Source organism: Colwellia sp. MB02u-14 (genome assembly GCF_014076915.1).
In the GTDB taxonomy this organism is placed as follows: Bacteria; Pseudomonadota; Gammaproteobacteria; order Enterobacterales; family Alteromonadaceae; genus Colwellia_A.
On sequence record NZ_JACGUX010000072.1, the window covers coordinates 115,343 to 173,013 of the forward strand.

37 protein-coding genes (1 of these 37 cut by a window edge) are annotated in these 57,671 nt (G+C 38.0%); 12 read left to right on the plus strand and 25 right to left on the minus strand.

Features of this window, described 5'->3' with window-relative positions:
* The 3 genes in view from H4J52_RS10095 to H4J52_RS10105 are tightly spaced (at most 50 nt apart) and all read right to left on the minus strand, a layout consistent with a single transcriptional unit that may run on beyond the window.
* Positions 1–1,182 carry the start of an efflux RND transporter permease subunit gene (locus H4J52_RS10095; protein WP_182179564.1) on the minus strand. The gene continues 1,908 nt to the left of window position 1, outside the view, so 1,182 of the gene's 3,090 nt are visible here — the first part of the coding sequence; the start codon lies at positions 1,180–1,182; the stop codon falls past the left edge of the window.
* 1 nt (position 1,183) lies between these two features.
* Positions 1,184–4,504, minus strand: a complete 3,321-nt coding sequence (locus H4J52_RS10100) for an efflux RND transporter permease subunit (RefSeq protein ID WP_182179562.1) — start codon at positions 4,502–4,504, stop codon at positions 1,184–1,186.
* Between the two features lie 50 nt (positions 4,505–4,554).
* Positions 4,555–5,688 (minus strand): efflux RND transporter periplasmic adaptor subunit, encoded by a 1,134-nt coding sequence (locus H4J52_RS10105; protein ID WP_182179560.1) that lies wholly within the window; start codon positions 5,686–5,688, stop codon positions 4,555–4,557.
* A 374-nt stretch (positions 5,689–6,062) separates the two neighbouring features.
* Between H4J52_RS10105 and H4J52_RS10110 the strand changes: the two genes are divergently transcribed.
* Entirely contained in the window at positions 6,063–6,962 is a 900-nt protein-coding gene (locus H4J52_RS10110; RefSeq protein WP_182179558.1) for a MipA/OmpV family protein, read from the plus strand.
* Positions 6,963–7,137: 175 nt separating this feature from the next.
* On the opposite strand, the gene H4J52_RS10115 is transcribed toward H4J52_RS10110, so the two are convergent.
* The 4 genes from H4J52_RS10115 to H4J52_RS10130 are packed head-to-tail and all read right to left on the minus strand — an operon-like array spanning position 7,138 to position 9,431.
* Positions 7,138–7,806, minus strand: a complete 669-nt coding sequence (locus H4J52_RS10115) for a GNA1162 family protein (RefSeq protein ID WP_182179556.1) — start codon at positions 7,804–7,806, stop codon at positions 7,138–7,140.
* A complete protein-coding gene (locus H4J52_RS10120) occupies positions 7,806–8,153 on the minus strand; it encodes a DUF4810 domain-containing protein (protein WP_259366710.1) in 348 nt (115 codons plus the stop codon). Before H4J52_RS10120 ends, H4J52_RS10115 begins: the two co-directional genes overlap by 1 nt.
* Positions 8,150–8,476, minus strand: a complete 327-nt coding sequence (locus H4J52_RS10125) for a hypothetical protein (RefSeq protein WP_182179554.1) — start codon at positions 8,474–8,476, stop codon at positions 8,150–8,152. Before H4J52_RS10125 ends, H4J52_RS10120 begins: the two co-directional genes overlap by 4 nt.
* A gap of 10 nt (positions 8,477–8,486) precedes the next feature.
* Positions 8,487–9,431 carry a CsgG/HfaB family protein gene (locus tag H4J52_RS10130; protein ID WP_182179552.1) on the minus strand — a complete coding sequence of 315 codons (945 nt, stop codon included), beginning with the start codon at positions 9,429–9,431 and terminating at the stop codon, positions 8,487–8,489.
* Positions 9,432–9,730: 299 nt separating this feature from the next.
* Between H4J52_RS10130 and H4J52_RS10135 the strand changes: the two genes are divergently transcribed.
* Positions 9,731–10,465 (plus strand): cell envelope integrity protein TolA, encoded by a 735-nt coding sequence (locus H4J52_RS10135; RefSeq protein ID WP_182224600.1) that lies wholly within the window; start codon positions 9,731–9,733, stop codon positions 10,463–10,465.
* Between the two features lie 334 nt (positions 10,466–10,799).
* Complete coding sequence (locus H4J52_RS10140) at positions 10,800–13,607, plus strand: bifunctional aconitate hydratase 2/2-methylisocitrate dehydratase (protein ID WP_182179548.1); 2,808 nt, start codon at positions 10,800–10,802, stop codon at positions 13,605–13,607.
* A 232-nt stretch (positions 13,608–13,839) separates the two neighbouring features.
* Here the strand turns inward: H4J52_RS10140 and H4J52_RS10145 are convergent, their stop codons facing one another.
* Together H4J52_RS10145 and H4J52_RS10150 are read right to left on the minus strand one after the other, a co-directional pair.
* A complete protein-coding gene (locus H4J52_RS10145; RefSeq protein WP_182179546.1) occupies positions 13,840–14,178 on the minus strand; it encodes a hypothetical protein in 339 nt (112 codons plus the stop codon).
* A 255-nt stretch (positions 14,179–14,433) separates the two neighbouring features.
* Positions 14,434–16,572: a winged helix-turn-helix domain-containing protein gene (locus tag H4J52_RS10150; RefSeq protein ID WP_182179544.1), complete on the minus strand. Its 2,139-nt coding sequence runs from the start codon at positions 16,570–16,572 to the stop codon at positions 14,434–14,436.
* Between the two features lie 184 nt (positions 16,573–16,756).
* Between H4J52_RS10150 and H4J52_RS10155 the strand changes: the two genes are divergently transcribed.
* Positions 16,757–17,644 carry a nuclear transport factor 2 family protein gene (locus H4J52_RS10155; RefSeq protein ID WP_182179542.1) on the plus strand — a complete coding sequence of 296 codons (888 nt, stop codon included), beginning with the start codon at positions 16,757–16,759 and terminating at the stop codon, positions 17,642–17,644.
* A 648-nt stretch (positions 17,645–18,292) separates the two neighbouring features.
* Here H4J52_RS10155 and lpdA read toward each other — a convergent pair.
* The 4 genes from lpdA to pdhR all read right to left on the minus strand — a co-directional run bounded on the left by lpdA (position 18,293) and on the right by pdhR (position 25,225).
* Positions 18,293–19,726, minus strand: coding sequence for a dihydrolipoyl dehydrogenase (gene lpdA / locus H4J52_RS10160; RefSeq protein WP_182179540.1), 1,434 nt, complete (start codon positions 19,724–19,726; stop codon positions 18,293–18,295).
* 212 nt (positions 19,727–19,938) lie between these two features.
* Complete coding sequence (gene aceF / locus H4J52_RS10165; RefSeq protein ID WP_182179538.1) at positions 19,939–21,612, minus strand: dihydrolipoyllysine-residue acetyltransferase; 1,674 nt, start codon at positions 21,610–21,612, stop codon at positions 19,939–19,941.
* A gap of 19 nt (positions 21,613–21,631) precedes the next feature.
* Entirely contained in the window at positions 21,632–24,319 is a 2,688-nt protein-coding gene (gene aceE / locus H4J52_RS10170; protein WP_182223293.1) for a pyruvate dehydrogenase (acetyl-transferring), homodimeric type, read from the minus strand.
* A gap of 144 nt (positions 24,320–24,463) precedes the next feature.
* The gene (gene pdhR, locus H4J52_RS10175) at positions 24,464–25,225 is read right to left on the minus strand and encodes a pyruvate dehydrogenase complex transcriptional repressor PdhR (RefSeq protein WP_182179587.1); all 762 of its coding nucleotides are present in this window, start codon (positions 25,223–25,225) and stop codon (positions 24,464–24,466) included.
* Positions 25,226–26,118: 893 nt separating this feature from the next.
* Here pdhR and H4J52_RS10180 point away from each other — a divergent pair.
* Positions 26,119–27,171: an ABC transporter substrate-binding protein gene (locus tag H4J52_RS10180; protein ID WP_259366711.1), complete on the plus strand. Its 1,053-nt coding sequence runs from the start codon at positions 26,119–26,121 to the stop codon at positions 27,169–27,171.
* A 151-nt stretch (positions 27,172–27,322) separates the two neighbouring features.
* Here H4J52_RS10180 and H4J52_RS10185 read toward each other — a convergent pair whose 3' ends face one another.
* Genes H4J52_RS10185 through H4J52_RS10195 form a run of 3 tightly spaced genes read right to left on the minus strand, consistent with a single transcriptional unit; the run spans position 27,323 to position 31,708 of the window.
* The gene (locus H4J52_RS10185; protein ID WP_182224602.1) at positions 27,323–29,749 is read right to left on the minus strand and encodes an ABC transporter permease; all 2,427 of its coding nucleotides are present in this window, start codon (positions 29,747–29,749) and stop codon (positions 27,323–27,325) included.
* On the minus strand, positions 29,742–30,443 hold the full coding sequence (locus H4J52_RS10190) for an ABC transporter ATP-binding protein (protein ID WP_182179275.1): 702 nt from the start codon (positions 30,441–30,443) through the stop codon (positions 29,742–29,744). The genes H4J52_RS10185 and H4J52_RS10190 overlap by 8 nt, the downstream gene beginning before the upstream one ends.
* Entirely contained in the window at positions 30,440–31,708 is a 1,269-nt protein-coding gene (locus tag H4J52_RS10195; protein ID WP_182179273.1) for an efflux RND transporter periplasmic adaptor subunit, read from the minus strand. Before H4J52_RS10195 ends, H4J52_RS10190 begins: the two co-directional genes overlap by 4 nt.
* A 315-nt stretch (positions 31,709–32,023) precedes the next feature.
* Between H4J52_RS10195 and H4J52_RS10200 the strand changes: the two genes are divergently transcribed.
* Positions 32,024–33,394 (plus strand): sigma-54 dependent transcriptional regulator, encoded by a 1,371-nt coding sequence (locus H4J52_RS10200; protein ID WP_182179271.1) that lies wholly within the window; start codon positions 32,024–32,026, stop codon positions 33,392–33,394.
* Entirely contained in the window at positions 33,384–34,703 is a 1,320-nt protein-coding gene (locus H4J52_RS10205; RefSeq protein ID WP_182179269.1) for a PAS domain-containing sensor histidine kinase, read from the plus strand. Before H4J52_RS10200 ends, H4J52_RS10205 begins: the two co-directional genes overlap by 11 nt.
* A 157-nt stretch (positions 34,704–34,860) precedes the next feature.
* On the opposite strand, the gene H4J52_RS10210 is transcribed toward H4J52_RS10205, so the two are convergent.
* Positions 34,861–37,755, minus strand: a complete 2,895-nt coding sequence (locus H4J52_RS10210; protein WP_182179267.1) for a pitrilysin family protein — start codon at positions 37,753–37,755, stop codon at positions 34,861–34,863.
* Positions 37,756–37,943: 188 nt separating this feature from the next.
* Positions 37,944–39,590, minus strand: coding sequence for a hypothetical protein (locus H4J52_RS10215; protein WP_182179265.1), 1,647 nt, complete (start codon positions 39,588–39,590; stop codon positions 37,944–37,946).
* Positions 39,591–39,766: 176 nt separating this feature from the next.
* Between H4J52_RS10215 and H4J52_RS10220 the strand changes: the two genes are divergently transcribed.
* Both H4J52_RS10220 and putA read left to right on the plus strand, forming a co-directional pair.
* Entirely contained in the window at positions 39,767–41,554 is a 1,788-nt protein-coding gene (locus H4J52_RS10220) for a PhoX family phosphatase (protein WP_182179263.1), read from the plus strand.
* A gap of 690 nt (positions 41,555–42,244) precedes the next feature.
* On the plus strand, positions 42,245–46,069 hold the full coding sequence (putA, locus tag H4J52_RS10225) for a bifunctional proline dehydrogenase/L-glutamate gamma-semialdehyde dehydrogenase PutA (protein ID WP_182179261.1): 3,825 nt from the start codon (positions 42,245–42,247) through the stop codon (positions 46,067–46,069).
* A 91-nt stretch (positions 46,070–46,160) separates the two neighbouring features.
* Here the strand turns inward: putA and H4J52_RS10230 are convergent, their stop codons facing one another.
* The 6 genes from H4J52_RS10230 to proB form a co-directional block, all read right to left on the minus strand.
* Positions 46,161–46,412: a TIGR03643 family protein gene (locus tag H4J52_RS10230; protein WP_182179259.1), complete on the minus strand. Its 252-nt coding sequence runs from the start codon at positions 46,410–46,412 to the stop codon at positions 46,161–46,163.
* A 125-nt stretch (positions 46,413–46,537) separates the two neighbouring features.
* Positions 46,538–48,088: a cryptochrome/photolyase family protein gene (locus tag H4J52_RS10235; protein WP_182179257.1), complete on the minus strand. Its 1,551-nt coding sequence runs from the start codon at positions 48,086–48,088 to the stop codon at positions 46,538–46,540.
* Positions 48,089–48,153: 65 nt separating this feature from the next.
* Positions 48,154–48,294: a DUF2256 domain-containing protein gene (locus H4J52_RS10240; RefSeq protein ID WP_182179255.1), complete on the minus strand. Its 141-nt coding sequence runs from the start codon at positions 48,292–48,294 to the stop codon at positions 48,154–48,156.
* Positions 48,295–48,314: 20 nt separating this feature from the next.
* Entirely contained in the window at positions 48,315–49,871 is a 1,557-nt protein-coding gene (locus tag H4J52_RS10245) for a cryptochrome/deoxyribodipyrimidine photo-lyase family protein (protein WP_182224604.1), read from the minus strand.
* Complete coding sequence (locus H4J52_RS10250) at positions 49,864–51,213, minus strand: DASH family cryptochrome (RefSeq protein ID WP_182179251.1); 1,350 nt, start codon at positions 51,211–51,213, stop codon at positions 49,864–49,866. The genes H4J52_RS10245 and H4J52_RS10250 overlap by 8 nt, the downstream gene beginning before the upstream one ends.
* 252 nt (positions 51,214–51,465) lie before the next feature.
* Entirely contained in the window at positions 51,466–52,644 is a 1,179-nt protein-coding gene (gene proB, locus H4J52_RS10255; protein ID WP_182172711.1) for a glutamate 5-kinase, read from the minus strand.
* 380 nt (positions 52,645–53,024) lie between these two features.
* Between proB and H4J52_RS10260 the strand changes: the two genes are divergently transcribed.
* The 3 genes from H4J52_RS10260 (at position 53,025) to H4J52_RS10270 (ending at position 55,887) form a co-directional block, all read left to right on the plus strand.
* Positions 53,025–53,804: a pyrroline-5-carboxylate reductase gene (locus tag H4J52_RS10260; protein ID WP_182179249.1), complete on the plus strand. Its 780-nt coding sequence runs from the start codon at positions 53,025–53,027 to the stop codon at positions 53,802–53,804.
* A 196-nt stretch (positions 53,805–54,000) separates the two neighbouring features.
* Positions 54,001–55,272 carry a glutamate-5-semialdehyde dehydrogenase gene (locus tag H4J52_RS10265; RefSeq protein ID WP_182179247.1) on the plus strand — a complete coding sequence of 424 codons (1,272 nt, stop codon included), beginning with the start codon at positions 54,001–54,003 and terminating at the stop codon, positions 55,270–55,272.
* 432 nt (positions 55,273–55,704) lie between these two features.
* Entirely contained in the window at positions 55,705–55,887 is a 183-nt protein-coding gene (locus tag H4J52_RS10270; RefSeq protein WP_310649636.1) for an amidohydrolase family protein, read from the plus strand.
* Between the two features lie 380 nt (positions 55,888–56,267).
* Here H4J52_RS10270 and H4J52_RS10275 read toward each other — a convergent pair whose 3' ends face one another.
* Positions 56,268–57,614 carry an AarF/ABC1/UbiB kinase family protein gene (locus H4J52_RS10275; RefSeq protein WP_182224606.1) on the minus strand — a complete coding sequence of 449 codons (1,347 nt, stop codon included), beginning with the start codon at positions 57,612–57,614 and terminating at the stop codon, positions 56,268–56,270.
* Between the last annotated feature and the right edge of the window lie 57 nt (positions 57,615–57,671).

The following is a 57,671-nucleotide window of genomic DNA, read 5'->3' on the forward strand; positions in this document are numbered from 1 at the left end:
ATACATGCCTGCTAAAGCAAAACTTAACGAAATAGGTACGGAAGCAACAACAACAAAGGTAATATGGCTATTACGTAAAAATATAAATAAAACAATAAAAGACAAGACAATACCTAACGCGCCCGCCTTTAATAAATCACCTAATGACTCTTGAATTTCTTCACCACTATTATCTTTGATACCAATGGTAATCGCTTTAAAGTCATCATCTTGGCGAAGTTCTTCAATTAAAGCGACAATACCATTAGTGACATCAACAACATTTGAATCAGACTCTTTAAACACTTCTAAACCAACTGATTTTTTTCTATCTGTTCTTATTTCACTATTTTTTGGCGGAGAGACTAAGCTCACCGTAGCCACTTCACTTAACCTGACACCAGCTTTTACTGGAAAGTTTTTGATGTCAGCTAAACTGTGATATTCACCATCTGGTGACACTCTGAACTTTCGACCACCATTAAGAATTGAACCTGATTTAACTAAAAAATTACTATCGCGTAAGTCTTGCAATAACTTGGCTTGATCAACGCGGTTCATTGCCAGTTTAATGCTGTCGAGGTGGATTTCTATATGGGGCTGCACAACGCCACGCATTTCAACCTTACCGACCCCTTGAAGACGCTCAAGTGGATTTTTCAGTTTCTTATCAATGAAGTCATAAGCGCTAGAAAGATTTTTATCTCCTGATAATACTAAGCTTATTACTGGTAAGTCTTCGGTGGAAAACTTTTGCACCATAACTCTCTGAACATCATCAGGTAAAAGATGGCGCACCATATCAACTTTTTCACGTACCTCTAATATTTTACTATCGAGGTCAGTGCCAAGATCCATCATGACCCGAATTGAAACACTGTCCGCTCGACTGGTAGAACGTATTTCTGTGATCCCCCCCAAGGTAGAAACGGCTTCTTCTATAGGCCGGGTAATTAAACGTTCCACTTCTTCAGGTGTTGCGCCGTTATACGGAACATTAATGAAGGCCATAGGAATATTCAGTGAAGGCCAGCTTTCTTGTGGCAATAATTTACTCGCAATAAGCCCAGTAACAAAAAGCGACAACATCAACATTGCCGTAGTAACGGGTCGCCTTATTGCTAAAGCAGTTAACCAAACAGTTGCGGGTAGGTCGAAAATACTTTGCTTACCTGTTTTCTTTTTAGACGTTAAATTTGTCATCTTACGCCTCGGCTATATTATTAGACGATGTACTATTAGCTTGCTGGCTTTCAAAGCCATCTTTATCAAGATCATCGCTTTCGACAATATAGGTTTTTCGGTCAAACAAGCTATACAAAACAGGAATTAAAAGTAACGTTAGCATTGTTGCAACCAGTAAACCGCTCATTACCGTAATGGCAAGAGGCGCTCTTAATTCAGAACCTTCTCCGCTGCTAAATGCCAATGGTGCTAAACCTAAAATAGTGGTTAACGATGTCATAATAATTGGGCGAAAACGTGAACGACTCGCGTCCATAATCGCGGCGATCTTATCCACACCTTTATGGCGTAGTTGATTAATTCGGTCCACTAAGACAATCGCATTATTCACCACAATACCCGTTAGCATGATAATACCAATGAGTACGATAACGCTGATATTAGTCCCAGTAACATATAAGCCTAGTACCGAACCTAGCACGGCTAATGGAATAGAGAATAAAATAATAAACGGATTTAATAACGATTCGAACTGTGAAGCCATCACTAAATAGACTAAAAACACCGCTAACGCTAACGCCATCATTAATGAAGAAAAAGAGCTTTCCATTTCTTCATTTTGCCCTGCCACTCTTGATTTAATATTAAAGGGTAAATAGAGCTCTTTAACCAATTCTTCTACTTTAGCTGCTGCTTCAGACAAATCACCATAAGCGAGTGAAGCTGAAATAATAGCAACACGGCTTTGATCAATTCGGTTAATCTCATTCGGACCAATACTTTCTGTAATATCGGCTACCGCAGCCAATGGTAAAGATTTTGCTTGCTGCGAATTAACCGTTAATTGACGAATAGCTTGTGCTGAATTTCTTGAGTTTTCATCAGCGCGCACTAGAATATCGACCTGTCTGTCTTGTAAGTTATATTTACTCGCGACGGAGCCTGCAATTTTAGTCACTAACTGATCGGCTATATCCGACGCTTTTAGCTCTAAACTTGCTAAGCGTTCGTTGTCAAAGCTAATTTTTAATTCAGGTTGACCTGCACGCAAACTATTGTTTAAGTCAATAAACTGGTTATCCATCGACATATTTTGTATAAGCTGGTCGCTGTATTTTTTAAGAGCAACAAGGTCATAACCTGACAAAATTATTTGCAGTGGACGCTCCGTCGTAAACATTTCTGTTTGTGCTATTTCAGCATTTACATCTGCCATTTGGGCAACTTTAGCGCGGACCACAGCTTTGACTGATTCAAGATCGTCACTGCTGTAAAGTGCCACTAAAAGTTGTCCCCAGTTTTCGCCACCTTTACTGGCTGAACTCATCATTAAGCTTCCACTCCCCGCTAATGAGTAGCTGTGTTTTACCCGTTCATCTTTAGCAATAGTGGCCGCAAGGTCTTTTAACCGCATATCGGTGATATTAATGGGCGTGCCTTGTGGCAGAGTTAACTCAATGGTAAATTCTGACTTTGCCACTTCAGGCACTAATTCAACAGCAATTTTGGGTAATAAGCTCATTACTGCAATCGCAAAGAACAAACTAAGACCGACTAAAACCGCTCTGTTTTTTAAAGCCAATTTCAATAAACGACTGTAAGCGGAGGCGAGTTTTTCAAAATAAAAACTAAAAACGCTATGCGCGGGTTTAAAAATAAAACTAAGCACTTTAGTGATTAAATTAGTAATAAGTAACAATACCTTGGTGAAAAACAAAGGTAAGTAATTAAAAATCAATAGGAAGGGAAATCCCAAAATATGAAGCATAACTTTAACGGTTTTCTTTCTTTTAGTCAGTGGCGTTTTAGCTATTTCTTTGACTAATGAGTTATCGTTATTCTCATTTTCTGGTGTCTGTTTATGTTGACTAAATTGGCGTGATGCCAGCATTGGAATTAACGTTAAGGCAACAACCAAAGAAGCAAGCAAAGCAAAAGTAACGGTCATCGCTTGGTCACTGAATAACTGCCCGGCAAAACCGGTTACAAAAGCTAAAGGAAAAAACACCGCTAACGTGGTTAATGTCGAGGCAATAACGGCACCCGACACCTCATCGGTACCCTTAATTGCCGCATCAATAATACTCGCGCCTTTTTCGCGGTATCGAGCAATGTTTTCAAGCACAACAATCGCATTATCAACCAATAAGCCAACCGCTAAGGCAATACCTCCTAATGACATAATATTAAGACTAATATCATTAGCAAACATTAAATTAAAGGTAGCAATAATTGAAATAGGGATCGCTAACGAGATAATAATCGTGTTGAAAAAATTACCCAAGAATAAATATAAAATCAGCATGGCAAGTAATCCACCAATAAGCGCCGCACTTTTAACTTCGTCTACCGCATTGACAATAAATTCAGATTGGTCATAAATAACGGTAAAAGTGAGTTCTTCAGGTAAGGTCTCTTCAAGCTTGGCTAATTTGGCATTCACCGCTTTTGCCACGGTGACCGTATTAGCATCGCCCTCTTTATAGATTGCCAGTTCAATCGCTTCATTGTTATTGATACGGGTAATATCGGTACGTTCTTTTTCACCATCAATCACTTGAGCAATATCTTTAAGGTAAATGGTTTTGCCATCAGCTTGTTTAACAATCATATTGCCGAGTTGTTCTAGTGAAACAAATTGATTAACGGTACGTACTAAATACTCTTGCTGACCGTCGTAAACACGACCCGCCGACATGTTAATATTTTCACTTTGAATACGTGAAACAATACTTTGTGCCGTTATACCTCGGCGTGCTGCTTTTTCTTGATCAAAAACAACTTGTATTTCTTGCTGTAAACCGCCGCCTAGTTGAACAGCGGCAACGCCTGAAATAGTTTCAAGCTGCCGTTTTATTTCTTGTTCTGCAAAGGTACGTATCTTTTTTAATGCGCGAGGATGGGTATTTTCAGTTGACAGTCCTAAACGGATAATAGGGTCAAGAGCGGGATTAAAACGCAGAATAATGGGTTTATTAACATCTTTAGGCAGGGCAATAATATCAAGTTTTTCACGGACATTTTGCGTGGCAAAATTCATTGCTACGCCCCATTCAAACTCAATAACCACATCAGACTGTCCAGCTTTTGAGATGGAATGTACTTTACGTATGCCTTTAACAACACCGACAGATTCTTCTATAGGTTTGCTGATCAGTTGCTCTATTTCAGCAGGAGCGGCACCAGCATTATCCGTTCTTACGGTTAACGTCGGATAAGATAGGTCGGGCAACAATGAAACAGAAAGGCGTGAAAAACCCACCAGTCCAAATAACATTACAGCGAGTGTAAACATCGCTACCGTGACCGGGCGTTTAACCACCGTACTAACAATACTCATAAATAATAATTCCTTTAAATTTAACGATTAGGTAAAAACAAGTTCAAATCTTATTTGTCTTGCGCTGCTTGATTATCAGCATTTACCTTAACGGTCTTATTATCAGTACTTAGTTCAGCGTTCTGCTCCATCGTCTCTGCTTGACCTATTATTTTTACAGCACTATCAACTTTCAATCCTTGTTGACCAACAATAACGATAGGCTCGTCAGTGTTTAATGGCGTTAGTATTTCAACAAAACCATCTTGTTCAAAACCAGTAGCAACCATGATTTTCTTAGCTTTATTGTCTTGAATCACGAATAAACTCGTTTCTGTGTCAGTAACCAGTAAGGCTCTTTGTGGCACTATTTGCGCATTGTCATGCACATCAAGTGTTAATGACACTTTTGCAAACATACCCGGCTTTAAAACGTGATCATCATTGTTAACTTTTAAGGTTACTTTAAAAGTACCTGACTCCGTATCAATAATAGGAGAAATCAGACCAACGGTTGCAGGCACTGCTTTTGCATTCGCGGGAAAGTTTAAATAAGCCTGCTGTCCCACATGAACATTATTCATTTCTGATTCAGGTAAATAAACAACACCTTGTAAGGTATCGAGTGCCACAATAGTAAACATTTCACTGCCAGCATTAGCGGTCATGTTTCCTTCTTTCACCATTCTTGATGCGATAACACCGGTTATTGGCGCTCTAACTTTCGAGTCACGTACTTGTATTGCCGCAACTTTTTGTTGGTTTTTTCTCGTTTTCACTAAAAACTCGAGTTTTTCTAAGTCTTTAGCTGATATTAACTGTTTGCCGTCGATGGGTTTACTACGATTAAATTCAGCAGAAGCTGAATCAACATCGATAGAGGTACGTTCAAGCTCTAACAAATAATTTTCTGAATCAATTTCAGCTAACACTTGTCCTTTAGTAACGGACATTCCCTCTTCAACTAATATTTTATTAATCATTCCTGTGACTTTATTGGTCACTTTACTTTCAGCTTTTGCTTCAAGTACCGCTGTAGTTCGATAAGTATTAGTAATGGTTCTATTCTCAACGAATGTTGTTTCGACTGGCACCTTATAAACTTTTTTTTCTTTCTCTTCGACGCTTTCTTCATTACAAGCGCTTAAAGCCGTCACAAAAAATAATGACAATAATAATGAAGTAGTTAGTGTATTAAGGCGCATATCTGTCCGTTGATTTTATAATTATAATTAAGGTTATTTTATCCGGATAGACAAGTAAGATACAAATAGCTTTTGAAGGTTATTAAACATTCAATTGTAACGAGTTATGATTATTAGTGATTAGAGAAAGTATCTTGGCAATATATATTGAATATTTAGCACCGTAAGTAAGGTTTATGACTCTCTGTTACTCTAACCTAGAAGACACTGATACGTTAAACAGATGAAAAGAATAAGTAACACAAGGCGAACACAGCGATTAAAAAATAAAAATGTATATCGACCTTTCAAGTAAATAAAGTCATGTTAATATCCACCAGTTAATGCATTATGATGAAAGAATAAAATTCTTCCATCTTTACCAAGGTTGTTGAATGTACTTGATTAAATCTTTGTCTTTAGCCATTTTTACCTCAATATTTTTTGTGTCAGTGGTTGCTGCTAACGACAAAGGCGAGTCGCCTGTTCGGGGCTTAACAGGTTTTGAAAATATAAATGAAAGCCAGCCACTATGGGAATTTGGTGTGGGTGGTGGCGCTATCGACGTTGCTAATTATCCGGCATCTAGCGAGCGAAATTTCATTGCATTAGCAGCACCCTATGTTATTTATAGAGGTGATGTCTTTCGTGTTGGCGGAGAAAATGGCATGCGAGCGGTTGTCGTTGAAACAACCGACTTTGAACTCGACTTATCTTTTGGTGGTGCATTTTCTGCTGACAGTGAAGACAATACTTCACGGGCTGGCATGCCTGAATTAGATTTTCTTTTTGAAATCGGGCCACAATTAATTTACAGAGTTAAAGACTTTACCTTCGAGCAAAGTGGTGATGCAAGGTTAAAAGTTCGCTTGCAAGCCAGGGCGGTATTTTCTACTGATTTTAATCGTATAGACGACCGTGGTTTTGTTATCGAACCGACACTTTCATATCAACAACGCGGGGTTATTTTTAAAGAGACAGGATTAAAAGTAGGACTCAGTTTTACTTTCGCTACCGAAGCGTTACAAGATTATTTTTATCAGGTAGATCCAGAATTCGCCAATAATAATCGCAGACCGTATGACGCTAAAGGTGGCTATTTAGGCGCCGAATTTTCACTCGGTCTTTCATTTCCTATTCGCAAGAATATCCGAGGTTTTTTAGCAGGCTCAGCACAACTTCACCAAGGTGCAGCGAACCAAGAAAGTCCTCTTTATGAAAAAGATGTCACTTATAGTTTTGGTTTGGGCTTTGTTTGGCGCTTGTACGAAAGCGACGCAAAAGCAAGCTGGTAGGAAATTGAACGCAAAGATTATATCAAATTTTTATAGGCACTTTAGACGCTAGACTATTAGAGCTTTATTCGGCTCTTAAATATAAAAAAGCACCAATTAATTTAATTGATGCTTTTTTATTATTCAAAGATAAATAACTCTATCTTGCGACTTTACTTCTTCGCCTTTTATCTATTTACTTTGCAACACCTGCTTTAGTTGCAATCACGCCTGGGTCTTTAGCATCAACATTATGTCGTTTGTGGTATTTTCCAACTGGCATACTATTGACTATGCGTTGATTAACGACATGGGCAATTGGCACATAATCAACTAGAGCAGTAGTGAGTGCTGTAGCAATCATATCTGCAATTATATTACCCGAGTTTCCTGAAGTATTATGAACAACAACATCATCATATTGCCATAATTTTTCACTTGAACTTGTTGATTTCAATTCAAATTTAGCACCAACAGTGACATTACCACCGGTGACATAATAATTAGTGTCCCAACTATTTAAAGTAACAAATAAAACGGCATCTGCATCGAACATTTCTTTGAATTTGATCAAAGGTATCCGACTAACTTGTTCACCGTCTGTAATACCCTCTCGATGTAAAAACTGCTCTATAAATGGAATAGAAAAAACATAATAGCCTGATTCAGCAAGAGGCATTGCAATTGTTGTAGAGTACAGGGCTGCGGCATCAGCAGCCGTTGTTAGATTAATAGCAGGTACTACAAGTATTGAAGCTGGTTTTTCACCATACATCTTAGGAAAAGCTTCACCTTTGGTAACTTGAACAGTTTGACAACCCGACAACACAAGTAAAAACAATATTGCAGCAATATTTTTATACATTAGTTAACCTCCATTTCTTTTAATGCTAAAGCAACATACTTTTCCGACTCTGGAAATAGTAACTTTTCTTGGTTAAAGTATTTGGATGCTCCATCATTATCACCTTCTTTAACAAGTAACATAGCAAGTTCAAAGTTAATGCCAGGGGGGATCATTTTCTTTTTACTTTTAGCTAGGTTGATAATACTAATCAATTCAGCTTTATGTTCTAATTTTGACTCATTAGTTGGCTCTTTTGTATAGGAATACAAGGTATCTGAATAATCACCCCAATGGTAAATCGTTGTGTTAGCACAACCCGTGATAAAAAGAATTAAAACGCTTATCAATAGATGTTTACTATTCATGGAACGACTACCTCAAAGGTATTGGAATTTGATACATAAATAACACGATTAACAATTACAGTACCTGCACGACTGATTGTTATAGTATGTTTACCTGTTGATATAGGAAAACGAGTAACTTCCTTTCCATTTAATGTGAATGTTTCAATTGATATTTTGGAAATATCAATTGGAGTCCCTTTATCTAGTATTAATTGAGTATTTAAGAAATTCCCTTCAAGTTGAAGAAATGCTGAATCATTCACTTGATTCGTTGACTCAAAATGACTGCTACAACCTACAATTAACATTGAAAAAACAAATGTAAATATTATTTTTGACACGACGATATCCTTATAATTCTCTAATCACATAGTCTGTAAGCTTACTCTCATCAATACTTCCAGAAACTATCTCTGTAATACTAAGTGAATTAAGACCTTTACCAATGAAATTTAATACTTTAATTTTCGCCACTTTTTTACCTGGAAGCTCAATGAAGTGTCCCGTTTGAGGGTTCTTTACCTTTTTACCTTTTTGTAAAACCTGAAACATATCACTAAGCTTTATTCCTTGTTCTTCACCGCCAGACATAAATAATTGATTATCCACATTACTAAGGAAATATGCCTGCCAAGGTGAGTCTAATAAATTTTCCATTACATTAGATACTAACTTAGATATAGCCGCCGAAAGTGCTTTATCATCTAGAGAAGTATTGTATCCAGCGCGTTCTCCTACGCCTAAGACATGGTTTGCTTCAGACAAAGCTTCACCCGTAGCCTCTTCAGAATAAAGAACTTGGGAAGTTTTTGTATTCACTAATCGAATATTGACTGTGACATTAGCTTTTTGAATTTTATTTCGAGAAAAGACACCAACTTCACTGGTAGTTGAACGTCCGTATTCAGATACTGAACCGATGATCATATAATCTGCGGCGACAGTATTTGATTCATCACCATTGAGATTATTCTCATTATCTAAGGCAGCTAAATCAGAGCGTTCAAGCATTAAAAACTTGCCACTTTCAGTTAAACGAGCGGATAGAATATCCGATGCTTGTTTTCCTATTCTATTGTTATTTTTATCAACAAAAAAACTATTTCCACGTTTTGTTTCATCACTAAAACGACTTATTGCAACAACTCGTTTAAGCGACTTTTCAGGAGCTTGAGCAATGACTTTACTTATTTGTGAAGGTGGATTTAGAGGTTTATTTATTGTACTTCTCGTTGAAGAGGTACATGCAGATATTGCAACACAAGAAAATGCTAAAATTATATTTCTATAATTCAATGGTATAGTCCTTTATATGAATTTAATTTTAGTAATAATGCCCTGAAATCATTAGAAATTCAATATATAAATATTAGTTTACATTATTATTGTTAACACAAAAAAAATCACTAATTTACAAAGTGCCACTTTACTTTACAAATAAGTAACAATTGACAGAGTTGCTTATTTATCCCTAATACACTATCTATAGTATCGTTTCAAAGGTCTTAAACACTTAGCCATAAAAAACCATCAAGAAGATGAACTTACCTTTTTATCTATGGTCTATTTAGCTGAGTCACAAGTCGTCAACTTGAATGTTTAATAATAAGTTTTTTATTAAAATCAATACCGTAAACATATATATAATAAGGGTATTTACAAGGAGTTTTACAATACAAGGTTATAAATTTGCCATTTTTCTCTCTATTATTTTCCATATCCTTGTTGTTTTACTGTTAAGTCATACGAAAGACAAACCGATCGATAATTTTACCAAAATACCAAAAAAAGTACCTATTAATAGTTTTATCTATTATGAACCGATTGAAAATAAGCAAGAAAAAGTAATTCCCGTTGATAGTGAACAGAAAAAATTAGCACAAAAAAAGACAGAAATTAAACCATCAAGTCCTTTAAAAAAAGCGATAACTGCTCCGCTAAAAAAACAACAGCCTGATGAGGTAAAACACCGCACAACTTCCCAAAACTTATCTCGCCTTAAAGATAAAATTAATCAGCAAATCATCGACCAAGCCATGCAAAACTTCGTTAAATCTAATACAGGCACGTTAATGCATGGTACACCGAGTTATGTTCCGCACTCTTTTGTGGAGGATACACAAAAGAAGATAATTGGCTCAACAGCTAGTCAGGTAGGGAATGGCTTTAGTATCACAAAAGATGATAAGGGTACCTGTACGTTAACTGAAGATTTATCGGTTATCGGCCTTCAAGGTAAAACAACATCGCGGTTTAACTGTGGTTTATCAAAAGATGAGAAGAATTTTAAAAGTCATATGAAAAATGTCCTTAAAAAGTTAGGCCATTAATAACAGATTAACCAACCGTAGCAGCTAAAAAACATCGATAAATGACCATGCCCAATCTATGCTCAGGCTATAATATGAGCAATTATGAGTATATCGTAAAGTAAACCTTTCGACTAAAGGGTGAAATTCACCTCACTTTTACAATATTATCAACACACAATAATACCAACATAACCACTACAACTAGACTTTCCATTAGTTATCACTGTGGTGAATAATACTTATTTAATCAAATGATTCGTAGTAGCTCAAAAATCAGGTAAACTATAAGCAAAATTTTTACTTGCTAATGATGACAATGTTATTAGCACATTAGAACTAGAGAGAGTTTTAAATGAGTCTATATTTAGCGTACATTAAAGAAATTGAAAATCGTAAGAATGAGCTAGGATTAGCGCCTCTACCCATTGATTCTGCCGATCTATTATCAGAAATCATTGCTCAAATTAAAGATTCTGGAAGTGAGCATCGCGAAGATTCCCTTAACTTTTTCATTTATAACACTTTACCGGGCACAACGAGTGCTGCAGGTGTAAAAGCTGTATTTTTAAAAGAAATTATTCTAGCTCAGTCAGTTGTCGCAGAAATCACCCCGACGTTTGCTTTTGAATTGTTATCTCATATGAAAGGGGGCCCTTCAATTGAGGTACTTCTTGATTTAGCATTATCTGATGACGCAGCAGTAGCAAAACCAGCGGCAGAAGTTTTAAAAACTCAAGTGTTTTTATATGACGCGGATACAGTCCGTCTTGAAGCTGCATTTAAAGCAGGCAACGCACTTGCGAAAGATATTTTAGAAAGCTACGCCCAAGCTGAATTCTTCACTAAGTTACCTGAAGTTGAAGCAAAAGTTGAAGTAGTCACTTATATTGCTGGTGAAGGTGATATCTCAACTGATTTATTATCTCCGGGTCATCAAGCTCATTCTCGTGCTGACCGTGAATTACATGGCCAATGCATGAGCACACCAGAAGCTCAAGCAGAAATACTCGCATTACAAGTTAAGCATCCTAATGCGAAAGTGATGTTAATTGCTGAAAAAGGCACTATGGGTGTTGGTTCATCTCGTATGTCGGGTGTTAACAACGTTGCACTGTTGGCAGGCAAAAAAGCAAGCCCATACGTACCGTTTATTAACATTGCACCGGTAGTTGCGGGTACTAATGGTATTTCTCCAATCTTTTTAACAACCGTTGATGTAACTGGCGGTATTGGCCTTGACCTTAAAAACTGGGTGAAGAAAGTAGATGCAAGTGGCAAAGCCGTTGTTGATGCAAATGGTGATACAGTTTTAGAGGAAGCTTATTCTGTAGCGACGGGTACCGTATTAACTATTGATACCAAAGCGAAGAAATTGTACAACGGTGACAAAGAGCTTGCGGATATATCTTCAGCCTTCACACCACAGAAAGTAGAATTCATGAAAGCAGGTGGTTCTTACGCGGTAACATTTGGTAAAAAATTACAAACGTTCGCTGCTAAAACACTTGGCGTAGCAACACCACCGGTATATGCCACTTCAAAAGAAATTTCTCATGAAGGTCAAGGTTTAACCGCTGTTGAAAAAATCTTTAATAACAACGCTGTTGGTGTAACATCGAACACACCATTACATGCTGGCTCAGATGTTCGCGTTAAAGTGAATATTGTTGGCTCCCAAGACACCACAGGCCCAATGACGTGTCAAGAACTTGAAGCCATGGCAGCATCGACTATTTCTCCATTAGTAGACGGTGCATACCAATCAGGTTGTCACACAGCGTCAGTTTGGGATAGCAAAGCTAAAGCTAACATTCCTAAATTAATGGCATTCATGAATAAGTTCGGTCTTATTACTGCACGTGACCCGAAAGGCGTTTACCATGCAATGACTGATGTTATTCATAAAGTATTAAATGATATTACCGTAGACGATCGTGCAATCATCATTGGTGGTGACTCGCATACTCGTATGTCTAAAGGTGTCGCCTTTGGTGCTGATTCGGGTACCGTAGCAATCGCACTTGCCACCGGTGAATCGGCTATGCCAATCCCTGAGTCTGTAAAAGTTACTTTTAAAGGCAAGATGCAAGGCCACATGGATTTCCGTGATGTAGTTCACTCTACTCAAGCACAAATGCTTAAGCAATTTGATGGCGAGAATGTCTTCCAAGGTCGTATCATTGAAGTGCATATCGGTACATTATTAGCTGACCAAGCATTTACCTTTACTGATTGGTCTGCAGAAATGAAGGCAAAAGCCTCAATCTGTATTTCTGAAGATGAAACATTAATTGAATCACTTGAGCTTGCTAAGAGCCGTATCCAGATAATGATCAACAAGGGTATGGAAAACGAGGCGAAAACACTTAACGGTTTACTCGCCTTAGCTGACCAACGCATCGAAGGCATTAAATCTGGTGAAACTCCGGCATTAGCACCAGATGATAACGCTACTTACTACGCAGAAGTGGTGATTGATTTAGATATTATCGACCAGCCAATGATTGCTGATCCAGATGTGAACAACGACGATGCTTCTAAACGTTACACCCATGATGTTATTCGCCCTGTGTCATACTACGCTGATAAATCAGTTGATTTAGGTTTTGTTGGTTCTTGTATGGTTCACAAAGGTGATATGCAAATCATCGCTCAAATGTTCCGTAATATGGAAGCACAAGGTAACAAGATAGAATTTAAAGTACCATTAGTTGTTGCGCCACCAACATACAACATTGTTGATGAACTTAAAGCTGAAGGTGACTGGGATATTTTACAAAAATATTCTGGTTTCGAATTTGACGATGCTGTACCTAAAAATGCTGCACGTACTAAGTACGAAAATATCATGTACCTTGAGCGCCCAGGCTGCAATTTATGTATGGGTAACCAAGAAAAAGCTGAACCCGGTGATACGGTTATTGCAACATCAACGCGTTTGTTCCAAGGTCGCGTCGTAGCAGATACTGCAGAAAAGAAAGGTGAATCACTTCTTGGCTCTACACCGTTAGTTGTACTTTCAACGATGCTTGGTCGTTTCCCTTCAATCGAAGAGTACAAGTTAGCCGTAGAGGGTATCGATTTAACTCGATTTGCTCCTCCTACGCATGAGATGACGACTAAGTACACTGCACCAGCAGTACCTATTACAGTAATGTAATTACTTATATAGAGTCCTTAATGAGGGACTCTATTTTAAATAGACTTAGAAGTACCAGGGTTATTTATTTTGGTTGAGTGAGGTAAACTTACTACCAACTAAAATAAGTAATCCTTTTTTATTTTAATCTTCTCATTATTAAAAATAGCCTAGCAATGCAAGGATTATACTCACTTAACTGGGTCGTAATTAAAGGAGTATTTGGGAGGAGTTTACATTGACCAAAATGCCTCTACTGACTAGCGCATTCAATATTAGCGGATAACGAAGGCATAATTAAATTTGGAAACGATTTTCTGTCGTCAAACTTTTCAATACCTTTTAACACTTCAATAGTAAAACCATAAGTACCGCAAATCTCATAAGATTGTCTTATCATAAAAGTAGCAAGTTTATCAAAATGGGTGTCCGACTTTGGGTTAACCTCTAAGTGATATTTATTTTCAGCCAGTTTTGTTTGCTTAAACTGAATATTGTGATCAAAATCCCATTGTGAAGCACCATTCTTAGTGGCTATATTGCTACAAGCAGATAGAGTAAAACAGGTAATAGCTAAAGTAAATAAACGCATAATAAGTCCTTTTCAAATAATAATTTATATTATAAAAACCAGCATAAATATTAGTTCAACGTTTAATAATTAAAGAATAATGACATATATACTATATCTGATAAATTATCCGATGTTGTGATTTTTAATATTAATTCCCTAACATAACCCACTTTCTACATATTACATTATTGATTTTAATGAAAATAAACAGCAATTATTTTAAATTATTGTTAAGTGGTGAATTAATTATTTCATTTTTTATAAATCAATATATTACTGGCTTAATACTATTTTCATAATGTCACCTTGTGGTATGGGACTAGTGGTAAACAACGCTTTCATGCCATCCGTATTAAAATCTGTTATACGAGACCAATTAGGCAAGGTCATTAATAAGGTACTTCCACTATTTTTAGTGTTACCTATCTCATTATTAGTTAGAGGGTATTTATGTATTTTCCTAATGGGACCATCGCTTTGTGCTGTCATAATAGACTGCTTAACAACTTTGAGTTGACCGGGTTTTAAGTTGATTAAGTTTTCTATTGAATTATTAAACGGTGTTATTTCTTTAGTAATTAAATTCAATTTAATTACGCCACCAAATTCGTAATCAACTAATGTTAATGATTCACTATCCAAACTTTGTTGGGCAAAAAGCCCCGCTTTTTTTTGTATTAATTTTGGTTGTAACGTTTCTCGATCATATTCGTAAATATTTACTTGCCCTTTATGTTCACTAATGTACAAGCTTTCATCATTTTTGCTCCAAGCTAAAGGATATTTCATACTCGGAATGCTGGTTTTGCTGATTATCTCACCACTGGTGACAGAGATTATCGCCAATGTTAATTCCTCTTTTTGATAGATTACTGCCAAATAATCCTCCGCTTGCGACAAAATAGGCCTATGGATAAATGAGGCTTCGATTTTACTGACTTGTTTAGCGTGTTCCTTATTTACATCATATGCCCAAAGCTCATGGTAACCCGTACGATTAGAAACAAAATATATAGTGCTATTGTCTTTTGAAAAAATACTGAAGTATTCATTAGCATTGCTATTGAGTTTTGATAACTGATCAATTGTTTGTGTGTTGATATTGGCTATTTTTTGATTTAAAGGTGCAGAATAAGTGGCGTAATATATCTGATCATCTTTCATAAGTGCTCGGACAATATTTTGCCCTCCGGTACTTGGTAATATACTGGTAATTGAGCCATCATTTAAGTCTACACGCCAAATCCCTTTTGTAGTATATAGCTCACCTGAGATCAGTAAATATTTGTCTTCAATTAGTGACATGTGGGCAACTGATGTAAATCTTTTAGTGATAGTTTTATAACGATTCTTCTTTAAGTTCAACGCAACTATTTGTGTTACTTTATCACTATAATCAAAAAAGTAGATCGTTTTACCGTCTAAAGCATATAGTGGATTGTCAATTTCCGTGGGTAAATTTAGCTGAGAATCATGCAGATAGGTTACCTTACCATTAATCAGATTTAGTGACTTTAGTTCATTTAATCTATTATGCCGGTAATGATCATTTTCAAGAAAAGTCAGCTCATTTGGTGTAACTGAATTCATTGCTATACTATCGATATAGTATGTTGACTCATAAATAATTTCAGATTTCTGTTGTAATTTATGACGAATTATTTGATATTTTTCTGCTTTTTTACGTATATATATAAGCGTGTTTTCATCTAACCATAACGGTGAGTATTCTACCCAATGATCATTAGTGAATTGCTTCAATTGATTTGTTTTTAATGTTTTTAAGTAGAGGTCGACACGTTCTTCGGTAGAATGAACATATACCATTTTGTTGTGATCTTTGTAGAAAGAAAAGTCGCCTTCGACACCGGTATTGTGTGTTATTGGTAAAATACTTTCAATAATGAGCTTTTGTTGATTATTTTTTAATAATACATACTCAGTAAACCAAGTGATTGTCAGTGCCACAATTCCCAGCAAGCAACTGGCAAGTAACCACTTTTTATTTAAATTAAGTACATTATTTTTTTGAGAGTTTGGTGTTATTACTTCGGGTACAAGACTAGCGTTTTTTTTGGCTTCAATAATTTTCACTTCAGCGATAAATCTATAGCCTTTTTTAGGAATAGTTTCAATATATTGAGGATTTTTAGCATCGTCACCTAATGCATTACGTAATGAATAAATAAGTTGTGAGATACCTTCCTCACCAACTACTACGTTCGGCCAAATGGCTGTAAATATTTGTTTTCTGGTTACTACCTCCTCCTTACTACTTGTTAACAAAACTAACAAAGACATTACTTTTGCTTCTATACGTTTTTCTCTACCATTTTTTATCAATAAATTGGCTTGTGGATTAACAACATAATTTGAGAATGTAAATCCTTTATGCTCAAAACTAATTAACAAAGCCTTATCCTTTTGTTTTTAATGTAAATAATAAAATAATTATTTCTTTATAATTTTTATATTCCACTATTTCGTAATTTATCACAATATTCGAACGTTTTAAATCTAGTTCCAATTTATTCTATTTTTAAAATAAAACCATAATAAAAATCGTTGTTAAATAATTGATAATAAGGGAAAAGAAATGAGAAAATTGAGCTTTTGGGTTACTTTAATTACTGTATTAAGCCTTTCTGCATGTGGAGGGGATACTGGAGCAGACGGAGCGACTGGACAAGCAGGGGCAACAGGAGAAATAGGACAAAGAGGAGAAACTGGACAAGCAGGTGCAACGGGTGCTGCTGGAACAACAGCATGTGACAATGTTGGCTGTGAATTTGTTAATAAACTTATTGTAAAACAAATTTATAATGATGTTATCAATGGTAATAATATAGGATCAGTGGACTTTATATTCCATGAAGTGGTTCGTCAGGAGAGTATCGATTTTTATTCTACATTAATAACATCTAATCCTGAACACGTTGCTACTGTTAAGCATATCGTCGCTGATGGCGATTACGTAGCTGTGCATTGGCACTATTCCAATATGCCCGAAGACGAATTTACTGGAAATGCTAAAATTGACTTATATAAGTTAACAGAAGGTCAAATCACTGAGCATAAGGATTTCTCCATGACATATACAGCAAATACTAAAAGTGGAAATTCAGTGTTTAGTGATTTATATGACTATGAAACAACGTTCTCAAATAATGATACCGCCATTGAAGAAGCAAACAAGACTATGGTTGCTGATTTTTATGTCAATGCTTTTAATACTCAAAATGTAACGTTAATCGATGAGCTGGTTGATGAGAATTACTTACAACACAATCCATTTGTTCCTGATGGTCGTAGTGGATTGAGAGGTTATGTATCTAGTGGTTCAGCACCATCAAATATAGCCATTTTTGTTACCCTAGCTGAAGATGATTTGGTCTGGACATTTAGATCTGACGCACAAGTAGTTGATTTATGGAGAGTTGACAACAACATTAATAAAATTGTTGAGCACTGGGATGTATTTTAATAGCTAGCTTCCTATATGATGTATAAGTAACAGAATTTACAAACGATATCTATCTGTAAAGTATATCAAACAAGTATCAATTTTAGATATTAATGCACACTGTTACTATTCGTTCTGTGAGTTCAATAACTAAGCTGTATTACTGAGTTATTAAAGGTATATATCCAGTAACTCAGTACTTTAACATTCACACCTGGTATCTTTGGCAGATGAAAGGGCTTAAGAAATAATCTTCAAGCCCTTTGTTTATAACCATAACTGAGAGTTATCGAACTGCCTAAATTTATCGTTTCTAATGCATGTGTTTTCTTTAATATTGATGATTTTTTCGTGTTTTATCCTGAGATGCTAACAATAGTGTAAATATGATGATTAACTTTTTTAGCAATCACTATTGTCGCTAGACTTTTTGCTGCAATGCTACTTCATCTTTTATAATCAATCACGCTGGCGGACTAGAAGTAACATATAAACATGATGGTTTTAATTACTTAATTTAAGTATCTATTTTTCCTGAGTAAAAAAACCCCGTTAAAGCATATTTATACCCATTAATTGATATATATTTTCTGAGCAAAAAAAACCAGCAATCGTGTGCTGGCTTTGAATATTTACTATTTCATCAAAAAAACGACTTGAGTTTTTAAATTACTTCTTTTTCTTTACTGCTTTTGCATTAGGCAAATCAGTAATTGAACCTTCAAAAATCTCAGCCGCTAAGCCAATGGATTCGTTCAAGGTTGGGTGAGCATGAATCGTTAAACCAATATCTTCAGCATCTGCGCCCATTTCAACGGCTAAACAAATTTCACCCAGCATTTCGCCAGCATTGATACCAACAATAGCACCACCAAGAATACGACCGGTTTCTTTTTCAAAGATTAACTTAGTTTTACCTTCAGTACGGCCAGAGGCGATAGCACGACCAGAAGCCGCCCAAGGGAAGTTAGCCACTTCAATGTTTAAACCTTGCTCTTTAGCTTCAGTCTCTGTTACGCCAGTCCAAGCCATTTCAGGATCAGTGTAAGCAACAGAAGGGATACAACGTGGTTCAAAGGTATGTTTCTTACCTGAGATAACTTCTGCTGCACAATGCGCTTCATGAACCGCTTTATGTGCAAGCATAGGTTGACCAACAACATCACCAATCGCAAAAATATGTGGAACGTTAGTACGTAGTTCATTCGTTACATTGATAAAACCACGTTCATCAACGTTAACACCTGCTTTGTCAGCAGCAACTAAATGACCATTTGGCTTACGGCCAACAGCCACTAAAATTTTGTCGTAACGTACAGGTTCTGCTGGTGCTTTTTTACCTTCAAAAGTCACATACAAACCGTCAACTTTAGCTTCAACTGCAACCACTTTAGTAGATAACATAATGTTGAAGTTTTTCTTGTTGAAATTAGTATAAATTTTAACAATGTCTTTATCTGCAGCTGGTACTAATTGATCAGCAAATTCAACCACTGAAACATTAGCGCCTAAAGCTCTGTATACCGTACCCATTTCTAGACCGATGATACCACCACCCAATACTAACATTTCATCAGGAATATCATGAAGTTCTAAGGCGCCTGTTGAATCAATAACGCGTGGATCATCATTTGGAATAAAAGGTAAATCGATAACAGAAGAACCTGCAGCGATAATAGCATTATCAAAAGTAACCGTCGTTTTCTCGCCGTCATTGCCTTCAACTTCAATCGTTTTATCTGAAGTAAACTTGCCGTAACCATAAACTGTAGTCACTTTACGCGCTTTAGACATTCCACCTAAGCCGCCAGTAAGTTGAGAAACTACACTATCTTTCCAGTCACGAATTTTATCTAAATTAATTTCTGGCTTACCAAAGGTAACTCCGTGAGAAGCCATAGCAGCTGCATCATCAATAACTTTAGCAACATGAAGTAATGCTTTTGATGGTATACAACCGACGTTCAAACAAACGCCACCTAATGTTTTGCGGCTTTCAACTAATACTACGTCTAAACCTAAATCTGCTGCACGAAATGCTGCAGAATAACCACCGGGGCCTGAACCTAGTACTACTACTTGAGTTTTAATATCGTTACTCATGTTTACCTCAATTAACTTGTTGTTTTGTCATTTATCGCTTTGCCAATATGGAAAGCCACAAATATAATATTATTTATACTTTACTGGGCGGAATTTTACTTAAACTCCTACCAAAGTACCATCTTTAATCGCGCCTTCTTTGACCAAAGTAGTTAAAATGAGGTGCTTTAGGGCATCCTCATTTTTTACATCATGGTCAATTACCCTATAAATTATAAGATCAATTGGCGAATGTCAGACATTACACTTGCTAAGTGTACCGTAAAGCGCGCTGCTAATGCACCGTCGATAACACGATGGTCGTAAGACATTGACAATGGCAACATAAGTTTAGGCTCAAAGTCTTTACCATTCCACTTAGGTTTCATTTCAGATTTAGAAACACCTAAAATAGCGACCTCTGGTGCATTAACAATTGGTGTAAATGCTGTACCACCAATACCACCAAGGCTAGAAATCGTAAAACAACCACCTTGCATATCAGTTGCTTTCAACTTTCCATCACGTGCTTTCATGCTAATTTCTAAAAGCTCACGAGATAACTGGTGAATCCCTTTTTGATCAACATCACGCACAACGGGAACAACCAAACCGTTTGGCGTATCAACAGCAACACCAATGTGAATGTATTTTTTCAAAATCAAGCTTTCACCGTCTTCACTCAAGCTTGAGTTAAACGTTGGGAATTCACGTAAAGCATCTGCCGCCGCTTTTAAAATAAAAACTAAAGGTGTAATTTTAAAACCAAGCTTTTTCTTTTCACAAATTACGTTTTGTTCTTTACGGAACGCTTCAACATTAGTGATATCAGCTTCATCAAATTGAGTAACATGTGGAATAGTGACCCAGTTGCGATGTAAAAAGGGACCTGATATTTTCTGAATACGGGTAAGTGCTTTTGTTTCAATTTCACCAAACTTAGAGAAATCGATTGCCTTAGCACTAACAACTTGTAAACCACCTTCGCCAGCAGCAACTGAGCTACCCGCATTAGCTTTTGGACGAGAAAGTTCATATTTCACGTAAGACTGTACGTCTTCTTTTAAAATACGGCCTTTCCTGCCCATTCCTTTAACTAACGTTAAATCAACACCAAATTCACGCGCAATACGACGAATTGATGGCGAAGTATAAATACTTCCCGAAGAAACCATTTTACCCGCTTGCGGGTGATGTGGCACTGGTGCAGCTTTTACTGCCGCTACCGCTGGCGCAGGTTTAGCTTTTGGCGCTTCAACCTCTTTTTCAGGTGCTGGCGCTGGTGCTTCAATAGGCGATCCGCTTGATGTTTCAAGCTTAATGACAATAGAGCCCTGCTTTACTTTTCCGCCCACACTCACAAATACTTCTTTAACCGTACCCGCATGTGATGATGGAACATCCATAGTCGCTTTATCTGTCTCTAAGGTGATCAAGCCATCTTCAATTTCAATCACATCACCGACATTAACTAAGACGTCAATCACTTCTACTTCACCGTCTTCACCGATATCTGGCACAGTAATTTCAATGATTTCGCTTTCTGTAGAAACAGAGTCAACAGGCGGTTCAGTCGCTTTTCCTGGTGCTGGAGTTTCTTTCGCTTCTTCGGCAACTGGAGTTGCTTCTTGAGCTTCTTCCACAACTGGCGCTTCTTCAGAAGTTGCTGATGATGATGTCATTTCAGCAATAACGTCACCTTCTTTGATTTTGTCACCAACGTTGACCAATAATGCCGATAACTTACCTGAAAATGGTGCAGGAATGTCCATTGAGGCTTTATCGGTTTCAACGGTAATAATCCCTTCATCTGCTTCTACGTCGTCACCAACAGCAAAACAAATTTCAATAATTTCAACTTCATCGCCACCAACATCAGGGACTAGAATTTTTTGACTATCTGACATAATAACTCTCCGTTCCTGTTTATGCGTAAAGTGGGTTAAGTTTTTCAGTGTCGATATCAAAACGTTTAATCGCTTCGCTAACCACTGAACGTTCAACATCACCACGATTAGCTAATTCAAATAACGCCGCAACAACGACATAAGCTGCATTTACTTCAAAGTGCGTACGTAAATTTGCACGACTATCACTACGACCAAAGCCATCAGTACCTAAACAACGGTATTCGGTGTCTATGTAGGCACGTACTTGTTCTGAGTAGTTTTTAATATAGTCAGTTGCGGCAACAGCCGGACCATTTTCTTTAGTAATAACGTTAGAAATGTACGCTTGTTTTTGTTTACTCTCTGGGTGAAGCATATTCCAACGCGCGACATCTTGTCCGTCTCGGGCTAATTCATTGAATGAAGTTACCGAGTAAACATCACTTGAAACGCCGTAGTCAGCACTTAAGATTTGCGCCGCTTCACGTACTTTTTCCAAAATTGTGCCTGAGCCCATCAACTGAACATTCACTTTAGCTTTTTTCGCCACTTTCTTTGCAGGAACAGTTTCAAGCTTGTAAATACCTTTAATAATTTGCTCTTCTACATCTTTACTGTCAGGCATTGCCGGATGTTTGTAGTTTTCATTCATTAACGTCATGTAAAAGAAAATATTTTCATTTTCTTCGTACATGCGACGTAAACCTTCACGCACAATAACCGATATTTCATAACCGTATGTTGGATCGTAAGTAACACAGTTCGGAATTAAACCCGCTTGCACATGTGAATGGCCATCTTGATGTTGTAAACCTTCTCCGTTCAAGGTTGTACGACCGGCAGTAGCACCTAATAAGAACCCTTTAGCTTGGCTATCGCCAGCAGCCCAAGCTAAATCGCCTACGCGCTGGAAACCGAACATTGAATAGTAAATGTAAAATGGGATAGTCGTCGCATTACAAGTTGAGTAAGACGTACCTGCAGCTACCCAAGACGCCATAGCACCTAATTCATTAATACCTTCTTGTAGAACCTGACCTTTTTTATCTTCGCGATAATAAGCAACTTGGTCAGCATCTTGTGGAACGTATTTTTGTCCTTCATTAGCATAAATGCCAACTTGGCGGAATAAACCTTCCATACCAAAAGTACGTGCTTCATCAGGGATAATAGGCACAATACGTTTCCCTATTTTTTTATCTTTTAATAACGCATTTAATACACGAACAAAAGTCATTGTTGAAGAGACTTCGCGATCACCTGAGCCTTTCAATATTGCGTCAAAGACTTTAAGAGGTGGAATTTCTAACGTTTCATCTGCTTGCACACGACGAGCAGGTAAAGACCCACCTAACGCTTCACGACGCGCTTTCATGTACTTAAACTCTTCGCTTTCTTCAGGGAATCGATAGAAAGGTAAATCAGCAATTTCATCATCACTAATGGGCATATTGAAACGATCACGGTAAAGCTTAATAGATTCAACATCCATTTTCTTCACGTTATGAGCAACATTTAATGCTTCGCCTGAAGCACCTAAACCAAAACCTTTCACTGTTTTCGCTAGAATGACGGTTGGACGACCTTTAGTTTCTATCGCTTTTTTATAAGCCGCATAAACTTTAACCGGGTCGTGCCCACCTCGGTTTAAACGATAAATATCTTCATCAGACATATTGGCAACCAATGCCGCTGTTTCAGGGTACTTATTGAAGAAGTTTTCCCGCGTATATTTACCCCCCTTGGCTTTACAGTTTTGGTATTCACCATCAACGGTTTCTTCCATAAGTTGTAAAAGTTTACCTGAAGTATCACGAGCAATAAGGGCATCCCAGTATGAACCCCAAATAACTTTAACAACTTCCCAGCCAGCGCCACGAAAGGTCCCTTCAAGTTCTTGAATAATTTTGCCATTACCACGAACTGGGCCATCTAAGCGTTGCAAGTTACAGTTAACAACAAAGGTTAAGTTATCTAAATCTTCACGCGAAGCTAAACCAATAGCCCCTAATGATTCAGGCTCATCTGTTTCACCATCGCCTAAGTAACAATAGACACGTTGTCCTGAACAGTCTTTAATACCACGATCGGTTAAATATTTAAGGAAACGTGCAGTATAAATGGCTTGTAATGGACCTAAGCCCATTGAAACAGTAGGAAATTGCCAAAAGTCTTTCATCAAATGAGGATGAGGATAAGAAGATAACCCTTTACCATCACATTCTTGACGGAAGTTATTCATTTGAGATTCAGTTAAACGACCTTCCATAAACGCACGGGCATAAATACCTGGAGAGATATGTCCTTGTGCGAAAATAAAATCGCCACCATCTTTTTCAGAAGCAGCTCTGAAGAAGTGATTAAAACCCACATCATAAAGCATCGCAGAAGAGGCGAAACTGCCAATGTGTCCGCCAAGATCTAAATCTTTTCTAGATGCACGTAAAACTAATACTAAAGCGTTCCAACGGATAGCAGCACGAATACGCGCTTCAATGGTTTGATCGCCGGGCATATTTGGCTCTTGTCCCGGAGGAATAGTGTTTACATAAGCCGTTTTTGCTTCGAAAGGTAAATGTGTACCACTGCGACGAGCGCGGTCAATAAGTTTTTCTAAAATGAAATGTGCGCGATCCGGACCTTCATTTTCCAGAATAGAATCCATAGATTCCAACCACTCTTGGGTTTCCAATGAATCTAAATCAATCTTCGGGAGCTCAGACATAATTACTTAGTCTCCAATAGTTAGTGTAAAGTTAAATTTCTGTGTTTAAAGATAGTCAACTTTTGCATATTTACATGCTTTGATTACCGTTAAACGATTATTGTCTAAATTTTATTTTGCAACATGATTTCAACGTAATAGCCGTTAATATTCACTACGTTGCATTCTGCGCATTGATCTTTCCATGCGGCTATTCTCTTGTGACATTTTTAGCAGTACCTCTTCTATAAAAGCGAGGTGACGATGACTTGCCCCCCAAGCTTTTTGTGGTTGCCCGCTAATAATGGCGTCTAACAAACGTTTTCTAAATTCAGCCATTTGCGCAAATATATCAGGGCGCTTGGCTAAAACTGTTAAATTTTGTTCTATGTTGTCAATCAACAAACTCGACATACTGCGTGCTAAATGCAACGTTACTGCATTGTGTGACGCTGCACAGATAGCGAGATAAAAATCAAAAACCGCTTCCGCTTCTAAACGTACATCGTTTTCTAGTTGAGCATTTCCAATACCATCATGTTTTTTTTGTATCGCTGCAAAATCACTCTCAGTACCACGCATCGCTGCATAATATGAAGACATACCCTCAATACCATGACGAAACTCTAATAGATCAAATTGTGACTCTTTACTTTGCGACATAAGTTCAAATAACGGATCAGATAATCCTGACAAAATCTGGTCGCTGACAAATGTTCCACCACCTTGGCGACGATTCACTAAACCTTTCGCTTCTAGCTTTTGAATCGCTTCACGCAATGACGGTCGAGAAACATCAAATTGCTTCGCTAATTCTCGCTCAGGTGGTAATTTTTCACCTGCTTGCAAACTACCTTCAAGGATCAAAGCCTCTAATTGTCGTAATATTACATCTGACAACTTTGCTTGTTTAACTGGTTTTTGAATACCTGACAATGTCATAACTAGCAGCTCAGCCTATAGTTTTATTGGCTCAAAGAAGGTTAATTTAAAAAAAGTACGTAAACTCATTCTAAAAATCATTCAAAAACCAATAGGTAAATTGGTCTTACCAATCATAAAAGTGATGTAAAAATAGCAAAAAAAACAGATTTTGTAAAGAGAAGATAGTTCAGCTGAGCCGAGATTCCAAGTACTATTTTAGAGCTCAAGCTTCAAACATTCGTTTGAATTAAGAGTAATATAGTTTATCAATCATTGAAATTGGCATCTTGTTTACAATGAGAATATTATTGATGTCCATCTTTGATGGGGAGTTATCTTGTACCACCAAACTGCTGATAGTTATGCTGTAAGGGTTTATTTTCAACGGCTTTGACCTTTAAACGCGGCTCAACACAGTCAATATTATTTTATTGAATATTAAATGTATACTGATATTTTACTTCGACTTCAAAGAATGAGCAGAGAATAATAGAGAATGAATAGATAAAAACATACTATATATCAATAACCTAATACACATTACAATCCGTAACCTTAGTTAAATAGCAACTAATAGTTACTCACTAGCACGCCTAACTCTGGCCACCAACGTTGTTGCTCAATGGCGTGCTCACGAAGTAGATTAAGTGCATCTTGTATTAACCAGTGACCATTTTTCATTATGGCATCTGGATTTTTAAGAATACTAAGGTCTTTTGTCGGCTCGTTCTTTGTTAGGATCAAATTTGCCTTAAAACCAACTATAAGATAATTTGACCGCTTTAATAAGAGAATAACAGTAAGTTTTTTCTTGCACTCGTCAATATCCACTTTTAATCACTATGAAATAATGATAACTATCAACTATACTCAAAGGCAACATCCGAAAACCTTATATGATGGAGCTAACTAATATTATTCTGCTTTTTGACAAAAAAAATCAAAGTACCTCTACTGCAAAAGCTAAAGTATTTAACTATGCGTTAGCTTCTTGTTTGAGTGCTATCAAAAGTATCGCTTTACTCCTTATCTTGCTGATTTATTGCAGCATTAACTCTATTGCACAAGCTAAAGTAAAAGCACAAGACGAAAAGTTAGTTGTTAGTTATTACGCTAATGGTCAAGAATTTTCCATTTTTGGTAAAAAAACATCGCAAGGCTATCGCTTTAATGGGCACGCTAAAAAAATCATTCATTTAGCGACTTTAAATTGGCCTCCTTACATTGGTGAGACACTTTGTAATAAGGGTTGGGTATTTCAATTTACTGTCGCACTACTCGCCAGTAAAGGCTACCAGGTCAATATTAATTTTTATCCATGGGCAAGAGCAGTAAAACTAGTAGAGCAAGGAAGAATTGATGTACTTTTTCCTGAATACTTTATTGAAGAAACCGCGCCTTCTGATCATTACCCCCAAAAAACTCGCCGAGAATTACTCAGCTTATCTAATAAATTTCCCGGTGGCGGTTTAGCGTTATTACAGCGTAAAGGCAGTGATTTTAATTTAGATAAAGGCTTGTCGGTACTTAAAGGTAGAATAATCGGTGTTGTGCGTGGCTATCAAAATACCCCTGAGTTTGATGGTATGATGGATGCCAAAGTATTTTCGGTGGTTGAAGCTGTTGATGAATGGCAACTTATTGAGTTATTAACCTCAAAGCGTGTCGAGTTTATTGTTGGCGATCCTAAAGTGTTTACCTTTACGATTAATAATTCTCCATTAACGCCAAAGCAGAAGCAGCGATTACTCAACAAAATTGAATCAGTGAAACCCAGCCTAGATTATAAGCCTTTATATTTTGCTGTGAGTAAAAAGTCACCACAAGCAAAGCAGGTAATGAAAGATATTAATATTGCTATTGCACAGTTTAAAAAAAGTGGGGAAACAGAACGGTTAATCCAGCTTGACGGGCAATGCCCTGATGTCACGCTCCCCCTTTCTCTTTAATAATACTCTCCCGGCTCTTTAGCCATTTAATAAAAAGAGATAAGCTACTGATTAAATAGCTTTATAGAAAGCCACCAAAGCATAAACTAACCATTAATGGTTAAAATATTGTTGAACCATCTTCAGATTACGGTCGTTTACGTAAATAAAATTACTCATATCGCAAACTCGATGAGGGTTTCACACTGGCGGTTCTTAATGCTATCGCAGCCACAGTAAACCAAGTAACTAGACCTACAACTATCGCTGCTGCAATGTAAATAATAAAACTCTGATTTATCCGCTCATTAAAATTATTCAACCAGTTATTTATAAAGTAATAAGACACTGGAAAAGCAATCAATAAACTCAAACCAATCAGCACAATAGATTCTCCGGTTAATAATGTCATTAAAGAAAGTCTCGATGCTCCTAAGACTTTACGAATAGCAATTTCTTGACCGCGCTGTTGGGCACTAAATGATGCTAAACCAAACATACCAACACAGGTTAGAAACACAGCCAAGGCAGAAAATATTGCCACCATATCGACCAACTGATTATCAGTTTGATAAAGCTGTTGATAATTATGCTCCACTAACTCAATTTCTACCGCATTTAACTTTAAACGTTGCTCAACGAGATTAATAATATCTTTTTGAATTTTATACGAATGCTGGTCGTTCACTTCAATAACGACTGAACCGGTGCTCGGGATAGTTAAACCACAAACAAATAATACCGGATAAGCGATATTTCGAGCTGAGCCAATCTTGACATCTTTGACAACACCCACGATTTTTCCTTGAAGATTTTGATGTCCACCTGCACCAAAGTGCCAGATTTGACCAATAGCTTGTTCAGCAGTTTTATACCCTGCCGCCATTAACACTGATTCTGGAATAATAATGGCAACGGTTTTTTGTTGTTCATTAAACCAGTCTGATTGATATTGAGCTGAGAAGTCACGACCCGCAATCAGTTGTAGACCTAAAGCCTGTACGACATTAAAACCCACTCCACCCAAGCCCATACCTTGGCTAAAGTCATTTACACCTGGTATTGATGATACAAATGCACCGGCATTGGTCGACTTTGTTAAATCAAAATCAATAGGTGTCGAAGAAATAACACCGTCAATAGTAGATAACGCTTGATAAAATGACTGATTTCTTTTTGGAAAAAGCAAATCAGCAGGCACATCAAGAACTCGAAGACGTTGGTTTTTCTCATAATTCACTTCTAGATTTTGTAAGTGATGTAATTGAAAATATAGACTAGCCGCGGCAATGATCAAACTCACCGATAACGCAGCTTGTAAAATCATTAATGACTTTCTCACTAATATAGCGGTTTTTCCTCGTCCAAAATCACCACTGAGCACTCGATGAAGACTAAAAGAAGAAATAAATACCGCGGGATATAAGCCTGAAGCGATCCCAATAGCCACCGTAGTAACAATAATTTCAAACAGATATTGTGACCAATTTCCAATCACAAGTTCGCGGCCGACCAACTGGTTGAAAGCGGGCAATAACAATTCAACTAGCCCACAAGCGAATAAAGCTGAAATAAGTGCAATAGCAACAGACTCAGTTAAAAACTGCACAATAAGTTGCAACTTACTGGCGCCAAGGACTTTACGAACCCCGACTTCTTTTGCCCTAACACCAGCCTGAGCAATACTCATGTTAATATAGTTAAAGCTTGAGATCAGTAATAATAAAAGGCTCAACGCGATACTGATCAACACCGTTTTTTCTGACCCCCCTATTTTCATATCAACCGTAAAGTTAGGAGCAAGATGAATATCTAGCAGCGGTTGTAAATCAAAGCGAAGTTCATTACTTTCATCTTGCCAAATGCGATTGAATATTTCAGTGGTCTGCGTGGCTATATTGTCAACATCAGCATCCGGTGACAACTTCAAGTATGTGTATGATATTTTACCTCTAATATGCATAAAGGCTTTTGCTGAAACAATTGAACTCATTGCATAATGACTATTATCACTAAAATCTGCAAATACCGCGCTCACTTCCATAGTCTGGTTGTTTTCAAGCAACAAAAATGTTTTACCGACGGCATTTTCACTACCAAATAAACGCAGCGCTTCAGAAGACGATAAGGCAATCTTATTGGGCTGACTTAAAACCGTTGCCAAATCGCCTTGCAATACATCGATAGCAATGAAATCTGTTAAGTTTTCCGGGGCAGCAATAATTTTTTCTAACTTGAAATTGTCAGCACCTATGCTCACTTTTCCTGTCCATAAAAATTTACCGTTAATCAAGTTTAAAACGTCTTCAACACCAGACACTTTGGTTAAAAATTGATAGCCATGAGGTGATGTCATCGGATATTCATTGCCACTGAGTTTTTGATGCATAACCACACGATAAGTCCGACTAGCGTCAGGTTGAAAATTGTCGTAAGAATTTTCATTTAGGGTAAAAAGCGTGATCATCAATGCCGCAGCTAAGCCAATAGATAAACCAATAACCGTTAAAACAAGGTTCATCTTATGACGTACTAACGATCGAAAGGCACTAACAATATAATTGCTAAAAAGAGAACTACTGAATAAATGTTTAAGCATATTGGACCTCACGCGCGGTATCACTGGCTTGATCAACGATAATTTGACCATCAAAAAGGCGGATTACTCGACTGGCATATTTAGCATCATGCTCAGAGTGAGTAACCATAATAACGGTAGTGCCATCAGCGTTTAACTCTCTCAGCATCGCCATAACTTCCTCGCCATTTTTTGAGTCAAGATTACCGGTCGGTTCATCGGCTAGAATTATTTTTGGCTTGATAACTAAGGCTCTAGCAACCGCAACTCTTTGCTGTTGTCCGCCAGAGAGCTGTTGGGGCAAATGATCTGCACGATGTTCAATAGCCACTTTTTTCAAAATGTCGCTAACACGTTTTTTACGCTCAGCTTTAGATATTTTCAAATATTGCAAGGGTAATTCGACGTTTTCAAAAACGGTTAAACTGTCAATTAAATTAAAACTTTGGAAAACAAAACCAATTGATGAACTTCTTAACTTAGAGAGTTTACGTTCACCATATTTAGCAATATTTTGCTCAGCAAAGTAATAATCACCACTGTTTGGCGAGTCCAACATACCTAACATTGAGAGCAAAGTTGATTTCCCACAACCAGAAGGACCCATAATAGCTAAAAAGTCCCCTTGTTCTACGGTTAAATTAATTTTATTAAGAGCTGTTGTTTCAATGTCTTGTGTACGAAAAACTTGTGATGCGTTAATCAATTTTATCATGATTTCTGTCCTGTAATTTTAATAGTATCGGCTTGATTAAAAGCGTTATAATTTGACGTGATCACTCTTTCACCAGCAACTAACCCTTCAAGAATTTGAAAATAATGTAGATTTTTTTTACCTAATTTAATTAAACGCCGCTGTGCTGTGCTGCCATCGTCACTTAGCACAAAGGCCCAGTTGCCACCGGTACTGTTAACAAAAGCACCACGTTTAACTAATAAAGAGTTTTTTATGTCCTTGCTCAGCATTAGATCAAGCTCAAGGCCTTGGCCGCGCTTAATATGCTCGATATTAGCGGGTAAGTTAAACTCAATTCTAAATTGTGCTTGTTTCACACGGCTATCTATTTTTGTCACTTTTATATTATGGCTTTCACCATTTATGAATAACTGCGCATTCATCGCTAAGGTAATTTGGTTCAAGTAATATTCATCAACATTTACCCTCAGTTTAAATTGCTTTGGAATATCAATTTGTCCCAATCGAGCCCCTCGGCTTTTAGACTCGCCCAACTCAACATTCAATTCACTTAAATATCCTGACACCGGAGCTTTTATCAGTAAGTTATCTAAGTTTCTACGAGCAAAGATCAGATTTTTTTGAAGCATTTTTGCACTTTCTTCAAGCTGTTCAACTTGCACTTGACGTATTTCTTCTTCTTGTTGCTGTCGTTGACTCGTTAACCTTTGGCGTTGTTGGTAGTAAAGTAAATCTAACTCAAGACTTTCAAGTTTATCTTTAGCCAAAACGCCCTGCTCGACCAAGGGTTCGAACTGTTTAATTTTACGGTTAAGATGTGATATTTTCAGCTCAATTTCAAGTAAGTCTCGACGTAAATTAAGTCGATTAGTTGTCATGGCCATTTGGGTATTACGTAAAAAATTTAACTGCTCGGTAACTTGTGCTTCTCGGCTCATTACATCTAACTGCAGTGAAACATTCGACAAACGCACTAAGGCCTGGCCTTTAACAACATACTGTCCTTGCTCAACCAATTTTTCTTCAATGCGGCCACCCGCTATAGCATCAAGGTAAATGGTTGATTGGGGACTAATACTGCCTCTTAACCTGAGTTTGTCGGCGAAATCACCCGAAAAGACTTTTGCTGAAGTTAGTGTATTTACCGAGACATGCTGAACCTTACCATCGACACTTTTTGCGTTTATTATCCAAGTGAAAACTACAAGTATCGAAGCAATAAGCAACATCACGCTAATTTTGGCAAACTTGTTATATTTGAGCTGTTGAATCTGTTGGTCCATGTTGCCATCCTATTATCATAAATATTTCACGGTGAATGTTTATACCTAAACTATTTGAAGATGCTGGTTTGGGTATATATCATTCACGAAAGTAACACTATGACTACAAGTCTCGTGCCACAATTAATAAATATAAATATCAACTACTTACTAAATAAATCATATAAGATCGTTAATAAGCGTCCACGAGTAGAACAACTAGCTGTCCATTTATGGACAGTTTTACTTTTCATTATTAGGGGAGTCAGGTAGGGTAATTGCAGCCTAACCACGTTAGTTTTTTAAACAAACGCCTATTTAACGGAATGAAACCTCATGAAACAGTCTGGACGTGTTTTAGTTGTAGATGATAATCTCGACATTTTAACCTCCGCTCGCTTATTACTTAAAAAGCACTATAGCCTAGTAAAAACAGCTGATGATCCGCACCAAATTGAGGAACTCCTTGGCCAATTTGATTTTGATGTCATTGTCCTCGATATGAATTTTACCCAAGATGCGTTGAGTGGTCAGGAAGGCTTTCACTGGTTAAAAACCATATTATTGATCAATCCAAGTATTGTGGTGATCATGATGACCGCCTATGGTGATATCAAGCTTGCTGTTGATGCTATTAAAGCAGGCGCTTCCGATTTTATTACTAAACCTTGGCAAAATGATCAGCTACTTGCCGCTATGGCTTCGGCATTTCAACATTCACAAACAAAGAAAAAAGTTGATCAGCTAACCAGACAAACACAAGGGTTAAGTCAGGTAATGAACGGCGAAAGCCAGCCTTTTATCGGCCAAAGCGCAATAATGCAACAAGTCTTTAGTACCATCGACAAAGCCGCTAAAACTGATGCAAATATTCTCATCACTGGTGAGAGTGGTACCGGTAAAGAATTAGTCGCTAGAGCTGTTCATCAGGCGAGTTTGCGAGCCAATAAAACCTTTATTAATGTTGATATGGGCGCAATTACCGAGACATTATTTGAAAGTGAGCTTTTTGGTCATAAAAAAGGCGCGTTCACTGATGCAAAGTCTGATCGCATTGGTCGCTTTGAACTCGCCCGAGGCGGCAGTATATTTCTTGATGAACTCGCTAATTTACCGTTAAATCAACAAGCAAAATTATTAACCACGCTACAAAACAGAGAAATAACCCCGGTTGGTGGCGTTAAATCCATTGCTATTGATATTAGGTTAATCAGTGCCACCAACGATAATCTTTTAGAGGCTGTCGATAACGGCCGCTTTAGACAAGACTTACTTTACCGAGTCAATACCATTGAGATACGTTTGCCGCCATTGCGCGAACGTAAAGAAGACATTCCCTTGTTAATTAGTTATTACCTCAAGCATTTTTGCCATAAATACAACCGAGCGTTAGTGATTAACGCCTCCGACATTCAAAGACTGAGTCGTTATTCTTGGCCAGGTAATGTCAGGGAATTATGTCATGCCATTGAACGGGCGGTCATTTTAACGGATGGTAAAAGTCTTGATATCAGCTCTATTATTAACACCAAGCAAACTCCAAAAATAGCTAATGATAAGCCAGAAATATTCAATTTAGAGCAAGTAGAACAACTCACCATTGCCAATGCTTTAAGTCATTTTAAAGGCAATGTTAGCCAGGCGGCGAAAGCGTTAGGGCTAACGCGTGGTGCGCTATATCGTAGGTTAGACAAGTATGAGCTTTAATAACGAACGATTAAAACAAGTTAGCTGGTTGGTCATATTTTCGCTATTGCTGCTCAGTAGTCAATTTATGTATCAACAATATGGACTGTCTGCTGTGGTGGTCATTTTACTGATAACCACTTTATTTGCCGCGATAAAAGTATTGGTTTTTCATCAACAGAGCAAAAATCAAATAATAAAAGTGATTAACGCGCTGGCAAATAATGATCCGAGCTTAGGGTTAACGCAATCAGACCCCTTATCCGAAAAACTCACTCAACTGCGGGATCAAATACAACATAGCCGCCTTGAAGCTGAAGTTCAGGCGCAATATTTACAAGCTCTGTTAATTCATCTCGACATCTCTATTTTAGTGGTTGATGACAATGACAATATCTTGCATAAGAATCCCGCCAGTGAACGATTACTTGGCCACTTAACTAAGAGTATTCGCCCATTGGCCAAGTTGGGAGAGTTAATTAGCCAAACGCATACCAGTGCGCGAGTTACACTTTCGTGGCAACATGGTGAGCACTCAGACACTCTTTCTGTTCATATTAGTTGCTGTGAAATTCAAGGAAAATCATTAAAAGTTGTCAGTATTCAATCTATCTATCAGGCGTTAATTGCCAAAGAACAACAAGCTTATAAACAGTTAACCAGAGTGTTAACACATGAAGTCGCCAATTCAATTACGCCACTCGCGTCATTAGCCCAAACCGCTGTTGATTTATTGCCTGATGAACTTGTATTCATCGACAGCGAAGACAAAGAAGACCTCACCGAAGCATTGACCACGCTGGCCAACAGAACTTCGCACCTGAGTGCTTTTATCAAAAGTTTTCATAAAATGGCTTCTTTACCAAAACCAATCTTAGCTGAGCTTAATTTAGCCGAATTAGTGGCAAGCGTATTAAGTTTATTTAAGGGAGAAATGCAAAAACAAAATATCAAGCTGAACTTGTCAATTCAGTCAAGTGCTTTGCTAATGGCAGATAGCGCTCAACTAGAGCAAGCACTCATAAATATTATCAAGAATGCTATTGATGCACTATCAAAGTCTGCGCACAAAGAGATTTCTTTAACGCTTTATCAAACCGATAATAGTACCCGCCAAGAATTATTATTAGATATAGAAGACTCCGGTCCGGGTATTGTAGACCACGTCAAGGAGCAAATTTTTGTGCCGTTTTTTACCACAAAAAATAAAGGGTCAGGCATAGGCTTGAGTTTATCTCGGCAAATAATGGTTCAGCATGGCGGCGATTTAAATTATATTGATAAGCAAAATTGTGGCGCCTGTTTTAGGTTGGCATTCGGACGGTTCTAAGCAGAAATTCCTTCCATAAAAACATTGATAATGCCGATAAGGTTAGGAATATTTAAAGTTGAATGTTGAATGTTGAAATAAGGGGTTATTAAAAATTATTAATTGGGCAAATAATGCGTTATCTGCCCATCTAAATCTTACTATGTCTAACTCGCTATTAATGCATTTGTTCACCATCAGTATTTAACACGATGGGTTCGCCATAACCAAAGTCTTTCATACGAGCTAATTGAGTTTTCGCATCGCCAACGACTAAATAAATCATTGACTGCTCGTCAAAGTATTGATCAATATTTTTATGGATGTTGTCTAATTTCAAGCCCGTCACATAATTTTGCTGCTGGTCAATATAGTTAGCAGCTAAATCAAATTGACTCATAGTAGTTAACATACCCAGTAACTGATCGAGTGTTTCAAACTTACGTGAATTACCTTTAATAATCATATTCTGTGTTACCGCGAGATCTTCTTCTGTAAAACTATTTTTATATTCACTAATCAGCGATTTAAATATTTCCAGAGATTCTAAAGTCACATTAGTTCGCACTTGCGATGACGCTATAAAAGGTGACTGATAACTCGCCCCTCGAATAGAAGAATATGCTCCGTACGTGTAGCCTTTCTGAATACGTAACGTCTGCGCCAATCGACCACTCATACCACCACCTAAACGATTATTAGCCACTTGAATAGGATAGAAGTCTGCATTTTGACCAGAGACAACGGGCTTACCAACCATAATGACTGATTGTTTAGCATCAGCAACATCGATAAAGTAAAACTGGGGTTTGTCACGCTCTGTAATCGTCGGTTGCTTAGGCAATTTAACCTTATCCCCTTGCCAGTTATTCAGTGAGGTTAACGCTTTATTGACTTGGCTTTCGTTAACCGCACCAACGACATGAAAGCTCGCCATTTTTGGTGAGATGTTATGTTGGTAATATTGTTTTGTATCGTTAAGCGTTATATTCCCAACCGTATGCTCAGTACCTCCTATAGGGTTTCCAGCGACATGTTTTTCTGAGTAAAGCAGTTTATTAAAGACATTATTTGCAATAGTGTTCGCATTACCTTTAGCTTGTTTAATACGTGTTAAACGTGTGCTTTTCAAACGAGAAAACTCGCTTTCTTGCCACCTTGGTGTTAGCAACATTTCACTAAGCAAATCGACTGTCGCATCAAAATTCTTAGCTAATGAGCGACCTGAAATAGTAACAAATTCCCTATTACTCGATATACGTAAATTAGCCCCTAATAAACCAATCGCTTCTTCTAACTCTTGCGGTGTTTTAGTGAGTGTTCCTTCGTTCATTAATTGTGCCATTAACCCTGCGGTACCTCGCTTATTATCGAGGTCTAATTGCTGTCCTCCTTGAATCGTTAGGCTGAAGTTAACAATGGGTAGTTCATTTTGTTCGATACCATAGACTTTTAGTCCGTTACTTTGAACGTTTTGCCACACATCTGGCACATTTAGTGTAGGTAATGCGGTTAATGCCGGCTCACTTCTGTCATGAACTGTTGGGGTTACTTCAAACGTTATCGCATCATTTTCAGCGAACTTTTCTTCTTTTCCTTGTTCGATTTTTTCTTCAACCACATCAGCTTTTTTAGAGCCAGACACAATAAGATCAATTTGGTCTTTCGGTACAAAACTGGTGATAATACTGTTTTTATTTTTAATGTACGTTTGAAAAACACGTTTAACATCAGCGATACTTACCGCGGTAATGTTAGCAATATCTGCTTTTATAAATTCAGGTGAACCGGCATATTCATTATATTGACCCAGTTTTTGCGCTTTATCTAAGATGCTTTCAATTTCATAATAAAACGATGTTTCTTGCTCTGCTTTAATCTTAATGAGTTGCTGTAATGTAAAGCCATTTTTTTCAAAAGCGGTCAAGGATTCTTCTATCGCTTGGTAAATAACATCTAACTGAGTACCAACATTACCACGTACCAAAAGGGTAAAAGTACCGGCAATTTCTTCTGAACTATTCCATGCGTAAACACCCGGTGCCAGTTTTTTATCTTCAACAATCGTTTTATATAGCGGTGCTTGTTTACCTGACGATAATATTTCAGCAAGTGCGTCTAACGCGTAAGAGTCTTTATGGTATTGCTCGACGGTTGGAAATGTTACACGTATCTCAGGAAGTTTTGCAAAATTGTCTAAATGATAAAGTTTTTTAGTTTCTTTTAATGTCACCGGTTGTGGAGACATTGCAGCCATTGCTTTACCGGCTTTAATTTCACCAAACCAACGTTTTACTTTCTCTTTCGTTTCTTCAAGTTCAAAATCACCAGCAATAACCATGGTTGCATTTGAAGGCACATAAAATGTTGAATAAAACTCACGAACATCGTCTAAGGTTGCCGCTTGTAAATCGGCTAAATCACCAATAACTGTCCAGTTATAAGGATGTCCTTCTGGGTATAATGCTTTTTTGATGACATGACCGGTATGCCCGTATGGTCGATTATCTACACGTTGACGTTTCTCATTTTTAACGACCTGTTTTTCACGCTCTAACGTACCTTGGTCAACCGTATTGATCATAAAACCTAAACGGTCAGAGTCAATCCACAACAATTTGTCAAACGCGTCTTTTGGCACCACTTCATAGTAAATAGTACCATCGCTCCATGTGCCACCATTTCGACTTCCTCCAAGCTCAGGAATGAGCTTACGATTTGAACCTTTTGGTACATTCTCCGAGTCATTGAACGACATGTGTTCAAAAAAGTGAGCAAAACCAGTTCTTCCTGGCTTTTCACGGTTAGAGCCAACATGCACAATCGTTGATATTGCGACAATAGGATCTGACTTATCTTGATGTAAAATGACTTTCAAGCCATTTTTTAGGGTAAAAGACTCATAGGCTAGGTTTAAATCACTCCCAGTAGATTTTTCAATGCTAGCCGTATTACTGGTATTATTTTTTGCTGAATCAGCCAAACCACAGGCACTCAATACAAGAGTAGCGGTAAGGGTGATAGCGACTGTTTTGTTGCTTTTAATAAAATCAGTTATTTTTCTTATTTTCATTACGCTTTCCTTGGTCTATGACCTTTCGACGAGATAAAGAGAATTATTCATAATAATCATCTTATTAATCTATCTGAAACTAACGTAAAGAGGTACGATTTTTATATAAAAAACGCATTTCACTATTATTGACGGGTCAATAATAGTGAAACTTCAAGTGATACTCGATAAAAGTGGGCTTAGTAGCGTTAATCGACCGCTTTATCAGACCAATCTAAGCGGATGTCCCACCCTTCGACTCGATGTGCTGGTCTTAAAGGGGCAACTGATTCATCTATCGTTTTATGAACATTAATCGCAGGCGTAATATTGACATCGCGTCCGTAAATAAAACTCTGTGTTCTCACAATTTGGGTATACGCTTTATTCATGGCATAAGCACGCAGTTTTGAAGGGGTAATTAACGTATAAACATCAGCTTGCATGACTTTTTCTTTATCAACCGAACCATCTTTTTTATACCACTTGCTTTGCATCTCCATGTTTTCACGGAACTCATTACCACCACCATTGATTTGTAAGTATTGTAAAATCTCACCTTCTTTTTGCCCTATTGATGGCACATCTTTCATGCCTTTCAAATCAATATAACCCCAGCCTGCCCTACCCGTTACTTTACGTGGAAAAGCAAACGTTTGATCAATCGTTGTACCAATAGCAGAATGACACCCCATGCAATAGAAAGTTTCTTCGTAAGACTGAGGCCTTAATTCACCTTTATAATCTTCAATGTAACCTTGAATCAGCCAGCCAAACTTATTATTAAAACCACGGTCTTTAACGCGAATATAACTGGGTAATTGTTCATCAAGTTTCTCTTTACGCTCTCGGCGATAGGCACTGTCTATTTCGGTGTCAGTTAATACCTGTGTTTTGGTCATATAGCGCAATTCTTTCATCCGCTGAGGAATATAAGTTTCGCCTTTTTCGTCTATACCAATATAACGCACCGAATGCATAATTTCGGTATTAACGGGATATTGCTGACGGGGCACTTTAATATGTTGTGCGTCACCAACAAAATACTCTTGAGCCAATAGTAATTCGACCGGTGCGGTAAACTGCCCATCTTTATTTAAATCTTTATTGATATTTGTTTCATCGGCTGGAAAAATATCTATTTCGGCTAATGATTTAATGCTCATTTCAACCAAAGACAGATTGATTAAATAGACATTTTCATTATATTTACCATTGAGTTCCCTAAACTCCTCTGACAAACGAATTAATACGTCATCAGTTGCGCCATTGGTTGGCCAGAACGTCCCTGGAAATGGTTTATAATTAAAGGCAACCCAACCAGTGCCATCTTTTGCTATGCCTTTATCGTTGAAGGCTTCACTTGCTAGATGATAATCCTTTAAGTCTGGGATAAAGCCTTGCCAGCCAGTTTCTTTCAATTTTTTAGGCAACTTACTGTAATTATCTTCATCTATGTATTGTGCTATTTGTTCATCTGATATTTTTTTTATCCAAGGTTCACGGTTAACAAATAGGTTTTTCCAGCTGTTAATTTCACCTTCATCTGAAAAGTTATAAAGCCCTTGGTTAACGCCGTCATTACGTAAATTTGTGCGATAAGGGGTATCTTCAGTCGTGCGGTAAGTTTGATGGCAGGTATAACAAGGATTATTACTTCCTGCTGTTTTGGTATAGCACTGCGAAGGGATAGGCGCTTCTTCATTCAAGCTACCATTCGCTGTAGGTGTAATAATTTGATTTAACGCTACAGATGGCAATAAACCTGCATCCATATCATCGCTTTTTGAAAAACCTGAAAAACCAATAAAGATAAACAGTACAAGTAAACACAACAATAGAACGTAATTTTTCATAAGCCTTTATAACCCATTCATTTATATATTGGGTAAATCATACAAGGCCTTTATTACAGTTATTTGAAGCACGCCTTCATATTTTCTTAACAATAAAGTAAAAAAGAAGTCATTTAACTGTCACACCCCAATATTACTTTAATAGCGTTTTTACACATAACTCTAGGAAAATAAAAATGCTGAATCTAAGAAAAAGAAAAATAGCCACGTTAATAGCAGTGATTCTCGGTTCGTCAATGTTAACGGCATGTGGTGGTGATGACGGTTCAAATGGTTTAAACGGCGCGAATGGTGCAAGTGGACTAGATGGTACAAACGGTACAAATGGCGTCAATGGTAGTGATGGTGCCAATGGTACTGCTGGTACTAACGGTACGAATGGACAAAATATCACCGCTGCAGCTAAGCTAACCCGTTTAGCGACAGTGCCGGTTGGTGCAGAAATTACTGGTATGTTTTTAACCGATAACGATGAGCTTTTTTTTAATGTTCAGCATCCTTCCGATTTGTTAGGTAACGAAACACCAGCAAAAGTAGGCGTAGTGACTGGTTTTGACTGGAGTACGCTTGATCCAATGACTGAGAGTTTATCAGTCCCTTTAACAGACGATGAAAAAATGGCAGTGCGTGTTGTTGCCGGTAGTTACCAAGTTTTGGGGCAAGCAGGTGATACTTTCAATAACCAACTCCCTCATGGTTTAGGGGCTATTACAACTTCTGATAAAACAACTGAAATTAAGCAATCTCAAGATCCTGATTTCAATGCTTTTGTGCCAACTTCTGCTAGTGGCGATACGGGTTTTTTATTCACCGCATGGGAAGACCGTCCGGGTGCAATGAGCCGAATAGAACTCTCTAAAGAAGACAGTGGAACTTGGACAATAGGTGATGCGATTAACGTTGATTTTTCAGCGGTATTAGGCACAATCATTAATTGTTTTGGTACGCTATCACCATGGAATACCCCTTTGACATCAGAAGAAAACTACGAAGCTGAAAATACTGAGCAATGGAATAACACCGCTTACTTAGATGGTTACCCTAGCTACCCTGATGTTAAAAATTTACAAACCTATTTGGCAAGCTCGACATTACCTAACCCATACGATTACGGTTATATTGTTGAAATAACTAACCCAACCTCTACTAGCCCGACACCGGTGAAACATTTTACTTTAGGTCGTGTTGCTCATGAGAACTCTGTGGTAATGCCCGATTGGAAAACAGTTTACACCACTGATGACGGTTCAAATAAAGCCTTTTATAAATTTGTTGCCACTAACGCAGGCGATTTAAGCGCCGGCACTTTATATGCGGCTAAATTAACGCAAGATGCGACAAAGTCACCTGCAAAGGCTGGTTTTGATATTCAATGGATAGAATTAGGCAGCAGCAACAATACCGAAATAAAAACCTGGATAAATTCATACAATGGTATTACGGAAGCTGATTACATTGAAGGTGAAACCAGCTATATACCTCAAACCGAAATCGATGATTGGGCAACTAACGGAACCGGCGATGACCGCTACGCATTTTTAGAAACATTACGTGCAGCTAAAGCCAAAGGCGCAACAACTGAATTTCGTAAAATGGAAGGTGTCGTCATTAATTACGATGGCGTTGCTAGTGGTGCCGTACCTTTCATGTATGTTGCGATGTCTGAAGTAGGTAAAGGTATGGTTGATGAAATTGGTGATATTCAGCTTGATTCATCGGCCTATTGTGGCGCGGTATATCGTTTTGGCGTACAAACAGACTTCAACGTTAATCGCATGGAACCGGTAGTTGTTGGTGGAGCTTATAATTCAGACGGCGACGCTAATGGCAACAAGTGTGATGTTAATGGTATATCAAACCCTGATAATTTAGCCGTGATGGACGATGGTCGTGTTTTAATTGGTGAAGACACCAGTAAGCATGTTAATAACGCTCTTTGGATTTATAATCCAAAAGGTGAATAACCTTTAAAAATTCAGCGTTAATATTGATAAAGCCCAGCATGTCTGGGCTTTTCCTTAAACATTAATACGAAGTCAATCAATCGCGTCTTTTAACCGGTTAGTTTTAATTTAATAACCTGAATTCCGAGTTGTTCTGATACGTTATTTAATCGCTCACTAGAGATTGATCTTGTTTCAGTAAGAATAGTGTATCTCGAGCTATCGACATTAAATTTGAATTAATTTCTTCTACGACCTCGTTCTTGCTCAACTGTTCTAGCTACTTCTATTGCCGCATGAAACCAAGTAGGTAGGTTTGATCAGCAATACTACGAATGTTGTTAAGCATACCGTCTATATTATTACCTTCTATATTATTACTTTCTTTGCTCAATTCCTGAAGGGTTACCCCAGAACAATCAATATCAATAACCCACTTTTTACAGAGGTTTAGCACAATATTAATGAAGTTTAGCCCCTAGTTGAATTGTTTTTACTCAGCTTTATATTTTATACCTTATATTTTATATTTTATTTAACCATGAAATACATTCTATGGTGGTATTGTACTTTAGTGACATTTATAATTGAGTGAATCAGAATTGAACACATAAATTCTATTTGTTTTTATTTAGAATGCTCGAATACATTCTATTGTAACTATCGCTACATAACACCAAGCTGGTATGTAGTCATTTTGAGGAAGAGTATATGCTTTTTAATGGTTCGTTTAGCACAGACTGCCCAATTCGTCAGAAAATTCGTGAATTTTATCGTATTGATGAAAATATAGCAGTAGATCATATTCTACCTGTGGCAGAAGTTAATGTTAGTGCTAGAAGTAGAGCTTGGGAAAGAGCTCGTAAAATGGTTTTACAAATTCGTAAAGACCAATCAGGAAATGGCGCGATAGATGCCTTATTAAAGGAATACTCACTCTCAAGTGAAGAAGGTGTGGTATTGATGTGTTTGGCTGAAGCTTTGCTTCGTGTGCCAGATAAACACACTCAAGATGCCTTGATACGTGACAAAATTTCTCAAGGACAGTGGAGTAGCCATTTAGGCAGCAGTGATTCATTGTTCGTTAATGCCTCATCATGGGGGTTATTAATCACCGGTACAATGGTGAATTATGCCGATAAACGTAAAAAAGATCGTTTTGGTTTATTGAAAAAAGTGATTGGTCGTTTAGGCGAGCCTGTTATTCGTAAGTCAATGAACTACGCCATGAAAATTATGGGCAAGCAGTTTGTGATGGGTGAAACTATCCAAGCGGCGACTGAACGAGCGGCGACTAAAGAACAGCAAGGTTATGTCTATTCATACGACATGCTCGGTGAAGGCGCCCGTACAATGGGGGATGCTGACCGTTACTTTAAAGCCTATCAGGTAGCAATAGATGCCATTGGCGGCGTTGCCCGCGCTTCGGGTAAAAGTGACCCTCGCAGAGTTCCTGGTATTTCAGTCAAACTTTCAGCGATACATCCGCGTTATGAATTTACCCATAAAGCACGGGTGATGGCTGAAATTGTGCCAAAACTTAAGGCACTTTGTTTACAAGCAAAAAGCTACAATATCGGTTTAACGGTTGATGCAGAAGAATCTGAACGTTTAGATATATCACTTGATATTATTGAAGCTGTTTTTAGTGATAATGATTTAGGCGACTGGACAGGCTTTGGTATGGCATTACAAGCTTATCAAAAACGCGCCCTTTTTGTGGTGGATTGGTTACGAGACTTAACGCTACGTGCCAACCGAAAAATGATGGTCCGCTTAGTGAAAGGCGCTTATTGGGATACTGAAATTAAAAATGCTCAAAAAGATGGTCTTCAGCATTTTCCTGTATTTACGCGTAAATCTTCTACTGATGTTTCTTACCATGCCTGTGCAAACAAATTATTAGAATATAGAGATACTATTTACCCACAGTTTGCTACGCATAATGCTTATACTGCCGCTACGATTGTTGAGTTAGCTGGTGACGATAAAGAAGGTTTTGAATTTCAGTGCTTACATGGCATGGGAGATTCTTTATATGACCAAATTGTTTCAAGTGAAAATATTCAATGTCGTATTTACGCTCCCGTTGGTCATCATGAAGAGCTATTAGCTTATTTAGTCCGTCGTTTGCTAGAAAATGGTGCTAACTCTTCTTTTGTTAATGCCATTGTCGATGAGTCTCAACCGGTGGAGTCTTTACTGGGTGACCCGGTTGAAAAAACACAGCGTTTAAAAGATAAATATAACAACCAGATAATTAAACCTATTGCCTTATACCATGATGCAAAAGGTCTGGGTCGTGATAACTCTAAAGGACTAGACTTAACTGACATTACTGCTATAACGCCATTAAAATCGTCATTAGATAACTGGTTTACTGATCACTTAATTAATATCGAAGATGTGCCAGCAAGTGCTATTGCGGTTAAAAACCCTGCTAATCATAGTGAAATAATCGGTTTTCACCAACATCATACTAAAGATGAAATGTTGGCGATGATCGATACCGCGCAAGCAACATTCGCTTCATGGTCAAAAACCCCCGTTGCAGAGCGAGCAGCGCTATTATGCCGTGTTGCCGATATTCTTGAACGCCATATGGACGAACTCATTGCGTTATGTATTAAAGAAGCCGGTAAAATAGCTCAAGACGGTATTGATGAAGTAAGAGAAGCGGTTGATTTTTGTCGCTATTATGCTAACCAAGCGATTGAACTCGAAGAGGATGAACGCTTAGAAGCTCGTGGTGTAGTGCTCTGTATCAGCCCATGGAATTTCCCATTAGCGATATTTTTAGGGCAAGTTGCTGCGGCAATCGCTACTGGTAATACCGTATTAGCAAAACCTGCTGAACAAACCAGTTTAATTGCCTTGCGCACCATTGAATTGATGGAGTCGGTTGGACTACCAGAAGGTGTTGTTCAAGCGGTTATTGCTCGCGGAAGCGAAGTAGGCAGTGTTATTGTGCCTGACGCTCGTATTCAAACCGTTATGTTTACGGGGTCAACTGAAACCGGCACAATAATTTCACAAACATTGGCTGATAGAGGGGGCGATCAAGTCCCTTTTATCGCTGAAACCGGTGGACAAAATTGTATGATAGTTGACTCAACTGCCTTGCCTGAGCAAGTTGTTGACGATGTAATTTCTTCAGGATTTCAATCGGCAGGTCAGCGCTGTTCTGCGCTTCGTGTATTATTTTTACAAGAAGACATCGCTGATAATGTCATAACTATGCTTAAGGGTGCCTTAGCCGAACTACATGTGGGTAATCCAGAATACTTAAGCACTGATATCGGCCCAGTAATTGATGAAAAAGCCCTCAGCGCGCTCGATGCGCACAGTGACTATATGCAAACCCATGGTCAATTGTTATATCAGTGTAAAATATCAGCTGAAGTAGCCGGTCACGAGCATTTCTTTTTTGCGCCTCGTCTTTATGAAATTAAAGATATTAACGTCCTTAAAAAAGAAGTCTTTGGCCCTTGTGTGCACGTTGTACGTTTTAAAGGCAATGAAATAGAAGCGGTTATAGATAAAATTAATGGTACAGGTTTTGGTTTAACTATGGGTATTCATACGCGTATTGAACACCGTGCCTTAGATTTAGCTAAGCTGTCACGCGCAGGTAATGTTTATATCAACCGTAATATGATTGGCGCCATTGTAGGTGTACAACCTTTTGGTGGTCGTGGTCTTTCAGGCACGGGACCAAAAGCAGGTGGACCCAATTACTTAACACGTTTAGTTATTGAAAAAGCTACGCCAGATGCCGAACAATTTAACTTGCTACCTTCGCAGGTCGAAGCTTTAGATGGTGATGAAGAATCAGATAAAGCCTCAACTTTGTTTATGGACAAGGCAAATGCAGCAGAAAAAGGCTGGCGCTTAACTGAGTTAAATACCCGTCTTTCTTGTGTTCGTCAGCTATTAGCCAAAATTGCGCATATTGATATTGTTGATGATTTAGCCGACGATCTAAATCTCACCTTAAAAGGCGCTCGTTCGCAGTTGATTGATATTGAAAAGCGTTTGAAAAAGCCTACATTCTTACCAGGACCAACCGGTGAGTCTAATGTGTTGTATTTGGAAAACCGCGGTAATATTATCTGTTTTGCCGATGCGACGGTGAGCTTTCACTTCTGGGTACTGTCTATTGTAACGGCGCTGGCTACCGGTAATACCGTTGTTAGTGTTGTTTCTGATTTGTATTATGATGAAGCAATCGCCTTTAGAGACAAGTTCCTCTCAACGGGTGCCGATGAAGGTGTTTTTCAAGTTGCACGTTTACGCCACTTATCAACGATGTTAGCGCACCCTGCCTTGTCCGGTGTTGTGGTCGACAGTCATTGTGACCGTAAGCACTTTATCAGTGAGAAATTAGCTGAACGTCAAGGGGCAATATTGCCAGTGATCAGTTCAGAGTATTTCGATAATTTAATTCAGCGTCTATTAACCGAGAAAACGATTAGCATTGATACCACGGCATCAGGTGGTAATACATCGCTGATGACCTTAGTTGAAGACGATTAACAACTGATTAGATAAAAAGCACGGGTCAGTACTAACTAAAAAGGGCATCATAAGATGCCCTTTTTATTGATATTTTTTTGTATAGCGCTGATCAACGTTGTTTGTATTGTGTTGGGCAGTATCCTCTCGATACGTCAGCACTCCTTAATTTGACATGCTTGGTTGAGCGACCACTCACTCTTGTGCGCCACAACCTAAAGCTTTTTGGTTTTAAGTGACTACGCATAAACTTAATAACATCAGGTTCTTGCAAACTAAACTGATGGTCTATTGCTTCAAATGGCGTTCTATCTTCCCAAGCCATTTCTATAATTCTTGACTCTTCATCCATAGAGAATTGCATAAAAAAGATCCTAAATCTAATAAATATAACTTTTATACGCGCCAGTAATAGATAAAGACCATTAAAGCCTAAATTTTATCAATCTACTGAACGTCACCTTATCTAGACAGCGCTAGCAATTGAGCCTATAGCTTATCTAGATTATTTAATAACTGAGTTGCATGCTCTCTAATTTCAACTTTTTTGGCAGGATCCATTTTATCCCAGTTACGCACAGGAAAACTCATTCGATGATTGTTGGCAAACTTATCATAATTTTGATCAATAAAATTCCAATACAAACTATTTAATGGACAAGCATTAGCGCCCACTTTTTCTTTAACGTTGTAATGGCAACCTTTGCAATAGTCACTCATTTTATTGACATAATTACCACTAGCCGCATAAGGCTTTGTCGCTATCCAACCACCGTCAGCAAAAAGTGCCATGCTGCGGGTATTGGGTAACTCCACCCATTCAATCGCGTCGATGTAAATGCCTAAATACCAATCATCGACTTGTCGAGGCTCTATACCGGCCAATAAAGCAAAGTTTCCAGTGATCATTAACCGTTGAATATGGTGCGCATAGGCGTATTCAAGTGATTGAGATATTGCGCTTCTTAAACACTGCATTTTAGTGTTTGCGTTCCAAAAAAAAGCGGGTAGATCACGTTTAGCGTCTAAAAAGTTTTGCTCGGCATAATTTGGCATATTAGCCCAATACATACCTCTGACATATTCTCGCCAGCCTAATATTTGTCTAATAAAGCCTTCAATTTGAGGAAGTGTTATTTTACCTGCTGACGATTGATAAGCAGCAAGTGCCGTTTGAATAACTTCCATTGGGTTAAGCATTTTACAGTTCAATGAAAAGCTGAGCCGCGAGTGATATAAACTCCAAGCATAAGGTGAGGCTACCGTCATGGCATCTTGAAAATTGCCAAAATTCTCTAACTGGTGTTCACAAAAGAACGTTAATAATTCTAGCGATTGTTGACGATTAATAGGATAAGCAACATGCTCAGATTCACGCCCTATCGTGTCAATCTTATGATGTTTTATCCGTTGTAAATAATCACTTGCTGGGTTGTCAAAGACCAGTGGTTTAGGAATAAATTTAAGATCGGTTTTTTTAAAGGATTGACGATTATTCGCATCAAAATTCCAGGCATCACCTTCAGGCTTAGCGCCATTCATTAAAATAGCAAAACGCTTGCGCATAAAACGATAAAAATTTTCCATTCTTACGTGGCTAGCTGCTTTGAAATGATCAGCGAGTTCATCAAAGGGTAATAAAAAGTGTTCACTGTCAACTTCATAGACAGGTACCGATAATTGAGCTGACATCTCGCTTAATTGCGCGCGCAATCGATATTCATCAGGACGCTGAAAAGTAAATAATTCACTGGCATAGCTTGAAACTAAGGTTTTTATTAGTTCAGGGAGGTCTTGATATTTTTCAGTATCATCTAAGGTTAAGTAACAGACGCGATGCCCTTTACCCTCGAGGGTTTCAGCAAAACTTTTCATAGCAGCAAAAAATGCGGTAATTTTTTGACTATGATGTTTGGTATAAGTTGCTTCTTGATGAAGCTCAGCGATAACATAAACAACATCATCATCGATATGTTCAAACCAGCTGTGCATTGGATTAAGCTGATCGCCTAATATAAGCTTAAGATGTTTCGCCTTCATTAATTTACCTTACGTTTAGTTGAATTAGGGAATTAGGGAATTAAATTTTCAATATTTATTTTAGCTTATAATGGTATTTTATTGCGTCGACATCGCTCTGAGCAATACAGCACATTACCCCAACAAGCTTGCCATTTTTTACGCCAAGTAAAATCTTTTTTACAAGTCAGGCAACTTTTCTTAGGTAACATTAATTTTTTATGCATAATTGGCTATTTATAATTGATTATTCACTTTCTTCAATTTTTAATTGTTGAGGCTTTTTAGCTTTCGCTAATTTTTTATTGCTTCTAACATGTTTAGCTAAAATACGTTGACCTTCTTTTTTAGTGGTAAAACGATTACGAAATCCCCACAGTAGGTCCCGTGCAATCTTTCCTGTTTCATTGATATCAACCATAGGCGATGGATAATCTTCACCTAATTGACATTGATAAAGCTGCTGTTCCATTGGCGAAAGTGCCCAAGGGGTATGAATAACTTCATTGGGCAATTCAATTAATTCTGGCAACCATTTTCTAAGAAATTCACCATCGCAATCTTTCTCTAACGATTGTTTAACCGGATTATAAACCCTAATAATATTCGTACCAGTAACACCTGATTGCATTTGAAATTGTGGGTAATGTATACCTGGTTCGAAATCAAGAAATAATTGTGCTAAATGCGTAACACCTAAACGCCAATCAACCAGCAAATGATGACACAAAAAACTTACCAGCATTGCTCGCATCCGAAAATTTATATAACCCGTTTGTTCTAAACAGCGCATACAAGCATCGACTAATGGATAGCCTGTTTGCGCCATTTTCCATTTATTTAATCGTTCATCAACACTCAGTCCACAATGGATATCAGGATACATTAAGTCATCATAGGCTTTATTGACGGGTCGCCATTGCATTTGGTGTTCACTTTCAAATTTTTGAATAAAATGACAATGCCAATGTAACCGAGAAGCCAACGCATCTATTGGACGTTTCCAACCCCGCTCTGATCTTGTTATCAAAATAGTTTGATAGAACTCTCTTAAACTTATATTGCCCCATGCTAAATAAGGAGACAATCGAGAACAACTTTTACGACTTGCTTGTGGCTTAGATATATCAAAGTGATAGCCTTTACCACGACCCTTTAAGAAGGATTGCAGTGTTCTTTGTGCCCAGACTTCCCCACCTCTAAGCATAAATTCGTCAGGTATTGACCACGCTATAGGTAAAATAGACGCTGGCAATTTATCTATATATTCAACATTAACGAAGGCTGCACAAGATAGTTCAGGCTCAATTAATGATGCCTTCATAACATTGCGCCAGTGCTTATCCCAGTCAATTCTATTCTTCTTGCCTCGAGTTACCGCACCAAACTCACTTTCATGCCAGACTACATCTTGTACTTGGCACCATTTTTCAACAGATTTATCACGTTGATACGTTGACAGTAAACCGACTTCTTCATGACTAAATAATTTGTCTATTTTAAAAGTGTTATTAATTTCATTAAGACCCGCTATTGCATCACCAAAATACACATACACACGCGAATTAAAAATAGCTAACTGTGCATTCAGATCTTCAATTGATTGGGTTACAAATCGCCAATGTCGTTCATCATAATGTGGATCATTAATCAATAAAGGCTCAAAGGCATAATAAAGCAAGGTTATTCCTGATTTAATCGCTTGCGCTAAAGGCTCATGATCACTCAGTCTCAAATCACGCTTAAGCCAAACAATATTAACGCGAGTCTCTACACCAACTTCTTCAATAATATTGTCAGACATTCTGGCTTGTCGTTTGCACAGGCCAGTCTGAAGCATCAACAGAATCTAGTGGCGTCATTTGATTACTTTGCCCTGCCCATTTAGCTTGGTAAAGACCTTCAGGGTCATAAATTACGCATTGTTTTTCAAGATTAAAGTGTCTGCCGCCTCGAGGATCGACACCTACACCTGCGATATATTGCCAATTTCCCCAATTAACCGCAGCATCGTAATCAATTAACTGTTCCTCAAACCATGCAGCGCCATAGCGCCAATCAACACTCAACTCATTAACCAAACAGCTAGCGACAATTTGCCTTGATCGGTTACTTAAATAACCTGTATGTTTTAATTCATTCATACAGGCGTTTACTAAAGGATAAGGTGTATTACCTGAGCACCATTTCTTAAACCGTTCAGGATAAAATGTGGTCAAAGGTAGGTGTTCAGCAAGCCCTTTAAATTTATAGGTGTTTACGCCAACTTTAAAATGTAACCATTGAAAGTACTCACGCCAAAGTAACTCAAAATACAGACATTCTGTTGAACTATTTTTACCGCGTTGCTCTTCGTATTGGATAATCGAACTCATCACTTGTCGAGCAGAAATACAGCCATAATTTAACCAAGCAGATAATTTACTGCTATTTTCCCAGCCATCTAAATTATTTCTAACCTCTTTGTACTTTGAAGGAAGATTTGACGAAAAATAGTACGTGAGATGTGCTAAACCATTTTGTTCACCGCCATCGAAATTATAACCACGCTTAGCTCTTTGATAAGGCATATTAGGTAACCATTGTGGCCTAAAGATAGTGGGAGATGGCATATTTGCAAACATACTCGGCAAGGATTGAGTCGTTGGAACAACCTCTGAAATAGTGACATCAGCCATAACTTTTCTAAACTTAGAGTAACTTGCCGGTAGCTGGTCAAGTGCAAAAGGTAGTGCACGATGTGGAAATAAAGTGAATTGATCAACTTGATTAATTTCTACTTCAGGCAAATGCTGAGCCAGTGTATTAATCAAACTATTTTCGTAAGTCCCCGGCAGACGAGTAGTAATAACATCAGTAATTTGGTGTTTTTCACACAGCGTGGTTAAGCTCGATAGAGTATCGCCGTAAACAATGTAAAGTTGCTGTCCTAACGTTAATAAACTCTGATTAAAATCACTTAAACAGCTTTGTAAAAAATGCCATCGCTTATCACCCAAAGGTTTTGATTGATAGTTATTAGGCTCGAACCATCTTTTGTCTACGACATATACACAAAGTAATTGTTCACTTTTGCTGGCTAAGTTGAGTGCAATATTGTCATTAAGACGAAGATCATTGGTCACCCAGTATAGAGAACGTTTCATAGATAGAATTCAGATGGTTAAAAAAATTATATACGAATACACTCAGCGATTAGATCAACACTATTGAGTGATTATAGGCGAGGCTAGATGATGAAGTGAGGCACTTTATCGCCCACTCAATTATAAAAAGAAGAGATTGTAGACAATAATAGTATAGTCGGTTAGTTGAGGCTAACGTTAAGCGGATAAGAATTATTAACGCGTTTAATAAATAAAAAAACCTCTGCACTGCTACAGAGGTTATTTAATCAGTTAAGCATCTTGAACAGGTTCATCCCAAGAAAGATGATGTTCACTTAATACAACCAAGTTTTCACTATTGATCAAGCGTTGTGAAGCACTATATCCGAGGATATTTTCAACCGTTTCATTTGGACGGCTTGAAATAATTGCTGTTTCATCTGATGAGAAATTACATAAACCACGTGCTATTTCTTCGCCTTTTTCATCATAGACGTGAAGCACATCTGCGCGTTCAAAGGTGCCATGTATTGAAACAACATCATGACAGGTAAATCCTTCGTCACCACCAAATAAGGCATCAGCTACTTCTTGTTTTATCACTAAACTACCGGCCATTTGTAATCGGTCTGTTAACCAGATATTCCATGCTGATGAAGGTGATGAGTGAGCGATACACTTAGTGTGTCTGCGTTCACCGCGCAATATTCCGGTAACAGGATCTTCCATCGTCCCTCTCGAAATTATAGTAGTACAACCAGCATTTTGCGCCATATTAGCGGCTTGTAATTTAGTCAGCATACCACCGGTACCTAAAGAACTGGTACCACTTGCCGCTTCCATATAACTACTAACATCTTCGATAGACTCAACGAAAACCGCGCCTTCTTCTGAAGGGTCTCGGTCATACACGCCATCGATACAGGTAAGAATAAACAAATATTCTGCGCCAATCATCTGAGCAACTTTAGCTGCAAGTCTGTCATTATCACCCACACGAATTTCTTCCGTGGTCACCGTGTCATTTTCATTGACAATAGGCATTACACCTTGTTTTATCAAACGATGAACCGTGTTTTTGATATTTAGAAAGCGACGTCTGTTTTCTAAATCATCTAGGGTAACTAAAACCTGAGCGATATCAAAACCATACTCAAGGGCAATTTGCTTGTAGGCATGCATTAATATCGGTTGTCCACAAGCCGCTGCGGCTTGCTTATCTTGAACACTGGCGTTTTCAATAGTGCAGCCAACCGTATTTAGACCTAATGCTACCGAGCCAGAAGATGTCAATACAACTTCGTAGCCTTGTTCTCGTAACAAAGATATGTCACTTAGCAGACCGTGCATAAAAGCAAAACTAGGCGTTAAATTTTTAACATTTGCTAAGAGACTCGAACCCACTTTAATAACGATACGTGGCTTGCTTCGAGAAGATTTATCAGTTTTTTGTTGTTCAAATGAGGGCAAAATTACTCCGTACTCTGATTAATTAAATTAAATAGCGGCTTGAATCGTTTACAAAATTGATTCAACAAATTGCAGCTATTTCCGTGATATTTTATTGTCGTATTAGAGTTATGCTTACTACTTATAAAGTCAGTTTTATTTGCGAAGGTCGCATTAAAAGTAGTAGATAAAAAATTACTGAAACGTCGGTTAAAAACGTTAGAATTTGACGGCAATCGACAAATGAGTGCAGAGATCATATACTAAAAAACATATTTTTTCAATTGAACTCAAGATCGCCTCTTTGAAAAATATCGTTAAGGACTTTTAAAAGTTCATACTGAACACCGGCAAAACGATCTGCATTTCATTCAATGTAAGCTAAAAAACTCAGGAGTTTCATGTCATTACTTATGATTGGTTGTGGTAAAATGGGCGGCTCATTATTGACTCGTTGGGCAACCTCTGCAAATCACACTATCACTATTATTAATCCTTCATTAGTCAAAGCGCCCCAAGGTGTTATCGTCAAGCAAGCGATTGACGAGTTGTCTGACCAGCGTTTCGACATTATCGTTATTGCGATTAAACCGCAGCTTATTGAACAAATATTACCCTTGTATCGTCGACACCTTGCTGATTCAGGTTGCATTATTTCGATTGCGGCGGGTTATTCAGTAGCTTCAATAGAAAAACTGATTGGTGAGCAGGCCGTTGTGCGAGTGATGCCAAACCTACCCGCTCAAATTGGCCGAAGCGTGAGTGGACTTTACGCAAATTCACGTTGCAGTGATGTTCAAATTGACAACGCTGTTGCGTTAACAGATGCGGTAGGTTATACCCATTTAGCCGCCACTGAAGACGAGCTAGACCGAGTAACTGCAGTTGCAGGAAGTGGGCCTGGTTATGCATTTGAAATAGCACGCTGCTGGATAGAGTCGGCGATAAAACTCGGATTTTCTCCCCAAACCGCTAGAGAGTTGGTGTTAAACACACTCGCTGGTTCAATGGAGTTGGCTTTAACCAATAAAGAAGATATCGAAAATTTACGTAATTCAGTGACCAGTAAAAATGGTACGACAGCTGCTGGGTTAAATGCGCTTATGCAAGATAAAAAATTAGAATCTTTGTTTGAGTCAACCGTTTCATCGGCTTATCAACGAGCAGTAGCCTTGCGCTAATTTTTACCTCGTCAGCAATGACGTGCTCGAACATTTATTGATGAATACTATAGCTATAAATTCTTTAAACTGAACTTTTACTATTGCTTTTGATATTAATATCAGCGATAAAAATAAAAGTCATATCATTCAATTAAGTCATTTGAATTTGATCAAACAGTTTAGTGTTAAATGAACAAGTAAAAGGAAGACATTAATGTCAAATACCCCTAAGAATATTTCTATCGAAACAATGATCACAACCCTTGGTAAACAAGCAAAAGCTGCTGCAAAAGTGCTTGCTTGTGCAACGACTGAACAAAAAAACAAAGCATTAACGATTGCCGCAAATGCGTTACGCGAAAATATGGGTGCATTACTTAAAGCTAACGCGCTTGATGTTTCAAGCGTTAAAAAAGCGGGCAAAGCCGACTCATTTGTAGACCGACTAGAGCTTAACCCAGAAAGAGTTGAAGGTATGGCTGTCGCGTTAGAAGACATTGCCAAATTAGCCGATCCTGTGGGTCGAGTATTAGCCGAATTTGACCGTCCAAATGGTCTTAAAATAACTCGTGTGGCAACACCTATTGGCGTTATTGGAATGATTTATGAATCACGTCCTAATGTTGGCGCAGATGCTGGCGCGTTATGTCTTAAATCAGGTAACACAGTAATTTTACGTGGTGGCTCCGAAAGCCTAAATTCCACACGTATTATTGTTGAGTGTATGGCAACAGGTTTACGTGCAGCAGGCTTACCGGCTAACTGTATACAATTGGTTGACACCGATGATCGTTCTGCCGTTGCCGCTTTACTGCGCTGTGCTGATTATGTTGATTTAGTTATTCCTCGAGGTGGTCGTGGTTTAGTTGAGCTGGTAAGAAACGAGGCTCAAGTACCAACATTGTTGCATTTAGATGGCAATAACCATATTTATGTGGATAAAGATGCCGACGTGGCAAAAGCATTAAGCATTATTAAAAATGCTAAATTACGTAGAACCGGTGTCTGTGGTGCCACTGAAAGTTTAGTGTTAGACCAAGCAATAGCGACAGAATTTTTACCACAACTCGTTGATACATTAGAGGGGTGTGAAATTCGTGGCGATATTGCCGCTCAAGCCTGTGATCCTCGTATTAATGCCGCGACTGATGTAGATTGGGATACTGAATACCTTGACGCCATTATATCGGTTAAAATAGTACAGAGCCTAGATGAGGCACTTAATTTTATTGAAGAGCATTCATCTAAACACACCGATGCTATTATCACCGAGAATGACAATACTGCGGAAACTTTTATGCGCTCTGTTGATTCTGCAGTAGTGATGCATAACGCTTCAACTCAGTTTGCTGATGGTGGGGAATTTGGCATGGGCGCTGAAATTGGTATTGCTACTGGTAAAGTTCATGCACGTGGACCGGTTGGTTTAGAACAACTGACCATCTTTAAATATCGTGTCGCAGGTCAAGGGCAAACTCGCCCTTAAGCGCTTTTGTACTGAACACTACAGCGAATAAAAGTGCAGTTTGCATTAGTTAAAACTGTATTTAGTTAACACTTTTTTTGCTGATAATAATAGGCCTCTGACATAGTGTTAGGGGCTAACTATTTAGATTGAGATTAGACCCCCTTCACGCGTACACCACTCGTAAACCTTTCGTTTACAAATGTAGTTGGCTGATAAATTGTAGATAAGTTGTATACGTAATGATTAGGATCAGATATATAATAATACATACTCGTCTGATATTTATTAAATATTGTCGTAAACCCATGATTTAAAAATTAAAAAACTCAAACCTTTTATAACCCTATAGGTGTTAAAGATGTGCTAATTGCTGGTGTAAAAATCGCTGATATTTTTGATATATCCGATAATGCTCTCCACAGCATCCCTGATAATTAGCTGGTAGAAATCATCGATTTAAATGGCCCTTACCTAGTGCCAGGTTTCATTGACAGTCATGCTCATATTACCGGTAGCAAAGCAGGTTTTTCAACACAGATTCCACCGGTTTCTCTTTCAAAATTAACCCAAGTGGGTGTGACAACCGTTGTTGGACTTTTAGGCACAGATATCTATCGCAAATACCTGAGATAATGTTAATAATCACTTTTCAATCCATGTGTGTCGATGTTCCAAACTGGCACCCGTATCCTTGCCTACACCACACAAAAAAGCCTTACGTACCGTACCACTGCAAATGTGATAATAGGTGTATCCAATAAACTAATTTGTTGTGAGCGAGTCTTATACATAACAATCACCCGGCTGAATAAAGATAACTTAAGTCTAGTGTAATGAAAAAAATGCATCAGTTATTATGGCTGGCCTATTAAGAAGAAGTGCCTTGTTAAAATAATTACCCAGTAACTATACTAGTTAACTTACTCCTTTAGTCAGATTAGCAAAGAGATTAATAATTTAAAGTATTTTAAAAAGACTAAAACAGCAGCTTCTGTTTTGAAAAGTCGATTGTGTTAGGTTTCATCGTTTGATTGCTTTGCGCTTTCCAGTAAATAAGGAGCAAGAGCGCTTTTAAAATCGAGTGTCGCACCTAACTTATTGGCTAGCAATATCATACCAGTAATTTTTCGATTGACTAATGCAACTTCAAATATCGGAGATGCTATCGCTGTTTTATCGGTAATTAATGGCATACTAACCTCTCTAATTCGCTTAATCAGTTGCTGTTTTTTTAAGTTGTAGCCCATATTACTTTGTAAGCAATAACTGGCTTCAAAACAAGTCTTTAGCACCGTATCTATTGCAGTATCACTCATATTATTGTCAACTAAACCAAGCGAATACAGCGCTAAACGCATGTCGTTATTATCTTGACGCTGCATAGCATCAGCCATAGCAAGATAATGTACTGAAGTATGTTGAGAAAGCTGCCGGCAAGCTCCAAAATCAAGTAACACTATTTTTTGTGTGTCGCTCTGATACAAGAAATTAGCAAAGTTGGGGTCACTTTGCATAAGTTTATGCGTAAATAGCTCTTGATAAGTTAAATCCATTAATTGGCTACAGACTAAATCCACAATACCAGCACTCATCGTACTAATATCAGTGATGGGAGAACCTTCGATATATTCCATCGTCAGTATATTTTCATCCGTTAGCTCGTCAACAACAAAGGGCACAATAAAGCGAGGGTCGTTAGACAGCTTTTTACGATAAGTGTTAAGAAATTCCGCCTCCTGCAAATAATTAGCTTCAGCTTTAAGCTGGGCTTTTGCTTCAGCAAGCACGCTAGTCAAATCAATATGTTTAGGTAAAACACCACTGAGTTTTAGTAAATTCATGACGTTATCAATATCACTGTCAATGCTTTCTCTAACACCCGGGTACTGGACCTTAATCGCCAACTGACGACCATCCTTTAGTGTTGCCCGATGAACCTGACCGATACTTGCCGATGCGATGGGGGTAAATGAAAAAGAACTAAATTGTTGATGCCAATCTTTAGACCAAGACGCAACCAAGGTTTTCAGTAGTTGCGCCTTAGGCATAGGATCAGCTTCTTGGCGCAATCGTGAAAGAATAGGTTCCCATTCGATAGGCAGTAATTCACCGGCATCCATGGAGAGTAGTTGACCAAGTTTCATCGCTGCGCCACGCATATGTGCTAAACGCTTGGTGATAGATATAGCGTTGTCGATATTACGTAAGGACTCAGTTAATGATGGACGCTGACCACTGAGCATTTGTTTTGTCGCACCTTTAACAATATTGCCGGCAACCGCTGAGGCCAAACCACCCAATTTAGCGAGACGAGCAATTCTTCCAGAAGGTACTTTCCGCTCTTTACGTTTTTCTGTCATCGCAAAATGGCTTCGTTGGGCATGTTAACTATTACCTTAGTGGTGTTTAATCTAACC

Coding starts and splice junctions, on each gene's coding strand:
- H4J52_RS10100 (WP_182179562.1), bottom strand. CDS start 4,504: ATGAGTATTGTTAGTACGGTGGTTAAACGCCCGGTCACGGTAGCGATG.
- H4J52_RS10105 (WP_182179560.1), bottom strand. CDS start 5,688: ATGCGCCTTAATACACTAACTACTTCATTATTATTGTCATTATTTTTT.
- H4J52_RS10110 (WP_182179558.1), top strand. CDS start 6,063: ATGTACTTGATTAAATCTTTGTCTTTAGCCATTTTTACCTCAATATTT.
- H4J52_RS10115 (WP_182179556.1), bottom strand. CDS start 7,806: ATGTATAAAAATATTGCTGCAATATTGTTTTTACTTGTGTTGTCGGGT.
- H4J52_RS10120 (WP_259366710.1), bottom strand. CDS start 8,153: ATGAATAGTAAACATCTATTGATAAGCGTTTTAATTCTTTTTATCACG.
- H4J52_RS10135 (WP_182224600.1), top strand. CDS start 9,731: ATGTTTAATAATAAGTTTTTTATTAAAATCAATACCGTAAACATATAT.
- H4J52_RS10140 (WP_182179548.1), top strand. CDS start 10,800: ATGAGTCTATATTTAGCGTACATTAAAGAAATTGAAAATCGTAAGAAT.
- H4J52_RS10145 (WP_182179546.1), bottom strand. CDS start 14,178: ATGCGTTTATTTACTTTAGCTATTACCTGTTTTACTCTATCTGCTTGT.
- H4J52_RS10155 (WP_182179542.1), top strand. CDS start 16,757: ATGAGAAAATTGAGCTTTTGGGTTACTTTAATTACTGTATTAAGCCTT.
- lpdA (WP_182179540.1), bottom strand. CDS start 19,726: ATGAGTAACGATATTAAAACTCAAGTAGTAGTACTAGGTTCAGGCCCC.
- aceF (WP_182179538.1), bottom strand. CDS start 21,612: ATGTCAGATAGTCAAAAAATTCTAGTCCCTGATGTTGGTGGCGATGAA.
- aceE (WP_182223293.1), bottom strand. CDS start 24,319: ATGTCTGAGCTCCCGAAGATTGATTTAGATTCATTGGAAACCCAAGAG.
- H4J52_RS10180 (WP_259366711.1), top strand. CDS start 26,119: ATGATGGAGCTAACTAATATTATTCTGCTTTTTGACAAAAAAAATCAA.
- H4J52_RS10185 (WP_182224602.1), bottom strand. CDS start 29,749: ATGCTTAAACATTTATTCAGTAGTTCTCTTTTTAGCAATTATATTGTT.
- H4J52_RS10190 (WP_182179275.1), bottom strand. CDS start 30,443: ATGATAAAATTGATTAACGCATCACAAGTTTTTCGTACACAAGACATT.
- H4J52_RS10195 (WP_182179273.1), bottom strand. CDS start 31,708: ATGGACCAACAGATTCAACAGCTCAAATATAACAAGTTTGCCAAAATT.
- H4J52_RS10200 (WP_182179271.1), top strand. CDS start 32,024: ATGAAACAGTCTGGACGTGTTTTAGTTGTAGATGATAATCTCGACATT.
- H4J52_RS10205 (WP_182179269.1), top strand. CDS start 33,384: ATGAGCTTTAATAACGAACGATTAAAACAAGTTAGCTGGTTGGTCATA.
- H4J52_RS10210 (WP_182179267.1), bottom strand. CDS start 37,755: ATGAAAATAAGAAAAATAACTGATTTTATTAAAAGCAACAAAACAGTC.
- H4J52_RS10215 (WP_182179265.1), bottom strand. CDS start 39,590: ATGAAAAATTACGTTCTATTGTTGTGTTTACTTGTACTGTTTATCTTT.
- H4J52_RS10220 (WP_182179263.1), top strand. CDS start 39,767: ATGCTGAATCTAAGAAAAAGAAAAATAGCCACGTTAATAGCAGTGATT.
- putA (WP_182179261.1), top strand. CDS start 42,245: ATGCTTTTTAATGGTTCGTTTAGCACAGACTGCCCAATTCGTCAGAAA.
- H4J52_RS10230 (WP_182179259.1), bottom strand. CDS start 46,412: ATGCAATTCTCTATGGATGAAGAGTCAAGAATTATAGAAATGGCTTGG.
- H4J52_RS10235 (WP_182179257.1), bottom strand. CDS start 48,088: ATGAAGGCGAAACATCTTAAGCTTATATTAGGCGATCAGCTTAATCCA.
- H4J52_RS10240 (WP_182179255.1), bottom strand. CDS start 48,294: ATGCATAAAAAATTAATGTTACCTAAGAAAAGTTGCCTGACTTGTAAA.
- H4J52_RS10245 (WP_182224604.1), bottom strand. CDS start 49,871: ATGTCTGACAATATTATTGAAGAAGTTGGTGTAGAGACTCGCGTTAAT.
- H4J52_RS10250 (WP_182179251.1), bottom strand. CDS start 51,213: ATGAAACGTTCTCTATACTGGGTGACCAATGATCTTCGTCTTAATGAC.
- H4J52_RS10260 (WP_182179249.1), top strand. CDS start 53,025: ATGTCATTACTTATGATTGGTTGTGGTAAAATGGGCGGCTCATTATTG.
- H4J52_RS10265 (WP_182179247.1), top strand. CDS start 54,001: ATGTCAAATACCCCTAAGAATATTTCTATCGAAACAATGATCACAACC.
- H4J52_RS10275 (WP_182224606.1), bottom strand. CDS start 57,614: ATGACAGAAAAACGTAAAGAGCGGAAAGTACCTTCTGGAAGAATTGCT.